General features: G+C 69.3%; 48 protein-coding genes, 6 tRNA genes and 1 other RNA gene (1 of these 55 only partly in view). 39 read left to right on the top strand and 16 right to left on the bottom strand.

Features of this window, described 5'->3' with window-relative positions:
• From tig to EYQ95_RS17965, 10 genes are all read left to right on the top strand, one after another.
• Window positions 1-843, top strand: the 3' portion of a protein-coding gene (gene tig, locus EYQ95_RS18010; RefSeq protein ID WP_132328874.1) for a trigger factor. It extends 456 nt beyond the left edge of the window; the window shows 843 of its 1,299 coding nt (coding positions 457-1,299); its start codon lies beyond the left edge, outside the window; the stop codon is at window positions 841-843.
• 83 nt (window positions 844-926) lie between these two features.
• Window positions 927-1,553, top strand: a complete 627-nt coding sequence (clpP, locus tag EYQ95_RS18005) for an ATP-dependent Clp endopeptidase proteolytic subunit ClpP (protein WP_132328872.1) — start codon at window positions 927-929, stop codon at window positions 1,551-1,553.
• 142 nt (window positions 1,554-1,695) lie between these two features.
• Window positions 1,696-2,985 carry an ATP-dependent Clp protease ATP-binding subunit ClpX gene (clpX, locus tag EYQ95_RS18000; RefSeq protein WP_132328870.1) on the top strand — a complete coding sequence of 430 codons (1,290 nt, stop codon included), beginning with the start codon at window positions 1,696-1,698 and terminating at the stop codon, window positions 2,983-2,985.
• Window positions 2,986-3,294: 309 nt separating this feature from the next.
• Complete coding sequence (gene lon / locus EYQ95_RS17995; RefSeq protein ID WP_132328868.1) at window positions 3,295-5,724, top strand: endopeptidase La; 2,430 nt, start codon at window positions 3,295-3,297, stop codon at window positions 5,722-5,724.
• A 210-nt stretch (window positions 5,725-5,934) separates the two neighbouring features.
• Window positions 5,935-6,207: an HU family DNA-binding protein gene (locus EYQ95_RS17990; RefSeq protein WP_132328866.1), complete on the top strand. Its 273-nt coding sequence runs from the start codon at window positions 5,935-5,937 to the stop codon at window positions 6,205-6,207.
• A gap of 59 nt (window positions 6,208-6,266) precedes the next feature.
• Window positions 6,267-6,341: transfer RNA gene (locus tag EYQ95_RS17985), tRNA-Val, on the top strand.
• Window positions 6,342-6,372: 31 nt separating this feature from the next.
• Window positions 6,373-6,449: transfer RNA gene (locus EYQ95_RS17980), tRNA-Asp, on the top strand.
• Between the two features lie 102 nt (window positions 6,450-6,551).
• Window positions 6,552-6,628: transfer RNA gene (locus tag EYQ95_RS17975), tRNA-Asp, on the top strand.
• Between the two features lie 102 nt (window positions 6,629-6,730).
• A tRNA-Asp gene (locus tag EYQ95_RS17970) sits at window positions 6,731-6,807 on the top strand.
• Window positions 6,808-6,911: 104 nt separating this feature from the next.
• Window positions 6,912-8,870: a peptidyl-prolyl cis-trans isomerase gene (locus EYQ95_RS17965; protein ID WP_132328864.1), complete on the top strand. Its 1,959-nt coding sequence runs from the start codon at window positions 6,912-6,914 to the stop codon at window positions 8,868-8,870.
• A gap of 69 nt (window positions 8,871-8,939) precedes the next feature.
• Here EYQ95_RS17965 and EYQ95_RS17960 read toward each other — a convergent pair whose 3' ends face one another.
• The 3 genes from EYQ95_RS17960 to gloB form a co-directional block, all read right to left on the bottom strand.
• Window positions 8,940-9,734: an enoyl-ACP reductase gene (locus EYQ95_RS17960; protein ID WP_132328862.1), complete on the bottom strand. Its 795-nt coding sequence runs from the start codon at window positions 9,732-9,734 to the stop codon at window positions 8,940-8,942.
• 80 nt (window positions 9,735-9,814) lie between these two features.
• On the bottom strand, window positions 9,815-10,945 hold the full coding sequence (locus EYQ95_RS17955; protein ID WP_132328860.1) for a lytic transglycosylase domain-containing protein: 1,131 nt from the start codon (window positions 10,943-10,945) through the stop codon (window positions 9,815-9,817).
• Entirely contained in the window at window positions 10,942-11,730 is a 789-nt protein-coding gene (gene gloB / locus EYQ95_RS17950; RefSeq protein WP_132328858.1) for a hydroxyacylglutathione hydrolase, read from the bottom strand. The genes EYQ95_RS17955 and gloB overlap by 4 nt, the downstream gene beginning before the upstream one ends.
• 272 nt (window positions 11,731-12,002) lie before the next feature.
• Between gloB and rnhA the strand changes: the two genes are divergently transcribed.
• Together rnhA and dnaQ are read left to right on the top strand one after the other, a co-directional pair.
• Window positions 12,003-12,479 carry a ribonuclease HI gene (gene rnhA, locus EYQ95_RS17945; protein WP_132328856.1) on the top strand — a complete coding sequence of 159 codons (477 nt, stop codon included), beginning with the start codon at window positions 12,003-12,005 and terminating at the stop codon, window positions 12,477-12,479.
• Between the two features lie 16 nt (window positions 12,480-12,495).
• Window positions 12,496-13,236, top strand: coding sequence for a DNA polymerase III subunit epsilon (dnaQ, locus tag EYQ95_RS17940; protein WP_132328854.1), 741 nt, complete (start codon window positions 12,496-12,498; stop codon window positions 13,234-13,236).
• 3 nt (window positions 13,237-13,239) lie between these two features.
• On the opposite strand, the gene EYQ95_RS17935 is transcribed toward dnaQ, so the two are convergent.
• Window positions 13,240-13,944 carry a PP2C family serine/threonine-protein phosphatase gene (locus EYQ95_RS17935; RefSeq protein ID WP_132328852.1) on the bottom strand — a complete coding sequence of 235 codons (705 nt, stop codon included), beginning with the start codon at window positions 13,942-13,944 and terminating at the stop codon, window positions 13,240-13,242.
• 156 nt (window positions 13,945-14,100) lie between these two features.
• Between EYQ95_RS17935 and EYQ95_RS17930 the strand changes: the two genes are divergently transcribed.
• The 3 genes from EYQ95_RS17930 to EYQ95_RS17920 are packed head-to-tail and all read left to right on the top strand — an operon-like array spanning window position 14,101 to window position 16,099.
• Window positions 14,101-14,988 (top strand): MBL fold metallo-hydrolase, encoded by an 888-nt coding sequence (locus tag EYQ95_RS17930; protein WP_132328850.1) that lies wholly within the window; start codon window positions 14,101-14,103, stop codon window positions 14,986-14,988.
• Window positions 14,985-15,701, top strand: coding sequence for a TMEM43 family protein (locus EYQ95_RS17925; RefSeq protein WP_132328848.1), 717 nt, complete (start codon window positions 14,985-14,987; stop codon window positions 15,699-15,701). Before EYQ95_RS17930 ends, EYQ95_RS17925 begins: the two co-directional genes overlap by 4 nt.
• Window positions 15,701-16,099: an MAPEG family protein gene (locus EYQ95_RS17920; RefSeq protein ID WP_132328846.1), complete on the top strand. Its 399-nt coding sequence runs from the start codon at window positions 15,701-15,703 to the stop codon at window positions 16,097-16,099. The genes EYQ95_RS17925 and EYQ95_RS17920 overlap by 1 nt, the downstream gene beginning before the upstream one ends.
• 56 nt (window positions 16,100-16,155) lie before the next feature.
• Here EYQ95_RS17920 and EYQ95_RS17915 read toward each other — a convergent pair whose 3' ends face one another.
• Entirely contained in the window at window positions 16,156-17,667 is a 1,512-nt protein-coding gene (locus tag EYQ95_RS17915; protein ID WP_132328844.1) for an aminotransferase class III-fold pyridoxal phosphate-dependent enzyme, read from the bottom strand.
• 192 nt (window positions 17,668-17,859) lie between these two features.
• On the opposite strand from EYQ95_RS17915, the gene queA reads away from it, so the two are divergent.
• The 5 genes from queA (at window position 17,860) to secF (ending at window position 23,548) form a co-directional block, all read left to right on the top strand.
• Window positions 17,860-18,906, top strand: coding sequence for a tRNA preQ1(34) S-adenosylmethionine ribosyltransferase-isomerase QueA (gene queA, locus EYQ95_RS17910; RefSeq protein ID WP_132328842.1), 1,047 nt, complete (start codon window positions 17,860-17,862; stop codon window positions 18,904-18,906).
• Window positions 18,907-19,033: 127 nt separating this feature from the next.
• Window positions 19,034-20,170: a tRNA guanosine(34) transglycosylase Tgt gene (tgt, locus tag EYQ95_RS17905; protein WP_132328840.1), complete on the top strand. Its 1,137-nt coding sequence runs from the start codon at window positions 19,034-19,036 to the stop codon at window positions 20,168-20,170.
• Between the two features lie 80 nt (window positions 20,171-20,250).
• Window positions 20,251-20,589, top strand: a complete 339-nt coding sequence (gene yajC / locus EYQ95_RS17900) for a preprotein translocase subunit YajC (RefSeq protein ID WP_132328838.1) — start codon at window positions 20,251-20,253, stop codon at window positions 20,587-20,589.
• Between the two features lie 49 nt (window positions 20,590-20,638).
• Complete coding sequence (gene secD, locus EYQ95_RS17895) at window positions 20,639-22,498, top strand: protein translocase subunit SecD (protein WP_132328836.1); 1,860 nt, start codon at window positions 20,639-20,641, stop codon at window positions 22,496-22,498.
• A 51-nt stretch (window positions 22,499-22,549) separates the two neighbouring features.
• The gene (gene secF, locus EYQ95_RS17890; protein WP_132328834.1) at window positions 22,550-23,548 is read left to right on the top strand and encodes a protein translocase subunit SecF; all 999 of its coding nucleotides are present in this window, start codon (window positions 22,550-22,552) and stop codon (window positions 23,546-23,548) included.
• Between the two features lie 79 nt (window positions 23,549-23,627).
• Here the strand turns inward: secF and EYQ95_RS17885 are convergent, their stop codons facing one another.
• Entirely contained in the window at window positions 23,628-24,461 is an 834-nt protein-coding gene (locus tag EYQ95_RS17885) for an inositol monophosphatase family protein (protein ID WP_132328832.1), read from the bottom strand.
• 78 nt (window positions 24,462-24,539) lie between these two features.
• On the opposite strand from EYQ95_RS17885, the gene EYQ95_RS17880 reads away from it, so the two are divergent.
• From EYQ95_RS17880 to EYQ95_RS17870, 3 genes are all read left to right on the top strand, one after another.
• Complete coding sequence (locus EYQ95_RS17880) at window positions 24,540-25,313, top strand: RNA methyltransferase (RefSeq protein WP_132328830.1); 774 nt, start codon at window positions 24,540-24,542, stop codon at window positions 25,311-25,313.
• A gap of 67 nt (window positions 25,314-25,380) precedes the next feature.
• Complete coding sequence (locus EYQ95_RS17875; RefSeq protein WP_370451285.1) at window positions 25,381-26,301, top strand: phosphate/phosphite/phosphonate ABC transporter substrate-binding protein; 921 nt, start codon at window positions 25,381-25,383, stop codon at window positions 26,299-26,301.
• Window positions 26,298-28,436: a bifunctional diguanylate cyclase/phosphodiesterase gene (locus tag EYQ95_RS17870; protein ID WP_132328827.1), complete on the top strand. Its 2,139-nt coding sequence runs from the start codon at window positions 26,298-26,300 to the stop codon at window positions 28,434-28,436. Before EYQ95_RS17875 ends, EYQ95_RS17870 begins: the two co-directional genes overlap by 4 nt.
• Window positions 28,437-28,693: 257 nt before the next feature.
• On the opposite strand, the gene EYQ95_RS17865 is transcribed toward EYQ95_RS17870, so the two are convergent.
• Window positions 28,694-29,326, bottom strand: coding sequence for an exopolysaccharide biosynthesis protein (locus EYQ95_RS17865; protein WP_132328825.1), 633 nt, complete (start codon window positions 29,324-29,326; stop codon window positions 28,694-28,696).
• A complete protein-coding gene (locus EYQ95_RS17860; protein ID WP_132328823.1) occupies window positions 29,304-30,638 on the bottom strand; it encodes a hemolysin family protein in 1,335 nt (444 codons plus the stop codon). The genes EYQ95_RS17865 and EYQ95_RS17860 overlap by 23 nt, the downstream gene beginning before the upstream one ends.
• 211 nt (window positions 30,639-30,849) lie before the next feature.
• On the opposite strand from EYQ95_RS17860, the gene EYQ95_RS17855 reads away from it, so the two are divergent.
• Window positions 30,850-31,476 carry a DUF47 domain-containing protein gene (locus tag EYQ95_RS17855; RefSeq protein WP_132328821.1) on the top strand — a complete coding sequence of 209 codons (627 nt, stop codon included), beginning with the start codon at window positions 30,850-30,852 and terminating at the stop codon, window positions 31,474-31,476.
• Window positions 31,477-31,488: 12 nt separating this feature from the next.
• Window positions 31,489-32,616 carry an inorganic phosphate transporter gene (locus tag EYQ95_RS17850; RefSeq protein WP_132328819.1) on the top strand — a complete coding sequence of 376 codons (1,128 nt, stop codon included), beginning with the start codon at window positions 31,489-31,491 and terminating at the stop codon, window positions 32,614-32,616.
• A 67-nt stretch (window positions 32,617-32,683) separates the two neighbouring features.
• On the opposite strand, the gene EYQ95_RS17845 is transcribed toward EYQ95_RS17850, so the two are convergent.
• Window positions 32,684-33,094 carry a hypothetical protein gene (locus EYQ95_RS17845; protein ID WP_132328817.1) on the bottom strand — a complete coding sequence of 137 codons (411 nt, stop codon included), beginning with the start codon at window positions 33,092-33,094 and terminating at the stop codon, window positions 32,684-32,686.
• A 33-nt stretch (window positions 33,095-33,127) separates the two neighbouring features.
• Between EYQ95_RS17845 and EYQ95_RS17840 the strand changes: the two genes are divergently transcribed.
• Complete coding sequence (locus tag EYQ95_RS17840; RefSeq protein WP_132328815.1) at window positions 33,128-33,475, top strand: MGMT family protein; 348 nt, start codon at window positions 33,128-33,130, stop codon at window positions 33,473-33,475.
• 63 nt (window positions 33,476-33,538) lie between these two features.
• Window positions 33,539-34,201, top strand: a complete 663-nt coding sequence (locus EYQ95_RS17835; RefSeq protein WP_132328813.1) for a rhomboid family intramembrane serine protease — start codon at window positions 33,539-33,541, stop codon at window positions 34,199-34,201.
• Between the two features lie 55 nt (window positions 34,202-34,256).
• Here EYQ95_RS17835 and EYQ95_RS17830 read toward each other — a convergent pair whose 3' ends face one another.
• Together EYQ95_RS17830 and EYQ95_RS17825 are read right to left on the bottom strand one after the other, a co-directional pair.
• Complete coding sequence (locus EYQ95_RS17830) at window positions 34,257-36,263, bottom strand: M13-type metalloendopeptidase (protein ID WP_132328811.1); 2,007 nt, start codon at window positions 36,261-36,263, stop codon at window positions 34,257-34,259.
• 142 nt (window positions 36,264-36,405) lie between these two features.
• The gene (locus tag EYQ95_RS17825; RefSeq protein WP_132328809.1) at window positions 36,406-38,613 is read right to left on the bottom strand and encodes a M13 family metallopeptidase; all 2,208 of its coding nucleotides are present in this window, start codon (window positions 38,611-38,613) and stop codon (window positions 36,406-36,408) included.
• 285 nt (window positions 38,614-38,898) lie between these two features.
• On the opposite strand from EYQ95_RS17825, the gene EYQ95_RS17820 reads away from it, so the two are divergent.
• Together EYQ95_RS17820 and EYQ95_RS17815 are read left to right on the top strand one after the other, a co-directional pair.
• On the top strand, window positions 38,899-40,200 hold the full coding sequence (locus EYQ95_RS17820; RefSeq protein WP_132328807.1) for a DEAD/DEAH box helicase: 1,302 nt from the start codon (window positions 38,899-38,901) through the stop codon (window positions 40,198-40,200).
• Window positions 40,201-40,904: 704 nt separating this feature from the next.
• Window positions 40,905-42,245: a hypothetical protein gene (locus EYQ95_RS17815; RefSeq protein ID WP_132328805.1), complete on the top strand. Its 1,341-nt coding sequence runs from the start codon at window positions 40,905-40,907 to the stop codon at window positions 42,243-42,245.
• Window positions 42,246-42,365: 120 nt separating this feature from the next.
• On the opposite strand, the gene EYQ95_RS17810 is transcribed toward EYQ95_RS17815, so the two are convergent.
• A complete protein-coding gene (locus tag EYQ95_RS17810) occupies window positions 42,366-43,214 on the bottom strand; it encodes a WYL domain-containing protein (protein WP_165924774.1) in 849 nt (282 codons plus the stop codon).
• A gap of 132 nt (window positions 43,215-43,346) precedes the next feature.
• Between EYQ95_RS17810 and EYQ95_RS17805 the strand changes: the two genes are divergently transcribed.
• The 5 genes from EYQ95_RS17805 (at window position 43,347) to EYQ95_RS17785 (ending at window position 49,842) form a co-directional block, all read left to right on the top strand.
• Window positions 43,347-46,355 (top strand): class I SAM-dependent DNA methyltransferase, encoded by a 3,009-nt coding sequence (locus tag EYQ95_RS17805; RefSeq protein WP_132328801.1) that lies wholly within the window; start codon window positions 43,347-43,349, stop codon window positions 46,353-46,355.
• Window positions 46,352-47,044 (top strand): hypothetical protein, encoded by a 693-nt coding sequence (locus tag EYQ95_RS17800; protein ID WP_132328799.1) that lies wholly within the window; start codon window positions 46,352-46,354, stop codon window positions 47,042-47,044. Before EYQ95_RS17805 ends, EYQ95_RS17800 begins: the two co-directional genes overlap by 4 nt.
• A complete protein-coding gene (locus tag EYQ95_RS17795) occupies window positions 47,041-47,604 on the top strand; it encodes a DUF2026 family protein (protein ID WP_132328797.1) in 564 nt (187 codons plus the stop codon). The genes EYQ95_RS17800 and EYQ95_RS17795 overlap by 4 nt, the downstream gene beginning before the upstream one ends.
• A 226-nt stretch (window positions 47,605-47,830) precedes the next feature.
• A complete protein-coding gene (locus tag EYQ95_RS17790) occupies window positions 47,831-48,799 on the top strand; it encodes a DNA methyltransferase (RefSeq protein WP_243699978.1) in 969 nt (322 codons plus the stop codon).
• Complete coding sequence (locus tag EYQ95_RS17785; protein ID WP_132328795.1) at window positions 48,799-49,842, top strand: hypothetical protein; 1,044 nt, start codon at window positions 48,799-48,801, stop codon at window positions 49,840-49,842. The genes EYQ95_RS17790 and EYQ95_RS17785 overlap by 1 nt, the downstream gene beginning before the upstream one ends.
• Window positions 49,843-49,978: 136 nt before the next feature.
• Here EYQ95_RS17785 and EYQ95_RS17780 read toward each other — a convergent pair.
• Window positions 49,979-50,069, bottom strand: a tRNA-Ser gene (locus EYQ95_RS17780).
• 113 nt (window positions 50,070-50,182) lie between these two features.
• On the opposite strand from EYQ95_RS17780, the gene EYQ95_RS17775 reads away from it, so the two are divergent.
• Window positions 50,183-50,587: a DUF6165 family protein gene (locus EYQ95_RS17775; protein WP_132328793.1), complete on the top strand. Its 405-nt coding sequence runs from the start codon at window positions 50,183-50,185 to the stop codon at window positions 50,585-50,587.
• A 3-nt stretch (window positions 50,588-50,590) separates the two neighbouring features.
• Here the strand turns inward: EYQ95_RS17775 and EYQ95_RS17770 are convergent, their stop codons facing one another.
• The gene (locus tag EYQ95_RS17770; RefSeq protein WP_243699977.1) at window positions 50,591-51,658 is read right to left on the bottom strand and encodes a glycosyltransferase family 9 protein; all 1,068 of its coding nucleotides are present in this window, start codon (window positions 51,656-51,658) and stop codon (window positions 50,591-50,593) included.
• A 15-nt stretch (window positions 51,659-51,673) separates the two neighbouring features.
• On the opposite strand from EYQ95_RS17770, the gene EYQ95_RS17765 reads away from it, so the two are divergent.
• The 3 genes from EYQ95_RS17765 (at window position 51,674) to EYQ95_RS17755 (ending at window position 53,523) form a co-directional block, all read left to right on the top strand.
• Window positions 51,674-52,411 (top strand): 3-deoxy-D-manno-octulosonic acid kinase, encoded by a 738-nt coding sequence (locus EYQ95_RS17765; protein WP_132328791.1) that lies wholly within the window; start codon window positions 51,674-51,676, stop codon window positions 52,409-52,411.
• A complete protein-coding gene (locus tag EYQ95_RS17760; RefSeq protein WP_132328789.1) occupies window positions 52,408-53,169 on the top strand; it encodes an MBL fold metallo-hydrolase in 762 nt (253 codons plus the stop codon). The genes EYQ95_RS17765 and EYQ95_RS17760 overlap by 4 nt, the downstream gene beginning before the upstream one ends.
• A gap of 72 nt (window positions 53,170-53,241) precedes the next feature.
• Entirely contained in the window at window positions 53,242-53,523 is a 282-nt protein-coding gene (locus EYQ95_RS17755) for a hypothetical protein (protein WP_132328787.1), read from the top strand.
• A gap of 344 nt (window positions 53,524-53,867) precedes the next feature.
• On the opposite strand, the gene ffs is transcribed toward EYQ95_RS17755, so the two are convergent.
• Window positions 53,868-53,964: signal recognition particle sRNA small type (gene ffs, locus EYQ95_RS17750), an RNA gene on the bottom strand.
• Window positions 53,965-54,016: 52 nt separating this feature from the next.
• Window positions 54,017-54,109: transfer RNA gene (locus EYQ95_RS17745), tRNA-Ser, on the bottom strand.
• A gap of 154 nt (window positions 54,110-54,263) precedes the next feature.
• Between EYQ95_RS17745 and dnaX the strand changes: the two genes are divergently transcribed.
• On the top strand, window positions 54,264-55,419 hold a 1,156-nt coding region (dnaX, locus tag EYQ95_RS17740), incomplete at its 3' end, for a DNA polymerase III subunit gamma/tau (RefSeq protein ID WP_132328785.1).

The raw sequence follows: 55,419 nt of genomic DNA, 5'->3' as shown, positions 1-55,419 counted from the left end.
GTCGACCGCGGCGTCGAGAAGGGCGACATGGTCGAGTTCGAGACCTGGTCGCAGGCCGGCGACACCCGCGTGCCCGCCGAGGGCGTCGAGCGCGGCGCCGACGTGATCGGCTCGGGCATGATGCTCGAGGCCATCGAGCAGGCCCTGCTCGGCATGAAGGCCGGCGAGAGCAAGCAGTTCGATGCCGAGTTCCCGGCCGACTGGCGCGTGCCCGAGTACGCCGGCAGGACCGTGCAGGTCAACATCACCGTGACCCGCGTGGCGCAGCCGGTGGACCCGGAGGTCGATGCCGACTTCATCCGCAGCTTCGGCGTGAAGAGCGGCGAGATGGAGCAGTTCCGCGCCGAGATCCGCAGCAACCTCGAGCGCGAGCTCAAGGGCGCGCTCATGAACCGCCTGCGCCGCGAGGTCGGCGAGCAGCTGGTGGCCGCCTACCAGCACGTCGAGCTGCCGTCCAAGCTGGTCGAGAACGAGGCGCGCTCGATGGCGCTGCAGGCGCTGGAGAACAGCCGCCGCCAGGGCTACCAGGGCGGCCTGCCCGAAAATGCCCATGAGCAGTTCATGGAGCCGGCCCGCAAGCGCACGCTGGTGGGCCTGCTGGTGGGCGAGGTGGCCCGCCGCAACGAGCTGCGCTTGGACCCGCGCCGCGTGAACGAAACCCTGCGCCTGATCGCCTCGACCTACGAGGAGCCCCAGCAGGTCATCGAACTCTACCGCAACGACCAGAACCTCATGCAGGGCCTGCAGGCGCGCGTGATGGAGGAGCAGGTGATCGACTGGATCGCCGAGCGCGCCGAGCACACGGAACAGCAGCTGACCTTCGCCGAGGCGATCCGCCAGTAAACGGCCGCAGAGGCTTGCGCGACGGTCCGGCCGGCCCCACGTTGGCCGGACCGAAATCGATACCCCCAGGGAACCCCCGCACCATGGACAACCGCATCAAGGCCCTGAACCTCGTGCCGATGGTGGTCGAGCAGACCAGCCGCGGCGAGCGCGCGTACGACATCTACTCGCGCCTGCTGAAGGAGCGGGTGATCTTCCTGGTCGGCCCGATCGACGACCACATGGCGAATGTGATCGTCGCGCAGATGCTCTTCCTCGAGGCGGAGAACCCCGAGAAGGACATCAACCTCTACATCAACTCTCCCGGCGGCGTCGTCACGGCCGGCATGGCGATCTACGACACCATGCAGTACATCCGCCCGGACGTGAGCACGATCTGCGTCGGCCAGGCGGCGTCGATGGGCGCGCTGCTGCTGGCCTCCGGCGCCAAGGGCAAGCGCTACGCGCTGCCCAACTCGCGCGTGATGATCCACCAGCCGCTGGGCGGCTTCCAGGGCCAGGCCTCCGACATCGACATCCATGCCCGCGAGATCCTGACCTTGCGCCAGAAGCTGAACGAGATCCTGGCGCACCACACCGGCCAGGCCATCGAGACCATCGCCCGCGACACCGAGCGCGACAACTTCAAGAGCGCGCAGGCGTCCAAGGAGTACGGGCTGGTCGACCAGGTGCTCGAGCGCCGTCCGGACGAGTCGATCCAGGCGACCTGAACCGTCGGCGTCCGGAAGCGTCCGGACCGCCTTCACATAACCCGGACACCGCCGCCCGGGGCCCTTGGGACCCCGGAACCGCGTGCTATTCTCGGGCTGTCCCACCGGGGCGCGTGCCCGCGCCCGCATCGACAGGCAGAACATGAGCGACGACCGACAGGGCCGCACGGGCGAAAGCAGCAAGATCCTCTACTGCTCGTTCTGCGGGAAGAGCCAGCACGAGGTGCGCAAGCTCATCGCCGGCCCGAGCGTATTCATCTGCGATGAATGCGTGGAGCTTTGCAACGACATCATCCGCGAGGAGCTCCAGGAGAAGGCGCAGTCCACCCGCAGCCATCTCCCCAAGCCCAAGGAGATCCTCGAGGTCCTGGACCAGTACGTGATCGGCCAGCAGCGCGCCAAGCGCACGCTCGCCGTGGCCGTCTACAACCACTACAAGCGCATCGAGAGCCGCCAGCGCAACGACGACGTCGAGCTGGCCAAGTCGAACATCCTGCTGGTCGGCCCGACCGGCTCGGGCAAGACGCTGCTGGCCGAGACGCTGGCGCGCCTGCTCAACGTGCCGTTCACGATGGCCGACGCCACGACACTGACCGAAGCCGGCTACGTGGGCGAGGACGTCGAGAACATCATCCAGAAGCTGCTGCAGAAGTGCGACTACGACGTCGAGAAGGCGCAGCAGGGCATCGTCTACATCGACGAGATCGACAAGATCTCGCGCAAGTCCGATAACCCGTCCATCACCCGCGACGTCTCGGGCGAGGGTGTGCAGCAGGCGCTCCTGAAGCTCATCGAGGGCACCATCGCCTCGGTGCCGCCGCAGGGCGGGCGCAAGCATCCGCAGCAGGAGTTCCTGCAGGTCGACACGCGCAACATCCTGTTCATCGTCGGCGGCGCGTTCGCCGGGCTGGACAAGATCATCCAGCAGCGCAGCACGGACTCCGGCGGCATCGGCTTCGGTGCGAAGGTCAAGAGCAGCGAGCGCAAGGCCGACATCGGCAAGGTGCTGGCCGACGTCGAGCCCGAGGACCTGATCAAGTTCGGCCTGATCCCCGAGTTCGTCGGCCGCCTGCCGGTGATCGCCACGCTTGAGGAGCTGGACGAGGCGGCGCTGGTGAAGATCCTCACCGAGCCCAAGAACGCCATCACCAAGCAGTTCAAGAAGCTGTTCGAGATGGAAGGCGTGGAGCTCGAGTTCCGCCCCGACGCGCTCTCGGCCATCGCCCGGAAGGCGCTCAAGCGCAAGACGGGCGCGCGCGGCCTGCGGACGATCGTGGAGTCGGTGCTGCTGGACACCATGTACGACCTGCCGTCGCTGGAGAACGTCGGCAAGGTGGTCGTGGACGAGACGGTCATCGAGCACAAGGCCGAGCCGTATCTGATCTACCAGAACCCGCCGCCGCCGCAGGCCAAGGTGGCTTCCGGCGACTGAGGCCGGCCTCCCGCGATACGCACGAACCGGCAGCCTCGGCTGCCGGTTTGCGTTGGGGCGCCCGCCCGCTGGCGATGTGGCGCCCGTCAACGGGGGCGGTCGGCCGTTCCGGCCAGGCGGGTGCGCCGCCTGCCGCAGGAATGCGGCCGCTTGGGCGGCGGCGTGCCCGATCGGAGGGTTCCCGGGCCGTGGCACCATGCTTGCAACGCGCCCCGTAGGGCCCCATTTAGGCCCTGGGCAGGCATCTCTACGTACCTTTTTCAGCGTTCGCCGCATGCTGGCGGTCGCGATGATCCCGGGAGTCCCTCAATGACCGAATCCACCGCACGCGAGCTCACGGACCTGGCGGTCCTGCCGTTGCGCGACGTCGTGGTTTTTCCGCACATGGTCATTCCGCTGTTCGTCGGCCGTGACAAGTCCATCCGCGCGCTGGATGCCGCCATGGAGGCGGACAAGCGGATCCTGCTGGTCGCGCAGAAGTCGGCCGACGTCGACGACCCGTCCGGCAATGACCTGTATCCGGTGGGCACGCTCGCGCACGTCCTGCAGCTGCTGAAGCTGCCCGACGGCACCATCAAGGTGCTGGTCGAGGGCGTGGCGCGCGCGAAGGTCGACAAGGTGATCGAACGCAACGGCGCCCTGGCGGGCCGCGCGCGGATCATCGAGCCGGAGGCCGATCGCGACGAGCGCGAGCTCGAGGCGATCACGCGCACGCTGCTCGGCCTGTTCGAGCAGTACGTCAAGTCAAACCGCAAGCTGCCGCCCGAGCTGATGCAGACGCTCGCCGGGATCGACGAGCCGGGCCGCCTGGCCGACACCATCGCCGCGCACCTCTCCGTGCGCATCTCCGAGAAGCAGCGGCTGCTGGAGACGCACGGCATCGGCGCGCGCCTGGAGATGCTGGTCGGCTTCGTCGATGGCGAGATCGACGTGCAGCAGCTGGAAAAGCGCATCCGCGGCCGCGTGAAGTCGCAGATGGAGCGCAGCCAGCGCGAGTACTACCTCAACGAGCAGATGAAGGCGATCCAGAAGGAACTGGGCGAGCTCGACGATGCGCCGAACGACATCGACGCGTACGCGCGCAAGATCGCCGAGGCGGGCATGCCGAAGGCCGTGGAGGCCAAGGCGCGCACCGAGCTCAACAAGCTCAAGCAGATGTCGCCGATGTCGGCCGAGTCGGCGGTCGTGCGCAACTACCTCGACTGGCTGCTGGGCGTGCCCTGGAACAAGCGCACCCGCGTGCGCAAGGATCTCAAGGCCGCGCAGGAAGTGCTGGACGCCGACCACTTCGGCCTGGAGAAGGTCAAGGAACGCATCCTCGAGTACCTCGCCGTGCAGTCGCGTGTGCAGAAGATGCGCGGGCCGATCCTGTGCCTGGTCGGCCCGCCGGGCGTGGGCAAGACCTCGCTCGGCCAGTCGATCGCCAAGGCCACCAACCGCAAGTTCGTGCGCATGTCGCTCGGTGGCGTGCGCGACGAGGCCGAGATCCGCGGCCATCGCCGCACGTACGTGGGGTCCATGCCCGGGCGCATCGTGCAGAACCTCAACAAGGTCGGCAGCAAGAACCCGCTGTTCGTGCTGGACGAGATCGACAAGATGGCGATGGACTTCCGCGGCGACCCGTCTTCGGCGCTGCTGGAGGTGCTCGACCCCGAGCAGAACAGCGCCTTCAACGACCACTACCTGGAAGTCGACCTCGACCTCTCGGAAGTGATGTTCGTGGCGACCTCGAACTCGCTCAACATCCCCGGCCCGCTGCTGGACCGCATGGAAGTCATCCGCATTCCGGGCTACACGGAAGAGGAGAAGCTCAGCATCGCCGAGCGCTACCTGCTGCCCAAGCAGATCAAGGCCAACGGCCTGAGACCGGAGGAGATCAAGGTCTCCGACGACGCGCTGCGCGACACGATCCGCTACTACACGCGCGAGTCGGGCGTGCGCAACCTCGAGCGCCAGATCGCGAAGATCTGCCGCAAGGTGGTGAAGGAACTCGCGCTCGCCGGTGCCAAGGTGCGCAAGGGCCCGGTGCTGGTCAGCCCGAAGAACCTGGAGAAGTACCTCGGCGTGCGCCAGTACGATTTCGGTCGTGCGGAGGAGCAGAACGAGGTCGGCCTGGTCACCGGCCTGGCGTGGACGCAGACCGGTGGCGACCTGATGCAGATCGAGGCGGCGCTCGCGCCGGGCAAGGGCGCGATGCTGCTGACCGGCCAGTTGGGCGACGTCATGAAGGAGTCGGCCTCCGCGGCGCTTTCGGTCGTGCGCGGCCGCGCGGAGCGGCTGGGCATCGACATCGACTTCCTGCAGAAGCACGACCTGCACGTGCACGTGCCCGAGGGCGCGGTGCCCAAGGACGGTCCGTCCGCGGGCATCGCGATGGTGACGGCGCTGGTCTCGCTGCTGACCAGGAACCCGATCCGCGCCGACGTGGCCATGACCGGCGAGATCACGCTGCGCGGCCGTGTCCTGGCCATCGGCGGGCTGCGCGAGAAGCTGCTCGCGGCGCTGCGTGGTGGCATCAAGACCGTGATCATCCCCGACGAGAACAGGAAGGACCTCGTCGACATGCCCAAGTCGGTGACCAAGGGGCTGGAGATCATCGCGGTGAAGTGGATCGACGAGGTGCTCGACGTGGCACTCGAGCAGCCGATCACGCCGCCGGCCAGCCCGATGGCGCCCGCCGAGGACATGCCCGTACTCGAATCACCGGTGAGCAATACGCCGGTCGAAGTGACGCATTGAGGACAGCGTAGAAAGCGTGCCTGCAGCCGGAAAGCCGCGTACTTGCTGGCTTTCCGGCTTGCCTGCCGATTCGCGCCGCTGGTATAACGGGCGCGCACCGCGTCGGCGCATGCGCCGATCGGGCAGGTCGAACAGGGGAGCCTGCCGCCGGGGTGCCTCCACCGGTCCTCAGTACGTCTGCGGCTTCTGCCGCCCAGGGAGTCAAGAAGAATGAACAAAGCCGATTTCGTGGCGGCGGTGGCCGATGCCGCCGAGCTGTCGCGCACCGAAGCCGCGAATGCGGTCGATGCGATGGTGAGCGTGATCACCAAGGCGCTGAAGAAGGGCGACACCGTGACGCTGGTAGGCTTCGGCACGTTCCAGGTGCGCAAGCGCGCCGCCCGCCAGGGCCGCAATCCGAAGACGGGCGAGACCATCAAGATCAAGGCCTCGAAGAATCCTGCGTTCAAGGCTGGCAAGGCCCTCAAGGACGCTGTAAACTAGCGAACTCGCCCGCCAGCGCCGGTTGGGGCTGGTCGGCAACCGCCTAGCGGTTCAAAGCTGGGTGCTTAGCTCAGTGGTAGAGCGTCTCCTTTACACGGAGAGGGTCGGGGGTTCGAAACCCTCAGCACCCACCACGGCGGCCCGGCAGGCGGAAAGTTTCAGCGCGGAGCGGTAGTTCAGTCGGTTAGAATGCTGGCCTGTCACGCCGGAGGTCGCGGGTTCGAGTCCCGTCCGCTCCGCCACTTGTCCGAGGCGCCGTTCGCGGCGCCTTCGCTTTCCGGTCCGGGCACCGGGCGTCCCCGAGGCGCAAAGTCCGGGCAGCGATGCTGCGGTAGTCCAAACGTGGAGCGGTAGTTCAGTCGGTTAGAATGCTGGCCTGTCACGCCGGAGGTCGCGGGTTCGAGTCCCGTCCGCTCCGCCACTTGTCCGAGGCGCCGTTCGCGGCGCCTTCGCTTTCCGGTCCGGGCACCGGGCGTCCCCGAGGCGCAAAGTCCGGGCAGCGATGCTGCGGTAGTCCAAACGTGGAGCGGTAGTTCAGTCGGTTAGAATGCTGGCCTGTCACGCCGGAGGTCGCGGGTTCGAGTCCCGTCCGCTCCGCCACTGCGATCAAAGCGCCGAAAGGCGCTTTTTTCGTTTCTGCGCTCCGGCGGCAGGCCGCCGGGAAGCGGCTACACTGTCGGGCTTCGATACCGACGCCGCTTCCCATGCTGCAGACCCTTCGCGACAAGACCTCCGGCTGGATGGCCACCGTGATCCTCGGCATCCTGATCGTGCCGTTCGCGCTGGTGGGCGTGCAGGAATACTTCACCCAGGTGCGCGAACAGCCCGTCGCGACCGTGCGCATGGCGCCGGGCTGGTGGCCCTCGGCCCCGGCCTGGTGGCCCGCGCGCATGCTTTGGGACGACGTGCAGATCTCCCAGGCCGAGTTCCGCGAGCGCCTCGAGCAGGAGCGCCAGACGCAGCGCCGCGAAGAGGGCGAGCGTTTCGACGCGCGCGCCTTCGATTCGATCGAGAACAAGCGCCGCCTGCTCGAGCGCATGGTCGACGAGCGCGTGCAGCAGCTGTGGGCCGAGCAGCACGGCGTCGCCGTCGGAAACGGCATGGTGCGCCAGACCATCGCGCAGATCCCGGCCTTCCAGGTCAACGGGCGCTTCGACCTGCAGCGCTACCGGCTGGCGCTTTCGACCATGCAGCCGCCGCGTTCGGAGCGCGAGTTCGAGGAGCTGGTCCGCAGCGACCTGCAGCGCACCATGGTGGCGCGTGCGGTCGGCACGTCGAACTTCGTGACCGAGGGTGAGTTCGCCCGCCTCGTCGCCCTGATGGGCGAGCGCCGCGACGTGAGCGTGCTCGAGCTCGCCGCGCCTGCGCCGGAGGCGACGCCGGTGACGGATGCCGAGCTGCAGGCCTGGTATCGCGCGCACCCCGAGGACTTCCGCGCGCCGGAAACCGTCACGCTCGAGTACGTCGAGCTCAATGCCGCCACCATGCCCGCGCCCCGGATCGACGAGGCGCAGCTGCGCGCGCAGTACGAGCGGGAGCGCTCGCGCTTCACCGCCCAGGAGCAGCGCCTGGCCTCGCACATCCTCGTGGAGGTGCCCAAGGACGCCCCCGCGGCGGCCGTGCAGGCCGCGCGCGCCGAGGCCGCGAAGCTGGCGGCGCTGGCGCGTGCCGGCGGCGACTTCGCCGCCCTGGCCCGCGCCAGCAGTGACGACCCGGGCTCGAAGTCGGCCGGTGGCGACCTGGGCTGGGTCGGGCGCGGCATGATGACCGGGCCGTTCGAGGACATGCTGTTCTCGATGCAGGCCGGGCAGGTCAGCGAACCCGTGCGCACGGAGTTCGGCTGGCACGTGATCCAGCTGCGCCAGGTGCAGGCGGGGCAGCAGCAGAGCTTCGAGCAGGCGCGCGAGGCGCTCGCTGCCGAGCTGACGGAGAGCGAACGCGAGCGCGCCTTCAACGCGCTGAGCACGCGCGTGGTCGATGCCGTGCTGAAGAACCCGTCGTCGCTCGCGCCGGCGGCGCGCGAGGCCGGCCTGCAGCTGCAGCGCACCGGGCCGATCGCGCGTGGCCAGGGGCAGGGCGTGATCGCCGCGCCCGCGGTGCAGCGCGTCGCGTTCTCGGAATCGGCGATCGAAGACGGCATGGTCAGCGACCCGATCGAGATCGCGCCGAACCACAGCGTGCTGGTGCGCGTGGCGTCCCACTCGCCGGCGCGCACGCTGCCGCTGGCGCAGGTGCGCGAGCGCGTGGCGCAGGCGGTGCGTGCCGACCGTGCCCGCAAGGCGCAGGAGCAGCGGGCGAAGGCCCTCGTGGCGCGCGTGCAGCCCGGCACTTCGCTGGCCCAGGTCGCCGCGGCCGAAGGCCTGCCCGCCCCGCGCAACCTGACGGGCGTGCCGCGCGGCGCGCCGGTGCTGGGCGACGGGGTGGCCGATGCCTTCTTCAGCGCCAACCCCGGCAAGGCGGGCTCGCGCGTGCTGGAGGACGGTCGCGCGATCGTCTTCGTGGTCGACCGCGTGCAGCCGGGCACGCTGGCCGACCTGCCGCCGCCGCAGCGCGAGGCCTTCGAGCAGCAGATGGCCGACCTGCGTGGCTTGGGCGATGTCGAGTCGCTGGTGAAGGCGATGCGTCGCGGGATGAAGGTCGAGATCGACGAAACCAACCTCTGAGGCCGGCACCGGCATGAAAAAAAAGCCCGGCTCAGGCCGGGCTTTTTCGCTGGGGCGCGATGCGAGGGCTCAGTCCTCGTCGCCGATGCCGGTCATGCCGAGGATGTTGTAGCCGGAGTCGACGTAGGTGACCTCGCCGGTGATGCCGGCCGCGAGGTCCGAGCAGAGGAACGCGGCCGTGTTGCCGACGTCCTCGATGGTGACGCTGCGGCGCAGCGGCGCGTAGGTCTCGAAGTGGTGCAGCATCTTGCGGAAGTTCGCGATGCCCGCGGCGGCGAGCGTCTTGATCGGGCCCGCGGAGATCGCATTGACGCGGGTGCCTTCCGGGCCGAGGTTGAGCGCGAGGTAGCGCACGGTGGCTTCCAGGCTGGCCTTGGCCACGCCCATGACGTTGTAGTTCTGCAGCGCGCGCTCGGCGCCCAGGTAGCTCAGCGTCAGGATCGAGCCGTTGCGGCCGGCCATCATCGGGCGCGCGGCCTTGGCGAGGGCTGCCAGCGAATAGGCGGAGATGTCATGGGCGATGGCGAAGTTTTCGCGCGTCAGGCCGTCCAGGAACTCGCCCTCGATGGCCTCGCGCGGGGCATAGGCGATGCAGTGCACGAGGATGTCGAAGCCGTCCCAGCGCTGCCCCAGCTGCTCGAAGCACTGGGCGATCTGCTCGTCGGAGGTGACGTCGAGCGGAATCACGATGCCGCTGCCGTACTCGGCGGCGGCGGCCTCCACGCGCGACTTGAGCTTGTCGTTCTGGTAGGTGAGCGCCAGCTCCGCGCCCTGGTTCCGCATCGCTTCGGCGATGCCGGTGGCGATCGAGCGCTGGCTCGCGATGCCGGTGATCAGTGCGCGCTTGCCCTGCAGGAAACCCATGGTCGCTCCGAGTCGTGAGGCCCGCGGTGGCGGGCGGGGGCGCTAGTGTGCCCGCCGCCCGGCCCGCGGGCTACCCGCGGTCACCGGCGCGGCAGCGCGTCGATCGCGAGCACCGTGCCCGGCGCGAGCAGCCGGCCGGTGTCCAGCCCGTTGAGCGTCAGCAGGTGGCCGACGGTGACGCCGTAGCGCCGGGCGATGCGCCAGAGGTTGTCGCCCACGCCGACGGTATGGCGCCGCGGCGATTCGGCGGCGGCGGTGGATACGAGCGCGCCTGCCGCGGATACGGCGCCTGCGGCCACGTCCGTCGCAGCCGTGGGCGACGCGGTGCCTGCGGTCGACGCCGTACCTGGCGCAGGCGAGCCCAGCCTGGCCGCGCCCGAGCCGCCCGCGACCACGTTCGGTACCAGCCCGGCAAGCAGCGAATCGCCGTTCTCCGAGCGCGCCGAGTCGACCGGGTGCTGCGCGACGAGCGCTTCCGAAGTCGCGACGGGCGCCAGGCGGCGCACCGGACGGTCGAGCGAGGCGAGCCAGCGCGGTTCGTCGTCGGCCTGCGCGATCACGCAGGAGATCGCGTGCAGCTTGTCGTCGTAGGCACGCGTGATCTCGGGCAGGCCCTGCAGCGACTCGGCCTTCGCCGTGCGCGCGCTCTGCCCCGAGCGCTTGAGCGCGGAGAAGATGCGGCCTTCGCCCACGTTGTAGGCCATCACGGCCAGGCGCCAGTTGCCGCCGAACATGCCGTGCAGCGTCTTGAGGTAGCGCACGGCGGCCTTGGTCGAATCGACCGTGGACATGCGGCCGTCGTAGCCGGCGCGCATCGGCACCTTGTGGTTGCGCGCGGTGCTGGCGATGAACTGCCACAGCCCGGCCGGCCCCGCGGGGCTGCGCGCGCTGGGCTTGTAGCCACTCTCCACGAACGGGATCAGCGCGTACTCGGTGGGCAGATGCGCGGCGCGCATGGATTCGACTACGTGGGCGAACGCGGCGAGCGTGTCGTCGCGCTCGGCGAGCTGCTTGGGCGCGTGGGCGTACTGCCGTGCATAACGGTTCGACGTCGCGGGGCAGGCGGGCTCGGCGAGGCCGGCGCGGAAGCGCTCGTAGATCTCGCGTCCGCTGCGGGTGTCAGCCTCGGCGGCGGAGGCGGTGCCCTGCATCGCCAGCAGCAGGCCCGCGGCGAGCGCCGCGCCACGGATGCGTGAGGTGGCCGCGTTCATGACGCGAACCCGTCCTTCCACGCGCGCAGCGTCGCGAACGTCTCCAAGGCGTCCGACGGCGCGCGGCCAAGACGCCGGGCGGCAGCGGCGATCACCGCGGGCTCGTCGCAGCGCAGGAACGGATTGCAGTCGAGCTCGTCGCCGAGGGTGCTGGGCAGGGTGGGACGGTGGGCATCGCGCATGGTCCGGGCCTCCTTCATGCGGCGCTGGAGCGCCGTGTTGTCGGGTTCGACCACCGCCGCGAATGCGGCATTGGCCAGCGTGTATTCGTGCCCGCAGCAGACGCGGGTCTCGCGCGGAAGCGATGCGAGCTTCGCCAGGGAGTCGTGCATCTGCGCCGCGTCGCCTTCGAACAGGCGGCCGCAGCCGAGGCTGAAAAGCGTGTCGCCGCAGAACAGCACCGGCGCATCGCCGGCGTCGAGCGCCTCGACGAAGAAGGCCACGTGCGTGCGGGTGTGGCCCGGCACGTGGAGCGTCCGGATGCGCCAGGTCTCGAAGTCGACGACCTCGCCGTCCGCGGGGCGGTGCATGGGCAGGTCGATGCGCGCATCGTCCGGGCCGTACACGGGCAGCGCGGGCCAGCGCGCCAGCATGGGCACGGCACCGGCGACGTGGTCGCCGTGGTGGTGGGTCAGCAGGAGCGCGACGGGGACGAACTCGCCCTCGTTGGCCGCCTCGAGCACCGGAGCGGCCTCGCTGGGATCGACCACCAGCGCCCGGCCCTGTGCATTGCGAAGTACCCAGATGTAGTTGTCGACGCGCGCAGGCAGACACTGCAGACGCATTGGCAATTACCTCCGTCGGTTAGTGCCACCTCAGACGTCCGATGAAACTGAACGCGCTGAACGGCTGGGTGCTGGTCCCGAAGAAGGGGCGACCTTGCCCTCGACGACGGACCCGCGTCAACCCGCGGTGAGCCCCGGGCAGGACGCTCACCCGCCGTGGACCATGGCGAACCGTCCGTAAATCCCTGATGTCGTGGGCGTTAAGAAAATGAACAGCCTGCAGCCGGCTGTCCGACGAGCGGCCGTCCGGAAGGATCGGGAATAATGTCCGGATGCCCGACGCGACCCCCGGCGGCCTCAAGGCCGTGCACATCCATACCGACGGCGCCTGCCTCGGCAATCCCGGCCCCGGTGGCTGGGCCGCGCTGCTGCGCTATCGCCAGAAGGAGCGCGAGCTCTCCGGCGGGGAGCCGGACACCACCAACAACCGCATGGAGCTGATGGCGGCGATCCGGGCGCTCGAGGTGCTGACCGAACCCTGCAGCATTGCGCTGTATACCGACTCGCAGTACGTACGGCAGGGCATCATGCAGTGGCTGCCGAACTGGGTGCGCCGCGGCTGGCGCACGGCGGCGGGCGAACCGGTGAAGAACCGCGACCTGTGGGAGCGCCTGCACGCCGCGACGCAGCGCCACCAGATCGAGTGGCACTGGGTGAAGGGACACTCGGGCGACCCCGACAACGAACGCGTCGACCAGCTGGCGCGCGCGCAGGCCGAGAAGCTGCGCACGCCCGCGTTGATCCGCTGACCGGCATACTGCGCGCATGCGCCAGGTCATCCTCGATACCGAAACCACCGGCCTGAGCTGGGAACGCGGCTGCCGCGTGGTCGAAATCGGCTGCGTGGAGTTCGTGGAGCGGCGCCCGACCGGGCGCACGTTCCACCGCTACATCAATCCCGAATGCGACTTCGAGCCCGGCGCTTCCGAAGTCACCGGTCTCACGCTCGACTTCCTCGCCGCCAAGCCGCGCTTTGCGGAGATCGTCGACGAGTTCATCGAGTTCATCGACGGCGCCGAACTGATCATCCACAACGCGGACTTCGACGTCGGCTTCCTCGACAACGAACTGCGCCTGTGCGGTGCCCATTACGGCTGTCTCTCCGCGCGTTGCCGCATCGAGGACACCCTGCTGCTGGCGCGAAAGCGCTATCCCGGCCAGCGCAATTCGCTGGACGCGCTCTGCCGGCGCTTGGGCGTGGACAACTCGCATCGCCAGCTGCACGGCGCGCTGCTCGACGCGCAGCTGCTCGCCGAGGTCTACATCGGCCTGACCTCGGGGCAGACCGACCTGGGCTTCGGCGAGGTGAGCCTCGACGCAGGGGTCGACGCGCTGCCGTTCGAGATCGATCTCAACCGCCCGCGACCGCGTGTACAGCCCACTCCAGAGGAGCTGGCCGCGCACGAGGGGCGGCTGGCGGTGCTGCGCAAGAAGGCCGGTGCCGCGGTATGGGACCGCTTCGTCGACGTCGCGGCCGACACCGTGGGCGAGCCCGCCGTCGCCTGAGCCTCAGACCCGGCGAACCACCAGGACGGTGATGTTGTCCGAGCCGCCGCCGTCCAGCGCGGCGGCCACCAGCGTTTCGGCGCATTCCTGCGCGCTGCAGTCCTGGCGCGCGAGCACGCGACCGATGGCCGGGTCGTCCACTTCCTCGGTCAGGCCGTCGCTGCACAGCAGCAGCTGCATGCCGGGGCGCAGCTCGCCAGTGATCGTTTCGACGTTGAGGTTGCGCGGATCGGTGACGCCCAGTGCCTGGGTGACGACGTTGCGGTGCGGATGGTTGCGCGCCTGCTCGTGGGTGAGCGCGCCGTTGGCGATCAGCTCCTGCACGTAGCTGTGGTCCTGCGAGAGCTGCATCAGCTGCCCGTCGCGCCAGAGATAGATGCGGCTGTCGCCCACCCAGGCGACCTCGAAGCGGTCGCCCTTCACGCGCGCGGCGGCGACGGTGGTGCCCATCGGCAGTGCGTCGTTGCGACGGCGCGAGGTGCCGATGATCTCCTCGTCGGCGATGCGGATGGCCTGCGCGAGCGGGGTGCCGTCGCGGATCTCGCGGACGATGGTCTCGCGCGCCAGCGCGCTGGCGACCTCGCCGTACTCGTGCCCGCCCATGCCGTCGGCCACCAGCCACAGGCCGAGGTCGCCATCGGCGTAGTAGGTGTCCTCGTTCAGTTCCCGGCGCAGTCCTGCGTGGGTGAGATGTCCGTATTCGATCATGGGCTCGCGGGGCGGCGGCGGCCCGTCGATGATCGGGGCCCGCCGGCGGCGTGGCAAGGCGGAATTCCACCTAGACCGGCCGTTTCCGCGTGACGAGCGTTCCCCTTCGCCGGCCGATGGCCGATCATGGCGCCACCCGTCCGGCGAGGTGATGTCATGAAACTCTGGTCGATCATGGGCAACAGCCAGAAGCTCGACGGCGGTGCGATGTTCGGCAACGCGCCGCGCGCCCTGTGGAGCCGCTGGGCGCCGCCCGACGAGCACGGGCGCATCGACCTGGCCTGCCGCGCACTGCTGGCCTCGCCGCTGGCAGGCAAGACCGTGCTGTTCGAGGCCGGCATCGGCGCCTTCTTCGAGCCCCGGCTGCGCGAGCGCTTCGGGGTGGTCGAGGACCGCCACGTGCTGCTGGATTCGCTGGCCCAGGCCGGCTTCGGGCCGGAGGACATCGACGTGGTCGTGCTCTCCCACCTGCATTTCGACCATGCCGGTGGGCTGCTCGCGCCCTGGGTCGAGGGCCAGGAACCCAGGCTGGTGTTCCCGAACGCCACCTATGTCGTCGGGCGCCGCCACTTCGAGCGCGCACGCAATCCGCACGACCGCGACCGCGCCAGCTTCATCCCGGCGCTGCCCGCACTGCTGGAGTCGACCGGGCGGCTGGAGCTGGTGGACGGCGAGTTCTCCAGGACCCTCGGCGAGGCCGTGCGCTTCCACTTCAGCGACGGGCATACGCCGGGCCTCATGCTGGCCGAGATCGTCGGCCCGGCCGGTCCCCAGGGACATCGGCACGGGGGCGTCGTGTTCTGCGCCGACCTGATCCCCGGCCGCCCTTGGGTGCACGTGCCGATCACGATGGGCTACGACCGCAATGCCGAGCTGCTCATCGACGAGAAGCGGGCCTTCCTGGAGGACATGCTGGCGCGCGAGGTGCACCTGTATTTCACCCACGACCCGGACTGCGCGCTCGCCAAGGTGGTGAAGTCGCCCGAGGGCCGCTTCGGCACCACCCACGAGGTTCCCTCGCTGCAGGCGCGTCCGCTCGGATGAGCCGGCTGCTGGCGCCGCTGCTGCTGGGCGCGCTGCTGGCCGGGCCGGTCTGCGCCCAGGAGGGCGCACCCCAGGGCGAGCCGCGCGGCGACCGCCGGCTGCGCGATCCGGACTTCGGCGTCGAATCGGACGCGTTCGGGCTGGAGCGGCGCGTGGAGATGTACCAGTGGCGGCGCGATGCCAACGGCTATGCGCGCGTCTGGAACGCGGCGCCCATCGATTCCTCCGATTTCGACCCCGCCCACCGCAATCCGCCGCGCCTGCCCGTGCGCAACCGGCAGTGGTGGGTGGGCTCGGTAACGCTCGACGGACGCCCCCTGCCGCTGGCGACGGTGCGCCTGCTCGGCCAGTGGACGCCGCTGCGGCCCGGCTTCTCGGCGCTGCCCGAGCACTTCGCCCGCCGTTACCAGCCCGAGGGCGATGGCCTGGGCAGCAGCTACAACCCGCTCGCGCCCGAGATCGGCGACGTGCGCATCACCTGGCACGAGTTCACGCTGCCGCCCCTGGCGGGCAAGGTGGAACTGCGCGACGGTGCCTGGCGGCTGACGCCGCGCACCGCGGCGGCGCCGCAGCCCGCGCGTCCGGCAGTGGACATCGCCGCCACCGCCCATTCCCTCGCCATGCGCTTGCGGCCCTGGATCATCGCCCTGGCGGTGGCCGCGCTGGTGGGCGTGTGGTTCCTCGTTCGCGCGCTTACCGGAGGTCGATCCTGATGCCGCATGTCACGTTGTTCGTCGCAGGCCTGCACGGCCTGCTGCTGCTCGCCCTGCTGATGCCGATCGTGCGGCTGCGCCGTGGCCGCCGCATCGGCCTGGGTGACGGCGGCGACCGCGAGCTGCTGCGGCGCATCCGCGTGCATGCCAACTTCGTCGAGAACGTGCCCTTCGCGTTGCTGCTGCTCGCTCTGCTGGAACTGTCGGGGCTCGATGCCCGCCTGGTCGCGGTCCTGGGTGGCGTGCTGTTCCTGGCGCGCCTGCTGCATGCGCAGGGGCTCGCCGCCAGTGGCGGCAGCTCTTTCGGGCGCCTGTGGGGCACCCTGCTGACGTGGGGCGTACTGCTGGCGGGCTCGTTGCTGGCCATCGCGCTCGCGGGCGCGCGCCTGCTGGGCTGACCGCAACGAAAAGGGCCGGCGGATGCCGGCCCTCTTGGCGGTACGCGAGCCTCGCGTCAGGCTGCGTTGGCCTGCTCGAGGCGCGGACCTTCGCGCAGCGCGCGGCCGACCATCGACACCACCATTTCCAGCTCCTCGCTGGTGATGGTGAAGGTGGGCGTGAAGCGCAGCGAGTTCACGCCGCCGTGGATCACGCCGATGCCGCGCTCGCGCAGCCACTCTTCCGTGCTGCCGGCGCCGTAGCACTTGAACTGCGGCGCGAGCTCGCAGGAAAACAGCAGGCCGGTGCCCTGCACCCTGGTGATCAGGCCACCGAGCTCGGCGCGCAGCGCCTCCAGGCGCTCGACCGCCTCGCGACCCCGCGCGCGGATGTTCTCCTGCACGGCGGGCGTGACCTGCTCGAGCACCGCGCAGGCCACGTCGAGCGCGCGCGGATTGGTCGTCATCGTGTTGCCGTACAGGCCCTTGCGGTAGAGCGCGGCGGCGCGGGCATTCACCGCGAGCACCGACAGCGGGTACTGGCCGGCGTTGAGCGCCTTGGAGTAGGTCTCCATGTCCGGCGCCTCGGCATTCTCGAAACCGGGGTAGTCGACGATAGACAGCACGCCCTGCGCGCGCAGCCCCGCCTGGATCGAGTCGACCAGCAGCAGCGCGCCATGCTCGCGCGTGAGTTCGCGCGCGGCGGCATAGAACGCGGGCGGCACGCAGCGGCCCGGGTCGCCTTCGCCCATCACCGGTTCGAGGAACATGGCCTCGATGAACCAGCCGTTCGCCTCGGCATCGGCGAACGCGCGCCGCAGCGCTTCGATGTCGTAGGGCTCGACGGTGATGACCGACTCCTCGCCGCGGAAGCTCGCCAGGTGCTGCATGTAGGTCTTGCGCGAGGAGTCCGAGTACAGCGCCGGGCGCTCGGTGCGGCCATGGAAGCTGCCCTTGACCACCAGGCGCTTGATCGCGCGGCCGGCATGGCGTGCACCCGGGTCCGTCATCAGCTTGGCATTGGCATCGGCGATGCGCGCCGCCAGCGACACCGACTCCGAGCCCGAATTGAGGCAGAAGAAGCGCTCGTAGGGGCAGCCGCCGCGGTTGACGCCCACCGCGGCGCGGATCGCGCGGTCGAAGCGCAACTGCGAGAGCGAGGGGGTCATGATGTTGGCCATCACCTGCGGGCGGGCCATGGCGTCGATGACGGCCGGCGGCGCATGCCCGAAGCCGAGCATGCCGTAACCGCCGGAGTCGTGGATCACGGCGCCCTTGAGCGTGACGATCCACGGGCCGCGCGCGGCCAGCGCGACGTAGGGATTGACGGCGTCGTCGGGATAGAAGTTGACGAAACCCGCCTGCACGGCGCGGATCTGCTGCTCCTCGTCGAGGTCGAGCAGGTCGCCGAACTCCGTCGCCACCTGCGCGAAGGCGCCCGCGGCGGCCTCGATGGCCTCGCGCAGCTCCGGGTGGGATGCGGCGAAGCGCTCGATGATGGCATCGTCCAGCCCCGTGGTGCGCCGGCTGCCGCCGCGTGCGCGCAGGGGGGCGAGGAGGGCGACGACGTTCGCGGCGGCATGGGACATGGCGGGCTCCGTAGTACGGAAGAAGCGACGCGCAGAAAGCCGCGGCGACGCGTTTTCCGTTTCCATTCAAAAGGTTGCGTTCATGCTATCACGCGGCGTTCGCGCGGATAACCCCCGGCGGCGCGGGCGCCGACCGCTACACTGTGCGGCCCGCCGACGCCTGCGCCGTCGCGTTTTCCGCGCGTGAACCGCTTGAAGCGATCCGATTTCGACTACGACCTGCCGCCCGAACTGATCGCCCAGGCGCCGCTGCCGGAGCGCTCGGCGAGCCGTCTGCTCGTGGTGCGGCCGGACGGCGACCTCGAGGACCGCACGTTCCGCGACCTGCCCGCATTGCTGCGCAAGGGCGACCTGCTGGTCTTCAACGACACGCGCGTGATCCCTGCGCGCCTGTTCGGCAGGAAGAGCACGGGCGGGCGGGTGGAGATCATGATCGAGCGCCTGCTGGGCGCCGATCGCGCCCGCGTGCAGCTGGGCGTGAGCAAGTCGCCGAAGGAAGGCGCGGTGATCGAGCTCGATGCCGGCGGCACCGCGCACGTGCTCGGTCGCGAGGAAGGCTTCTACGTGCTGCGCTTCGACGTGCCCGAGCCGCTGGAGTCCTGGCTGCTGCATGCCGGGCGTCTGCCGTTGCCGCCCTATATCCAGCGCGAGCCGGGTGCCGACGATGCCGAGCGCTACCAGACCGTGTTCGCGCGCGAGGTCGGCGCCGTCGCCGCGCCCACCGCGGGCCTGCATTTCGACGAGGCGCTGCTCGAGCGGCTGCGCGCGATGGGCGTGGACTTCGGCCACGTCACGCTGCACGTCGGCGCCGGCACGTTCCAGCCCGTGCGTGAGGACGACGTCAGCCGCCACGTGATGCACAGCGAATGGATCAACGTGGGCGCCGCGCTGGTCGAGCAGGTCCGCCGCACGCGCGAGGCGGGCGGGCGGGTGATCGCCGTGGGCACGACGGTGGTGCGCGCGCTCGAGAGCGCGACGCGGCGGGACGAGGCGGGCGATGCCGAACTCGCGCCGTTCGCGGGCGAGACCCGGCTGTTCATCCTGCCCGGCTACCGCACCACCACGGTCGACGCGCTCGTCACCAACTTCCACCTGCCGCAGAGCACGCTGCTCATGCTGGTCTCGGCCTTCGCAGGCAGGGATCGCGTGTTCCAGGCCTACCGGCACGCCGTCAACGCGCGCTACCGCTTCTTCTCCTACGGCGACGCGATGCTCCTCTTCCCGCGGCCCGGTCCGTAGCGCGGGCAAGCGAAGCGCACCCGGCACGGGCACCTGTTCCGCGGCGCGCGTTCCTTCCCCCGGGCCACGTCGACCCGGCCGCGCATCGAACGGGCGCCACGCCGCGCCACCGCACCAGGGCGATCCCATGAGCCGCATGTCCTTCCAGCTCCTCGGCACCGACGGCGTCGCCCGGCGAGGCCGCCTCACCTTCCCGCGCGGCACGGTCGAGACCCCGGCCTTCATGCCGGTGGGGACCTACGGCTCGGTCAAGGGCGTGATGCCGCAGCAGGTGCGCGAGCTCGGCGCCGAGATCATCCTCGGCAACACCTTCCACCTCTACCTGCGCCCCGGGCTCGACGTCATCGCCGACCACGGCGGCCTGCACGGTTTCGCGCGCTGGAACGGCCCCATTCTCACCGACTCGGGCGGCTTCCAGGTGTTCTCGCTGGCGCATCGGCGCAAGATCACCGAGGAGGGCGTGACCTTCGCCTCGCCGACGGATGGCGCGAAGGTGTTTCTCGGCCCCGAGGAGAGCATGCGCATCCAGAAGGTGCTCGATTCGGACATCGTTATGATCTTCGACGAGTGCCCGCCGGTGCAGAAGGACGGCAAGCCGGTGCATCCGGACGTCGTACGCCGGTCCATGGAGCTTTCGCTGCGCTGGGCCGAGCGGAGCCGGCGCGCGCACGAGCGCAACGACGCCGCGCTGTTCGGCATCGTGCAGGGCGGCGTGCACCACGAGCTGCGCACGCGCTCGGCCGAGGGGCTGAAGGCGATCGGCTTCGACGGCTACGCCATCGGCGGCCTCGCGGTGGGCGAGACCGAGGCCGAGCGCAACGCCATGCTCGAGCACACCGCGCCGCAGCTGCCTGCCGACCGGCCGCGCTACCTCATGGGCGTGGGAAGGCCCGAGGATCTGGTCGAGGCGGTCGCGCGCGGCGTCGACATGTTCGACTGCGTGATGCCCACCCGCAACGCGCGCAATGGCCACTACTTCACGGCCTTCGGCACCGTGCGCGTGCGCAATGCGAAGTACGAGCGCGACACGCGGCCGATCGAGGAAGGCTGCGACTGCTACGCCTGCGCCAACGGCTTCACCCGCAGCTACCTGCGGCATCTGGACCGCTGCAATGAAATGCTCGGCCCGATGCTCGGCACCCTGCACAACCTGCGCTACTACCAGCGCCTGATGGCCGGGATGCGCCTGGCCATCGAGGAGCGCCGCTTCGAAGCCTTCCGCGCGGAGTTCCATCGCCGGCGCCAGGCGGGCGAGGGCGGCTGAACGGGCCGGCGCGCGCGGCCGGGCGGGGCAGGCCGACGCGCGTGGCATAATCCCGGGTCGTTTTCGCCTGGATGAGCGCCATGTCCCTGATCGACCTCGTGATCCCCGCCGCCCATGCGCAGGCCGCCGGCGCGCCGCCCAGCCCGGGCATCAGCACGCTGATCCTGCCGATCGTGCTAGTGGGCGTCATGTACTTCCTGATGATCCGCCCGCAGATGAAGCGCGCGAAGGAGCACCGCGCCATGCTCGAGAAGCTCTCCCGCGGCGACGAGGTGCTGACCAACGGCGGCGTCGCCGGCGTGGTGGCCGACATCGGCGAGAACTTCATCACGGTCGAGGTCGCCGACGGCGTGAAGCTGCGCATCCAGAAGGGCGCCATCTCGAACGTGCTGCCCAAGGGCACCTTGAAGTCGGCCTGATCCGACCCGAAACCGTTTCGACACGCGGCGGGGAGCCGCTGGAATCCCGATGCTGACCTACGCACGCTGGAAATACGTCGTCCTCGTCCTCGTCGTGCTGCTGAGCGCGTTGTATGCGCTGCCGAACGTGTTCCCTCAGGATCCGTCGGTGCAGATCTCCGCCAATCGCGGTGGCCGGATCGACGCGGCGCTCGTGACCCGCGTGCGCGAGACGCTGCGCGCTGCGGGCGTGCAGGCCAAGGCGATCGAGCACGATGCCGACGACGTGCTGGTCCGCCTTCCGGGCGCGGACCAGCAGGTGCGCGTGGCCGATGCGCTGCGCGAGGCCCTGGGCAACGACTACGTCGTGGCCCTCAACCTCGCGGCCACGGTGCCGCCGTGGCTGGAGCGGATCCGCGCCCGCCCCATGCAGCTCGGCCTCGATCTGCAGGGCGGCGTGCACTTCAAGATGCAGGTGGACCAGCAGGCCGCGCGCGACAAGCGCATCGAGGCGCTGGCGGAGGACGTCCGCGTGCAGCTGCGCGAGGCGCGCATCCGCTATGAATCGGTCGAAAGGCGCGCGGACGGCAGCGTGGTGGCGGTGCTGGGTTCGGCGGCGGATGCCGACCGGGCGCGCGAGCTCTTCCTGCGCGGGCAGACCGGCCTGGACGTGCAGGCCGCCGGCGCCTCGCTCGTGGCCCGGTACACCCCGGCGGAGCTGCAGCGCCTGGCGCTGGACGCGGTCGAGCAGAACGTGAGCACGCTGCGCAACCGCGTGAACGCGCTCGGCGTGGCGGAGCCGGTCATCCAGCGCCAGGGCACCGATCGCATCATCGTCGAGCTCCCCGGCGTGCAGGACACCGCGCAGGCCAAGCGCGTGCTGGGTGCGACGGCGACGCTCGAATACCGCGCGGTCGTCGACGGCGACGCGATCAGCGCAGCGGAGACCGGCAACGTCCCGCCGGGAGCCCGCGTCTATTACGAGGTCGGCCCGAACGGCGAACGCCGCCCCGTGCTGCTGAGCAAGCGCGTGATCGCCACCGGCGACCAGCTGGTCGACGCGAAGGCCACGTTCGACTCGCAGACGGGCACGCCGGCCGTGTCCGTGCGCCTCAACAGCGCCGGCGGACAGCGCATGTTCGACTTCACGAGCGAGAACGTCGGCAAGCCGATGGCCGTGGTCTACGTCGAGCGCATCCCCGAGGTGCGGACGGTCAACGGCCGGGAAGTGCGCACGACGCGCCTGAACGAGGAAGTGATCAGCGTCGCCACCATCAACGGCGTGTTCGGCCGCGACTTCCAGACCACGGGCCTGGAGAGCAGCCAGTTCGCCGCCGACCTCGCGCTCCAGCTGCGTTCGGGCTCGCTCGCCGCGCCCATGGACTTCGTCGAGGAGCGCATCGTCGGCCCGAGCCTGGGCGCGGAGAACATCGAGCGCGGCGTACGCGCCGTGCTGTTCTCGTTCGGGTTCACCCTCGTGTTCTTCCTGTTCTACTACCGCGTCTTCGGGCTGATCACCTGCGTGGCGCTGCTGCTGAACCTGCTCGCGCTGGTGGCGGTGATGTCCCTGTTCGGCGCGACGCTCAGCCTGCCGGGCCTGGCCGGCATCGCGCTCACCGTGGGCATGTCGGTCGACGCGAACGTGCTCATCAACGAACGCATACGCGAAGAGCTGCGGGCCGGCATGCCGCCGCAGGCGGCGATCGCGACCGGTTACGACAAGGCGTCCGGGACCATCGCCGACGCCAACATCACCGCCATCCTCGCCGGCATCGCGCTGTTCGCCTTCGGCACGGGCCCCGTGCAGGGCTTCGGCGTGGCGCTCATCGTGGGCATCCTGACCTCGATGTACACCGCCGTCTCGGCCTCGCGCGGCATCGCCACGCTGATCTATGGCCGTCGCCGGCGCCTGCAGTCGATCGCGATCTGACCCGCTCCGGGAGGCCCCGCTTCCCGGCCGCCGGACCCAACGGACGTCCCAATGAAACCGTTCAACCTCTTTCCCTACGACAGCAAGATCGACTTCATGCGCATGCGCTGGGCGTCGATCGCGATCGCGGCGCTGCTGGTGCTGACGTCGATCGGAGCGATCCTCTACCACACCTTCCCGGGTGGCCGCTTCGAGCCGATGGGGACGTTCAATTACGCCATCGACTTCACCGGCGGCGCCGCCGTGGAGCTGAGGACCGAGCGCCCGGCCTCCGTGGAGCGGGTGCGCCAGCGCCTGGCCGACGCGGGGTTCGACAGCGCGCAGGTGCAGACGCTGGGCACCAGCTCGGAGCTGATCGTGCGGCTGCAGCCGAGCGCCGCCGACACCGCGCAGGCGACGGAAGCCAGCGGCATGCAGAGCATCGGCGAGCGCGTCCGCACCGCGCTGGGCACTGAATGGGGCGAGGTGAGCGTGCTCCGCAGCGAGCAGGTCGGTGCGCAGGTCGGCTCCGAACTCGCCGCGCAGGGCATCTGGGCGCTGATCTTCGTGATCGTCGGCTTCCTGGTCTACATCTCGTTCCGCTTCGAGTTCAAGTTCGCCCTGGCGGCCACGCTCACCACGATGCACGACGTGATCCTGGTGCTCGGCTGGTTCGCGATCTCGCGCCACGACTTCGACCTCACCGTGCTGGCGGGCGTGCTGTCGGTGCTGGGCTTCTCGATCAACGACACGATCGTGGTGTTCGACCGTATCCGCGACAACTTCCGCGGCATGCGCGCCAGCCCCGTCGAAGTGCTCAACGTTTCGATCAATCAGACGCTCTCGCGTACGGTGATCACCTCGTTCGCGGCGTTCCTCACGGTGCTCGCGCTCTACCTCTACGGCGGCGGCTCGCTGCGCGGCATGGCCGAGGCGCAGCTGATCGGCGTGGTGATCGGCACGTTCTCGACCATCTTCCTGGCCTGCCCGCTGCTGCTGAAGTTCGGCGTGAGCAAGCAGGACCTGCTGCCCAAGGCCCGCGACGAGGAAGCGCTCGCCCGCCGGCCCTGAGGGCGCCGCGCACGAAAAAAAGGCCGCAGCGATGCGGCCTTTTTTCCTGGGGCCGGCGATCGCCGCCGGTGCCCGCGGGTTATGCGGCGTCGAACGTGCTGGCGTAGCCGCTGTCGACGATGCGCTTTTGCAGCTCGTCGCAGACCTTGAGGTTGCCGGCCACCAGCGGCCGGCCCATCAGGCCGCGGTTGTCCATGGGCCCGGTGGGGCGGCCGCGGAAGTCGACCACCTTGCCGCCGGCCTCGCGCACCAGCAGTGCGCCGGCCGCGATGTCCCAGGGCTTGAGGCCGGCCTCGAAGTAGCCGTCGGCGCGCCCGCAGGCGACGTAGGCCAGGTCCAGCGCGGCCGAGCCGGTCCGGCGGATGTCCTCGGCCGTGTGCAGCAGCCCCTCCAGGCACTTGAGCTGCGCGCCCGCGCGCTCGCGCTCGCGCGGCGGGAAGCCGGTGATGAGCATGGCGCCGTCGAGGTCCTTGCGGTCGGCCACGCGGATGCGCTTGTCGTTGAGCACCGCGCCGCCGCCGCGGGTGGCGTGGAAGATCTCGTTGCGCAGCGGGTCGAACACCAGCCCGTGGATCGGCTCGCCGTTCTCCACCAGCGCGATGGACACGCAGAAGTGCGGAATGCCGCGCAGGTAGTTGCTGGTGCCGTCGAGCGGGTCGATGACCCACGTGTAGCGTGCGCGCGGGCCCGAGTTCAGCGGGCCGCTCTCTTCGCCGAGGATGGCGTAGTCGGGCGTGGCGCGGCGGAACTCCTTGATGATCTCCTTCTCGGCCAGCGCGTCGACCTCGCTGGCGAAATCCATGCGGCCCTTCTCGACGACGTTGAGCGCGTCGAGGCGGTGCATGTGGCGGAGGAGCACGTTGCCGGCGGCGCGCGCGGCCTTGATCATCAAGGTGATGGCGGGTTTCTGCATGGGATTCTTGGGCGCGCTGGCCGTGTAAAAGAGCGGTCCCGCCCGTAGCGGCGGGGCGCGAAGCTTACCATTGGCGGCATGACCCCAGATTTCATCCAGTCGGCCGCCGGCCGCATCCGCATCGTCCTCGTGGGAACCCAGCATCCGGGCAACATCGGCTCGGCCGCGCGCGCGATGAAGACCATGGGGCTGGCGCGGCTGGTGCTCGTCGCCCCGGAAAAGGGCCCCGATGCCGAGTCGTCCGCGCTGGCCGCCGGCGCGGACGACGTCCTCGCCGGGGCCGCGATCGTCGAGGACGTCGCATCGGCGCTGGTGGGCTGTCGCCTGGTGCTGGGCTGCACCGCCCGCAGCCGCCGCGTGGCGCTGCCCGAGCTGGCCCCGCGCGACGCCGCCGCGCGCATCGCGCAGGCCGTGGCAGGGAGCGGCGAGGGCGACGTCGCCCTGCTGTTCGGCCGCGAGCGCACCGGGCTGACCAACGAGGAGCTGCACTTGTGCCACCTCGCGGTCCATATCCCGGCCAATCCCGACTACAGCTCGCTGAACCTGGCCCAGGCCGTGCAGGTGCTGGCCTACGAGGTGAGGATGGCCCTGCTGGAGGCCGCCGGCGAGCAGGCGCCGGCCGGGCCGCGCGACCTCCCGGCCTCCCATGAACAGCTCGAGAGCTTCTACGCCCAGCTGGCCGAGACGCTCGAGGCCATCGACTTCCACAAGGGCCGCGCGCCCGAGAGCGCGATGCGCAAGTTGCGTCGCATCTTCAACCGGGCGGCGCTGGACGAACGCGAGGTGCGCCTGCTGCGCGGCGTGCTCGCCGATGCCCAGCGCATGGCGCGGCTGGCGGGCCAGCGGCCGTAGCGCGTGGTGGTATCGGCGGCCCCGGGATTGGTCTAGGCTTCGCCGGGGGACTCCGCCGGTCGCAACGATGTCGCGCATCATCCGATTCGCCTGCCTGCTGCTGGCCATGGCGCTCGCGCGCCCGATCGCCGCCGGGGACGATGGCTCGTCCGGCGTGCTGGTGCTCGGCCGCATCAGCGACGACCCGCGGGCGCACTACGACCAGCTCAAGCCGCTGCTGGACTACGTGGTGCCGCGCATGGCGGAGGTGGGCATCCGCGAAGGCCGCATCCTGATGGCCAAGGACGCACAGCAGATGGCGAGCTACATGCGCCGGGGCCGCGTCGACTGGGTGACCGAGACCTCGGGCACGGCCATGCTGCTGGCGCAGCGCGCCGGCGCCGAGCCCTTGCTGCTGACCGAGCGGGACGGGACGAGCCACTACCACAGCATCTTCTTCGCCCGCCGCGACCGCGGCCTGCGGCGCCTGGAGGACCTGCGCGGCCGTCGTGTCGCCTTCCAGCGTTCCACGTCGACCAGCGCCTACTTCGTGCCGGCGGCCGAGCTGCTCGGGCGCGCGATGCCGCTGGAGATCCTGCTCTCGCCCGACGACCAGCCCAGCCCGCGGGCCGTGGGCTACCTGTTCGCGCGCTCGGAACTCAACATCGCGACGTGGGTCCACAAGGGGCTGGTCGACGTCGGCGTGATGAGCAACCTCGACTGGAACAACCCGCGTCGCGTGCCTGCCGCGTTCCGCCGCGATTTCGTCATCATCGGCCGCACGCCGCCGTACCCGCGGGCGGTGGAGCTGATGCGTGGAGACCTCGACCCCAGGGTGGCCAGGCGACTGCGCGAGGTGCTGTTGCGGGCGTCGCACGACCCGGCGGGGCGCGAGGCGCTCGCGCGGTTCTTCGGGACCAGCCGCTTCATTCCCATCGACGCCGAGTCGGCGCGCGCGCTCGAGCGCATCGGGCGGGGCGTCGCGCAGGTGAAGGCGGACGTCGAATGAAGCTCCGCATCGGCCTGCAGGCGCAGTTCTTCGCCATGGTCGGCCTGGCGGTCCTGGTGGTCACGGCGCTGATGGTCCTGTTCTGGATGCGCCAGCAGGAGGCGCAGGTGGCGGTGGAGCGCCTGTCGCGCCAGGCCACCGACGAGGTGCTGGACGCCAACCTGCGCAGCCGCGCGGAAGGCACCGTGGTGCAGCTCTCCGAGAGCCTGGCCAACCCGCTGTATTACTTCGACCTGGACGCCGTCGGCACGATCGCGCAGTCGATGCTGCGCCAGCCGGGCGTGCGCTACGTGCTCGTCTTCGATGCCGACGGCAACGTGCTGCACGACGGCACGCAGGACATCCCCAGCTACGGCAAGCGCATGGACGACCCGCTGGCCTACGGGGCGATCGGCAGCCGCGAGGTCCACGTGCAGCTCACCGACGAGATCATGGACGTGTCGGCGCCCGTGATGCTGGGCGAAGGACGGCTGGGCGGCGTGCGCATCGGCTTCGACCGCATCCAGGGCCGCGGTTTCCAGTCCGAGGCCATCGACACCCTGCGCGACCAGGTGCGCGCGCTGGGCGACCGCCAGCTACTGGCGATCCTCCTGCTGACGGCCGCGCTGCTTGCCCTGGGCGGCGTGCTGCTGGCACTCATCCAGCGCGGCATGGTGCGGCCGATCGCGCAGCTCGCGGACTCGGCCCGGGCCATCGAGGGCGGGCGCTTCGATACCGAGCTGCCGGTGAGCCGCCGCCAGGACGAACTCGGCGACCTGATCCGTGCCTTCGGCCGCATGAGCCAGAGCGTGGCGCGCCACGACCGCGAGATCCGGCGCATGGCCTATACCGATGCGCTGACCGGCCTGGCGAACCGGCTCGCCTTCCGGGAGATGCTCGACGCGCGCGTGCTGCGCCTGAACGGCGTGGGCCGGCAGCTGGCGCTGCTGTTCGCCGACATCGACGATTTCAAGCGCATCAACGACAGCCTCGGACACGATGCCGGCGATGAAGTGCTGCTGCAGTTCGCCCAGCGCATCTCCAACGCCGTGGCCGACGTGGGCGGGCCCGAGGCGAAGGTGGCGCGCTTCGGTGGCGACGAGTTCGTCATCCTGGTCGACCAGGGCGACGTGCGCCAGACCGCCACGGCGCTGGCCGAGCGGCTGGTATCGGTGCTCGCCGAGCCGCTCACCGTGCAGGGCCGGCAGGTCTTCCTGGGCACGTCGGTGGGCGTGACCCTTTTCCCCGACGATGCCGCGGGCGCGACCGCGCTGCTCAAGAACGGCGACGTGGCCATGTACCAGGCGAAGGTGGCCGGCAAGAACTGCTACCGCTTCTACAGCCGCGCGATGAACGAGGCGATGGAGCGGCGCATGCATCTGGAGCACGAGCTGCGCGGCGCCTGGGAGCGCGGCGAGCTGCGGGTGGTCTACCAGCCGGTGTACCGCGTCGCCGACCGGGCGCTCGTCGGCGCCGAGGCGCTGCTGCGCTGGCGCCATCGCGAACAGGGGGTGATCGCGCCCTCGGTGTTCATCGACGTGGCCGAGCAGAGCGGGCTGATCGAGGTCATCGGCCCGCAGGTGATGCGCGCCGCGTGCGGCGACGCCCGGCGCTGGTCGGATGCACGCCGGCCCGGGGACATGCCGCTTTTCGTCTCGGTCAACGTGTCGCCGCGCCAGCTGCGCAGCGGCGACCTGGCACGCGTGGTGGAGGCCTGCCTGCGAGATGCGGGCCTTGCCGCATCGCAACTGCACATCGAGCTGACCGAGACGGCGGTCATCAGCGACGAGGCGCATGCCGGCCAGCTGCTGTCACGCCTGCGCGCGCTCGGGGTGAAAGTCTGGCTCGACGATTTCGGCACCGGCTTCTCCGGCCTGAGCCACCTGCGGCGCGTGCCCGTGGATGGCGTCAAAATCGACCGCAGCTTCATCGCCGACGCGCTGCGCGACCCCGATGACCTCGCACTGACCTCCGCGATCATCGCGATGGCGCACTCGCTGGGCATCACCGTGGTGGCCGAAGGCGTGGAGCAGGAGGGGCAGTTCGCGCTGCTGCGCGAGCGGCGCTGCGACCTCGCCCAGGGCTACTGGCTCGGCCACCCGCTGGAGATGGACGAGTTCCTGGCGCTGCTGTTGGGGGAACCCGTCGCCAGCTGATGCCAGGGCCGCCTATGGCCGCGGCTGCAAGGCGCGCTGTGCCGCGGCAGCGTCGGGCCATGGGGCAGGTTGGCCAGCCCCGGCGCCATGGCACGGCGCAGCGATGTGCGCTTGCGGCCATCGTCCCGGCGGGAGCGTGCGTCCAGCCACGTCGGCCTCGACGACAGCCCACTTCCTGCCCGCGGCGGAGCCCGTGTCCCGAGCCAAAGCGACGGGCGCCGGGCGGCCTCTGCCGCTCCGGCACGGGCGATCCCCTCTCAGGCGCCTCGCGTCGCCGCCACCAGCGCGTGCAGGGCGGTCTCGCCCAGCGCCCCGAAGCTCGCGATGGCGGCCAGCCCGGCCACCCACGCCGCCAGCATCAGCACGCCGTCGCGCTCGAGCAGCGCCAGGGCGAACAGCAGCAGCAGGCCGGCCAGCACGTAGTTGGTGAAGGGAATCGGCAGCGAGAGCAGCAGGCCCAGCACCAGCACCAGAAGCCCGGTGACGACGTCGGCCAGCCAGTGGTCGAGCATCACCACCAGCCGCGGGCGCACCACGCGCTCCAGCCGGTGCAGCCAGGGGGCCAGCCGGTCGCGCATGCGCGCCATCGTGCCGCGCGTGGGCCCGCGGCGCGCAACGAAGCCCGGCAGCCAGGGCTGGCGCAGGCGCACGAGCAACTGGATGCCCACGAGCATCACCAGCGGCCCGCTGAGCGCGCCGGCAAGCCCGGGGATGGGGATGAACGCCGGCGCGGTCGACGCCATCAGCAGCATGCCGAAGGCGCGGTCGCCCAGGCCCTGGAACAGTTCGCCCAGGCGCAGGCTGTCGGTGGGGTCGCCGTCGGCGATGCTGTCCAGCAGCGCCCGTGTTCCGACCTCGGGCGGCACGTCAGGCCGGCCTCTGGTCGCCATCGTCTTCCGCCGGCGGCAGCGGGGACAGCAGCAGCTTGTCCACGCGCGGTCCGTCGAGGTCGACCACCTCGATGCGCCAGCCGTCCCAGACGAAGTGCTCGCCTGCATGCGGGATGCGGCCGAAGTGCGCGATCACCATGCCGGCGGCGGTGTGGAAGTCGTGCTCGTCCTCGCCCGGCAGCTGCGCGCGGCCGAAGACCTCGCGCAGTTCCTCGGTGCCCAGCGCCCCGTCGACGAGGAGCGAGCCGTCGGCACGCTGCACCACGCCCGCGGAAGCCTCGTCGCGCTCCCCCGACTGGATACGTCCGAGCACCGCACCCATGACGTCGTTGACCGTCACCAGGCCGGTGACGTCGCCGTATTCGTCGACCACCAGCGCGAGCGACTGCTGCTCCTCCCGGAAGATCTCCAGCAGCTTCAGTGCCGGCGTGGACTCCGACACGAACAACGGCTCGCGCAGCTCGGCGAACAGCTCGGGCACCGTCCCGGTGGCCAGCGCGCGCAGGAGCGACTTCACCTCCAGCACGCCCAGCACGTCCTGGTCGCTGCCGCGGTAGACGGGGAAGCGCGAGAACGGCGCTTCCCGCATGGCTTCCAGGTTCTCCTCGAGGGGGGCGGCCGCGTCCAGCCACGCGATGCGCGTGCGCGGCGTCATCAGGCTCTCGGTGACGCGATCGCCCAGCGAGAGCACGCGGTTCATCATCTTGCGCTCGTCGGCGTCGATCACGCCCTGCTCGTGGCTTTCCGTCACCAGCAGGCGGATCTCCTCCTCGCTGATCTCGCTGCGGCCTTCGTCGCGCACGCCAAGCAGGCGCAGCACGCCACGGTTGATCGTCCCCAGGCCCCGCACCAGCGGGCGGGCGGCGCGCGACAGGAAGCCCAGCGGCAGCGCCACGACCACGGCGATCCGCTCGGGGTTGGTCAGCGCCAGGCGCTTGGGGACGAGTTCGCCGAAAATGACCGACGCCGCCGTGATCATGCCCACCGCCGTGCCCAGGCCGATGGGCGTGGCGTACTCGCGGGCATCGGGCCACCAGCCCTCGATGGCGCCGGCGATCATCAGCCCGATCGCCTCGCCGCCGAAGACGCCGGCCAGCACGCCGATCAGGGTGATGCCGATCTGCACGGTCGAGAGCAGGTCGTCGGGCTTCTCGGCCAGCGCCAGCGCGGCGCGGGCCCCACGGCCGCCGGCGCCCTTCTCCTCGGCCATCTGCTTGAGCCGCAGCTTGCGCGAGGTCATCAGGGCCATCTCCGACATCGCGAAGAAGCCGTTGAGCAGGATCAGGAAGGCGACGACGAGCAGCTCAACCATGACGCCCCCGCAGCGGGCGCCAGGCGGGGCGGGAGGGCAGGGCGGCCGCGGTACTCCGCGGTTCCGGGTCGTCGTCCATCGGGCAAGGGGAGCTGTGGGGCGGACGATGGTAGCAGCCGCGTGAAGGGCCGTTTCGTGAAGGCATGTCGGGGAACGTCACGAAACCGTCATAATTGCCGGCTCGCCGCATACCCACCGAGGGGCCCCGCGCATGTTCTCCCTGCAGACCATTTTCGGCCAAGGCAAGCAGTTCTACACGCTGCTCGAAGAAGCCGCGGTTGCCGCCCACGACAGCACCCGGGCGCTGCACGCGATGCTCAAGGAAAGCGCCAGCCAGCCCGCGCTGGACGCGTTCAAGCTCGCGCGCCAGCGCGAGCGCACGGCCGCCGAGAAGATCAGCCAGGAGCTGGTCAACAGCTTCATCACCCCGATCGAGCGCGAGGACATCGAGGCGCTCGGGTCGGCGCTTTACAAGATCCCCAAGCAGGTCGAGAAGTTCGCGGACCGCTATTCCCTCGCGCTGCAGCACCTCGACGGCATCGACTTCGCGCCCCGTGCGGCGATGCTGGAGCAGGCCGCGGGCGTGGTGGTGGAGATGGTCCGCCAGCTGCCGGCGCTCAAGCTCGAGCCGATGAAGGCGCTGTCGGACCGCCTGCGCGCGATCGAGAACGAGGCCGACCGCCTCATGCTCGAGCTCTACCGCGACATCTACAGCGGCAAGCTCGACCACCTGCAGATGTTCCTGCTCAAGGAATTCTTCGAGATCCTCGAGAAGGCGATCGACCGCTGCCGCGAGGCGGGCGTGGTCGCCTACGAGATCGTGCTCAAGAACTCCTGACGGGACGCCGCGATGCTCACCCTCGTCCTGCTCGTCGTGCTCACGGCGCTGGTCTTCGAGTACATCAACGGCTTCCACGACACGGCCAACTCCATCGCCACGGTGGTGGCGACCAAGGTCCTCTCGCCGGGCCAGGCGGTGGCGCTGGCGGCCCTCACCAACCTGGTCGGCGCCCTCTGGGGCACCGCGGTCGCCAAGACCATCTCCTCGGGGCTGATCGACTCGGGCGTGGTCACCGTCAGCTCGCAGCTGATCCTGTGCGCACTGCTCGGCGGCATCGTCTGGAACCTCATCACCTGGTACTGGGGGCTGCCCTCGTCGTCCTCGCACGCGATGATCGGCGGCCTGGTCGGCGCGGCCTTTGCCGCGGCGATGAACAACCCGGAGGTCGTGGTCTGGTCCGAGGTCAAGGACCCCTGGTACAAGAGCGCCGGCGTCCTGTGGAAGGTCATCGTGCCCATGGTGTCCTCGCCGCTGGCGGGCTTCACCGCCGGCTTCCTGGTGATGGGCATCCTGTTCGCGCTGATCGGGCTGATGGCCAGGCAGGGCGGATGGCTGGCGCGCATCGCGCGGCCGCGCTGGGTCAACAGCTTCTTCGGCAAGGCGCAGCTGGTCAGCGCCGGTGCCATGGGCTTCGCGCATGGCTCCAACGACGCGCAGAAGACCATGGGCATCATCGCGCTCGCGCTCGTGGGGGCGCAGGCCGAAGGCACGCTGGACAACCTCCCGGCCTGGCTCGCCTTCCTGCATCCCTCGCCGGGTGCGATGGCCAACAACGACATCGACGCCTGGATCAAGATCACCTGCGCGCTGGTGATGGCGGCCGGCACGGCGGCGGGCGGCTGGCGCATCATCAAGACGCTCGGGCACAAGCTGGTGAAGCTGCACCCCATCCACGGCTTCGCGGCCGAGAGCAGCGCGGCGGCGGTGATCCTCACGGCGTCCGGCCTGGGCATCCCGGTTTCGACCACGCACAACATCTCGTCGGCCATCATGGGCGTGGGTACCGCCAAGCGCTCGAACGCCATCAGGTGGACGGTGGTCGAGAAGATGATCTGGGCCTGGATCCTGACCATCCCGATGGCGGGTGGCATCGCCTACCTGCTGTTCTTGGGGCTGCGCTCGGTCGGCTGGGCCTGAGCCCGGCGGTGGCAAACGAAAAGGCCCGCGAAAGCGGGCCTTTTTTCGTGCCGCGGTGTCGGCGCGGTCAGAACAGGTCGCCGCCCGCCGACAGCGTGCGCTCCATGCGGTCGCCCAGGCCGCCGATCTCCAGTACCAGCCGCTGCACCTCGGCGAGATCCAGGCCCTCCATCGGCCGGTTCTCGACCAGCTGCAGGTGCGGCACCCCGTCCAGGTCGCCCAGCGCGAGGTAGCCCACCTGGCTTTCCCAGTTGAACGTCAGGGCGCGGCGTGCGTCGACCCCCGTCATGGGCGCGACGGCGGTGCTCACGCGCAGGAACTCGCGGCCGTCCTCGTCGGCCAGCCGGCTGAGGAAGATGGCCTGGTGGCGGCGGCCCTGCTCGAGCGAGAGCTCGACGCACATGACGTGGTCGTCGCCCAGGCGGATGTCGTAGCCCTCGCCGTCGAGGAAGTCGTGGATGGCCTGGAAGTCGCGCATCGGGTTCTCCGTGGTCGTGGCTATGCTATCGCCATGACCGCCACGCCGGATACGCGGCAAGCCGCGCAGCGCATCTACGCCGCCATCCGGGCGATCCCCGCGGGCGAGGTGGCGGGCTATGGCGAAGTCGCGCGGCGTGCCGGGCTGCCGGGCCGCGCACGCCTGGTCGCGCGGCTGCTGTCGACCGGCGGTGAGCCCGGCCTGCCCTGGCACCGCGTGCTGCGATCGGACGGGCGCATCGCCTTCCCCGAAGGCTCCGACGGCCACCGGGAGCAGCGCGAGCGGCTGCGCGCCGAGGGCGTCGAGGTTTCGGGCGGCCGCGTGGTCGGGCGCCGCGCACGGCCCACGCTCGACGAAACGCTGTGGGGCCCGCCGCGTTAGCGAAGCGTGCAGCACTTATTGCGGTGCAGCAGCTACCATGAACGCGTTCCCCGGGGAGTCGCGATGTTCGCCAAACTGCCGCCCGCCACGAAAGCCCTGCTGATCGCGAACGGCGTGATGTTCCTGCTCCAGTGGCTGTTCCAGAGCACGCAGGCCGGGGGCATCCTCGAATACCTGGAGCTGTGGCCGCTCGGCGGGGGCGAATCCGGGGCGCCGGACTTCATGCCCTGGCAGCTGGTCACCTACGGCTTCCTGCATGGCTCGGCCTCGCACCTGATCTTCAACATGCTCGCGCTCTTCATGTTCGGCGCGCAGGTCGAGCATGTCTGGGGAGCGCGGCGCTTCCTTGGCTACTACCTCACGTGCGTGGCCGGCGCGGCGGTCTGCCAGCTGCTGGTGGGCGCGGCGACGATGTCCATGGGAGGCGAGGCGTACCCCACCGTCGGGGCCTCGGGCGGCGTCTTCGGGCTGCTGCTGGCCTACGGCATGCTGTTCCCGCACCAGCGCGTGATGCTGCTGATCCCGCCGGTGCCGATGAAGGCGCGCACGCTGGTCATCGTCTACGGCGTGATCGAGCTGCTGCTGGGCGTGACCGGCACGATGCCGGGTGTCGCCCATTTCGCCCACCTGGGCGGCATGCTGTTCGGCTGGCTGCTGATCCGGCAGTGGCGGCGCCGGCCGCCGCCGGGCGGGCGACGCCGGCCGCCCTTGCGCGCGGTCCACTGAAAACGACGAAGGCCGCGGCGATCACCGCGGCCTTCGCGTTCCGGCTGCCGGAGCCTCAGGGCCAGAGGCGGATCTGCTGGTCCGGCTTGGGGGCCATCGGGCTGCCGGCCTTGCAGGTGAACGCAGCGGCGAAGCCGGGCTGGTTGGCGAGGGCCAGGTTCGTGCGCCACGTACCGGGCGGGTAGATGCTGGTGGCGGCACGCTCGGTGGCCGCGTCGACCGCCACCTGCTCCGGCCACAGCCGCGCCCAGCCCGTGTAGAAGGCCTGCATGTCGACGGCCGTGGCTGACGGCTGCATGCGGCGCAGCGCGGCCTCGGCGAGCTCCACGCCCGCCATGTCGGCGACCAGCACGTCGTCGACCAGGCTGCCGTTGAGGTTCACGCCGGCAAGCCCCGGATACGCGCGGCTCGCGGCCTGGCCGGCCACGCGCGAGGCCAGCGAGGCCCATGCGGCCGTTTCGACAGGCGTCCACCAGTCGCGCGCCTCGCCGCGCGCACCGATCAGGCGGCCGCGCGCGTCGATGGCATGGCTCAGCTCGTGCCCGACCAGCGCGCCGTACGCGCCGTACTGCGCGGGCAGAGGCTGCGTCATGTCGAGCACGGGCGGCTGGAGGACCGCCGCGGTGACGATCAGGCGGTTCTGCGGCACGTCGTAGGCGAGCGCGGGCTGCTGCGGCAGCACGTCCCAGCGACGGTCGGCATTGCCGCGGCCGATGCGGCGCATCTCCTCGCGGTGGCGCCAGGTGGAGGCGATCAGCATGTTGCTGCCGAAGCTGCCGCGGCCCATGGGCTGCACGGTGTAGTCGAGGTCGCGACGCGGGGCGCCGACCTCGATCCGCAGCGCGGCGAGCTTGGCGCGGGCCTCCGCGCGCGCGGCATCACCCAGGCGCGGGTCGCGGTCGACGGCGGCGACGAGCGCGTCGCGCACCTGCGTGGCGATCTCCTCGGCGCGTGCACGGGTGGTGGCGGGGAGGTGGCGCGCGACGTACTCGCGGCCCAGCATCGGGCCGGCGGCGAGATTGATCGCGTCCAGCACCTGCTGCTGGCGCGGCGCCGGCGCCGCCTGGCCCGCGAGCACGCGGCCGCGGAAATCGAAATGCGCATCGCGCCAGGCCTTGCTGAGGTAGGGCGCCATCGCATCGCCCACGCGCCAGCGCAGGTAGGCCTTCCACTGCGCCGGCGGCAGCGAGCCGACGAGGTTGTCCAGCAGGGTGAACAGGGCCGGGTTGGCCATCGAGACCTGGTCGTCGGTCACGCCCTGCGCCTTGATGAATTCCGCCAGCTGCAGGCGCTTGAACTGCTTGGCCAGGCCGGCCGTGGGCACGGGCGCATGGCCGGCGCGCGGGTCCTGCTGCGCGCGCAGCGGCAGGGCAGCCTGCGCCAGGCGGGTTTCGAGGTCGATCACCCACTGCGCCTCGGCCGCGGCCTGCGCCTCCGGCGTGCCGGTGAGGGTGAGGATGCGCTGCACGTAGGCGCGGTAGCGCGCCATCACGTCGCGCGTTTCCTGGTCGGTGCGCGTGTAGAAGGCCGGGTCGGGCAGGCCGAAGCCGCCGTCGGTGAAGTAGCCGATGTGGCGGCTGGTGTCGGCGAGGTCGACGTCCGCGCCGAAGTTGAAGGCCACCGGGATGCCGACCTGGTGCAGCGCGGCGATCGACGGCGGGATGTCCTTGGCGCGGCGGATCGCGTTGATGCGCGAGATCAGCGGGCCCACCGGGTTGGCGCCGTCGCGCTCCACCGCGGCTTCGTCCAGCCCGCTCGCCCAGAAATCGCCGAGCAGCTTCTGCACGGTGTTCTGCGGCGCCTGCATCGCGGCAGTGAGCAGGTCGATCTGCTGCTGTTGCGCGCGCGCGGCGAGCTGCTCCATGGCCGATACCGACGCCGTGCCCGGCAGCAGCGGATTGGCCGCCAGCCAGTCCGCATTGGCCTGCGCATGGAAGTCGGTGCATGCGGGCGAGGTGGCGGGCGCCTTGGCCTTGCGGCTCCTCTGCGCGGCCGCATCGGTGGAAACGGAGGCGGCAAGTACGGCGATGGCGAGCGCGCAGACGAGCGGACGTGGAATCATCGGGGGAGAGGTCCGGTGGCCGAAATCGGCGGCAGTCTAGCAACGGGCCCACGCGCGCACTCAACGATTCCGTCACGCCGCAACGACGAAGGGCCCGGCATGTGCCGGGCCCTTCGCGTGACGCCGATCGGGCAGTGCGTGCTTACCAGATCACGACCTGCTGATCGCCCTGTCGCACCATCGGCGCGCCCGGCTTGCACTGGAACGCCGCGGCGAAGGCCGGCAGGTTGGAAGGCGCGCCGATCGCGCGGAAGTTCGCCGGTGCGTGCGGGTCGGTGGCCAGGCGCACCTTCAGCTCCTCCGGCGTGAAGTTGCGGCGCCAGACGGTGGCCCAGTTCGCGAAGAAGCGCTGGTCGCGCGTCATGCCGTCGATCATCGGATCCGGCGTGCCGGCGGTGGCGCGCTTCATCGCGTCGTACGCGGTGGCCAGGCCGCCGAGGTCGGCGATGTTCTCGCCCAGCGTCAGCTTGCCGTTGACCTTCGCGCCCGGCGCCGCTTCGTACGCGTTGAACTGCGCGACGAGCTTGTCGGTGAGCCCGCCGAAGCCCTTGGCGTCGGCCGGGGTCCACCAGTTCTCGAAGTTGCCGGTGGCTCCGAAGCGCGAGCCCTGGTCGTCGTAGCCGTGGATCATCTCGTGGCCGATCACTGCGCCGATGCCGCCGTAGTTGAGCGGATCGTCGGCCTTCGGGTCGAAGAACGGCGGCTGCAGGATCGCGGCCGGGAAGACGATCTCGTTCTGCAGCGGGTTGTAGTAGGCGTTGACCGTCTGCGGGCTCATGCCCCATTCGGTCTTGTCCACCGGCTTGCCGATCTTGCCCAACTGCCAGCGGTAGTTGAACTCGTTGGCGGCCAGCACGTTGCCGATGTAGCTGTCGCGCGAGGTGGCCAGGCCGTCCCACGGGCGCCACTTGTCGGGATAACCGATCTTGGGCGTGAAGCTGGCCCACTTCTCCATGGCCTTCTTCTTGGTGTCCTCGCTCATCCACGGCAGGTTCTCGATGCGGGCCTTGAGCGCCTGGCTCAGGTTGCCGACCAGCTCCTGCATGCGCTGCTTGGACTCGGGCGAGAACGCGACCTTGACGTACATCTGGCCCAGCGCCTCGCCGGCCTGGCCCTCGATGGTGTCGAGCACGCGCTTGCCGCGCTCCTTCATTTCCTTCTGGCCGCGCAGCGCCTTGTTGTAGAAGTTGAAGTGCTCCTCGGCGAAGGCGTCGGCGAGGTAGGGCGATGCGCTGTCGACCAGGTGGAAGCGCAGGTAGCTCTGCCACTGCGCCACGGGCACGTCGCCGAGCATCTTCGAGACTTCCTGGTGGAAGCCCGGGATCGCCAGCGAGAACATCTGCGGCGCGGCGATGCCCTGCGAGGCGAAGAACTTCGACCACGGGAAGTTCGGCGTGAGCTTGTCGGCATCGGCCACGCTCACCGGGTTGTAGTAGAGCGAGACGTCGCGCGAGAGCTCCTCGCTGGACTTCGACGCGCGTGCAAGGCGCGTCTCGAACGCGATCACGTCCCTGGCCTGCTTCGCCGCATCGGCGGCCGGCACGCCCGACAGCTCGAGTACCTTCGCCACGTGCTGCTCGTAGGCGGCGAGCTTGTCCTTCTTGTCGGCGTCGAAGTAGTAGGTCTTGTCCGGCAGGCCCAGGCCGCCCTGTCCGGCATAGGCGATGTTCATCGCCGAGTTCTTGAAGTCGGCCTCGGGGCCGAACGAGAACAGGAAGCCTTCGCCCTTCGCGGCGGACGTGCGCAGGTGCTCGGCTACCTGCTCGGGGGTGGACAGCGCGGCGATCGCGTCGATGCGGTCCTGCAGCGGCTTCAGGCCGGCGGCATTGATGGCCTCGGCGTTCATGCCGGTGGCCCAGAAGTCGCCGACGATCTTCTCGACGCCCGTGGCGCCCTTCATCGCGGCGGCCTGCTCGGCGATCTGGCGCTGCACCGCGGTGCTGCGCTCGTCGAGCATCTCGAACGCGCCCCACGAGGTGCGGTCGCCGGGGATCTGGTTGGCTGCGAGCCACTTGCCGTTGACGTGCCCGCCGAAGTCGGTGCAGGCGTCCTTCGACGGATCGAGGTCGGCCTTGCCGAAGCGGTTCACCGGCGGCAGCTTGCTCTCGTCGATCTTCAGCGTCGCGCCCTGCGTCGCGGGCGTCGCGGCCATCGCGCCGTCGGCGGACTCCTTCTGCGGGCAGCCGGTGAGCACCGCGGCGATGGCGAGGGAGAGGAGGACTTGGGGTCTGTTGAGGGTCACGTCGGGCTCCAGGGGCCGGGACAGCGGATGCGAAAGGCGTGCGGCGGCAGGCCGCCTGCCGCGCGACATTAGCCCGAAGCGGCCGGGTTGTGCGGTGTCGAAGGTCATGCCGCAGGCCGGGCGGCCACTCCGGCTGAACGGCGCGGGTGGGCGCGGCTCGCCGTGCGGGGGCGTTTGCCGTAGGATGCCTCCTGTTCAGCGCCTGGCATCGCCGCATCGCGGCACGCTTCCCAGGTTTCTTTCGCGGCCCTCGCGACAGTCATCCCGCACGATTTACTCGGCGCCGACACGCACCGGAGCTTCCGGCGCGTCATCCATCCTTCTCGCGGCGCGGTACGGGAAAGCTTCGAGTCGATCCACGGCATGCCGTGGCACCTGCCTTCGGAGATTTCCATGACCCAGACGACCTCGACCTTCGAGGCCCTCGGCCTGTCGCCGGCCCTGCTGCGCGCCCTCGCCGAGAACGGCTTCAACCAGCCCACCCCCATCCAGCAGCAGGCGATCCCGCTCGCGCTGGCCGGCCACGACGTCCTCGGCGGCGCACAGACCGGCACCGGCAAGACCGCCGCGTTCGGCCTGCCGCTGCTCAACCGCCTCGGCAAGGCCACGCCGGTCAACGGCCCGCGCAAGCCGCGTGCGCTGATCCTGGTGCCCACGCGCGAGCTCGCGGTGCAGGTGAGCGACAACCTGCGCACCTATGCGCGCTACCTGCGCATGTCCATCGGGGCGATCTTCGGTGGCGCCGGCATGGGTCCGCAGGTCGACCTGTTCCGCCGTGGCGTCGACGTGCTCGTGGCCACGCCGGGCCGCCTGATCGACCACATGGACCGCGGCAGCGTGAAGCTCGACGCGATCGAAGTGCTCGTGCTCGACGAGGCCGACCGCATGCTCGACATGGGCTTCCTGCCCGCGATCAAGCGCATCCTCGGCAAGCTGCCGAAACAGCGCCAGACGCTGCTGTTCTCGGCCACGTTCGAGGCGCGCATCAAGCAGCTCGCGCTGGAGTTCATGCACGACCCCTACCAGGTGCAGGTGGCGGCGAACAACACGATCGCCGAGACCATCGCGCACCGCGCGCACCCGGTCGACGGTTCGCGCAAGCGCGACCTGCTGGTGAAGATCCTCACCGAGCGTTTCGAGGACCAGGTGCTGGTGTTCGGTCGTACCAAGCACGGCTGCAACCGGCTTGCCGAGCAGCTGGAGGAGGCCGGCCTCAAGGCCGTGGCGATCCACGGCAACAAGAGCCAGGCGCAGCGGCAGAAGGCGCTGAACGCCTTCAAGGCGGGCAAGGCGCGCGTGCTGGTGGCCACCGACGTCGCCGCGCGCGGCCTCGACATTCCCGACCTGCCGCTGGTCATCAACTACGAGTTGCCGATGGTCGCCGAGGACTACGTCCACCGCATCGGCCGCACCGGGCGCAACGGCGCATCGGGCGAGGCGCTTTCGCTGGTGGGCATGGAGGAGGGCCCGCTGCTGGCCCAGGTGCAGAAGCTGTTGCGGCAGGAGGTCGAACTGGTCACCGTCGAGGGCTTCGCGCCGGCACGGCCGCTGCAGCTGACGGGCGCCATGCCCAACCCGCGTCGCAAGGCGGCCCACCGGCCGCATGGCGCCGCGCCCAAGCGGCATGCACATGCCGGCCCGAAGCAGGGGCCCTCGCGACGCCGCAGTGGCGGGCGGCAGGGCTCGGCCGGCTGACGGCCGCGCTCGCGGATATGCAGGTAACGGCCCCTTCGGGGCCGTTTTCGTTTGCCGTGTGCGTTCACCGCCCGGCACGCGGATGCGCAGTGCCCGCGGGGAGTCTCGGACGGTCGGCAACGCCTTTCCTGCCGCTTTGCCGAACACCGCGACGGACTGCGCCACATGCCTGCGTGGGACATGAAAAAAGGCCCCCTTGCGGGCGAGCCGTTCCTTCTAAGTGTTGATGATCTACAATCGCCCCCTTCCGAACAAAGGAGGGGGCTTCTTTGCCGAAGCGTGGGGAGCCGTCAGGCGAACTTCTACCGATCGCCGCTGATGGTCTACAGGTAAACACCTGTAGGAACACGGCGTGCGCAGCTTTCGGTCTCCCCCCAGTCCCTCGCACCGAAGAAACAGCCGCCGGCCTTCCGAAACGTCGGGGCCGCCCCGGTCAGCTTGTCACCCATACTTTCACCGGCAGGGAAGATCGGCGAGGCCTAAGTTGCCGCCAGTGCGGCCACATCAGCTCCCTCAAGAGCAATCTTGGCGTTCAGGAGGAACTGGCGCGGGCGCGTGGCTATCTGGAGGCACCATCGCTCCTTCAGTGCGCAAACGGCGACTGCGATTCCCGGAGGACCGGGGAGCCCAGCTTTCAGAAGTTCGGCAAGACGAAGAGTGGTTCACCACGCGTTCGTTGCCGAACGTGCGGCCGAACCCAGTCGATGCCGGTGGCGCCCACCTGGCGACAGAAGGCCGCCGACAAGAACGAGATCCTTCTGTCGCTACTGGTCAACAAGGTGCCCATGCGACGCATCTTGGAAGTGGCCGGGGTTGGCCCGCAGACGCTGTATCGGAAGATCGAGTTCTTCGAGCAACAGTGTCTGGCGTTCGCAGCGGCGCATGAATCACGGCTACGCTCGATGGAGTTCGGGCATGTTGACCTCGCGACGGACCGTCAGGACTACCTGGTCAACTGGGGCTCCCATCTCAATCGCCTTAGCTTCATGGTTCGGGCCGTGGCCACCGCAGAGCGGAGATCCGGATTTGTCCTTGGGATACATCCCAATTTCGACCCAGGGATCGGTGCCGTCGAGGTCGAGCACATGGCGCGTCTGAATGGGGACGTGGCGCGTGAGCCCTACGCGCGACAGCGGCCCCGTTTCTGGCTCCTCTCCGACTACGCACGAACGGCTAATCGGCGTGAAGAGAACGCCGCGCGTTCCGGGGCCGAGGTTCAGGACCAGCGAACCCGAGCCAGGTCATTTGATTCGGCAGACCCGTTTGACGAACACTTTGTGCAGACTGCGCCGTCCCGCGGCGTTCAGATCAGGCAGGAGTACGTTCTGATGGCCCACTTCCTGCTGCTTGAAGAGTTCTTTCGTGGAGCACGGCGGATCACCCTGTTCATGGACCAGGATGCGGGACTGCGCACCGCAGCCTTGGTCGGGTTCAATGAGCGTATCCGTCGCGGCGAGCTTGAGGCATTCCACGTCAGGAGTGAGAAAGAGCTGACGGTCGATCAGCGAGACCAGTCTCTGGCCCGCTCGGAACGGGCACTCCAGCAGTTCATGACCAAACACCCTGGCCTATCCAGGACAGACGCCGCCGTGCTGTGGCTGAAAGAAGTGATCACGGGCGTTCTAAAGGACGGCAAGAATCCGACCCCTTGGGCTCAGCACCCTTTGTGTGACCGGGCGGAACCCGGGAAATGCATCAGTTTGCTCACGGTCCGCGCGCAGAACGACCCAGCCCTTCTGGCGAAAGCGGCACTCACGGCAGGGCTAAAGCCCATAGACAGATTCTTCATGTCTATCCGCCGCCGAATCTCACTTCTAGAACGCCCAATCAGCACGCCCTCAAACGCGCAGCGTACGTGCCACATCTATGCTCCCTACAACCCGGCAGTGGCCTGCCAACTCTTGAACATCTTCCGCGTGATCTACAACTACCACTTGGGCGGCGCCCAAGATAAGTCGACACCTGCGATGCGGCTTGGACTGCTCGATCGGCGCATCTCGCTCGCAGAGATCATTGGAACGCCCCGGAGAACGTCCGGCGGCTGATCGTCCGGGTGCCAAAGGCGTTCGGAACCGGCGGGAGTTCAGCAGACCATGGTCGTGCGAGCACGTCCATCCTGACGCGATGCTGCGGCGTCAAATGCATATTGGCCGCCTAAGGTCGCCTCAGGGGTCTGGGAAGCGATGTCGCTCCACAAGACTCGGATCCGCCAGCTCGAGGAACGGCTTGCGGTCCTTGCTGTCCAGTCGGTGCAGGTGCAAGAAGTAGGGAACCAAGCAGGTGCGCAGGGATAGCGTCCACTTTTCTTTGCCGGCGCCCCCGGACATGCCGTATTCCCGTGCAATGGCCTGGCGCTGCGGACCCGAGAGCCGACCGGCCGGTTTCACCTCAAGCTCGACTCGTGAGGTCCACTCTGCATCGCGCTCGGGAGCGCCTTCAGGACAATCCTGCGTCAGGGATGCTTTCACGGTCAGCCGGGACAGGACGAAATCCCTAAACGACCCCGCATCTAGGTCATAGGCCCGGGCGTGCCAGCGCGTCCCGCTAAACACTAGGGCGTGCGGCCAGAGGGAGTGCTTCGCAGGCTCTGGCCGGCGCATCGACTGGTAGACGACCTCCAGCCCGGTACGGTCGGTTATGGCTCGGGTGATCGCCTGCAGGGTCTTGGCGTCCACGCCGCCGCAGGTGAGCGGGACCACATCAGCCTCGGTGGGCGCCGGCATCCCCGGCAACCGCACGTCGCCGCTGTCACACACCATCCGCAGCATCGCCAAGTACTCATCCGCTGAACCAGAGGCGTACTGCGGCCGGAACTTTGCCGTGGGCAGGTAGCGCTTACGCGAAAGGTCGTACGTGAGGTTGTGGGGATGTCGGCCCGTGTAGAGCTTGAAATCCCGACTGACGTGATTCTCGGTCACGCCGAACATCTCGACCAGACGCTGTCGGTGCACCGCGCCTTCCCACACGACGACCGACTCCAAGAAGCGCAGCCGCAACCGCTGGGCAGCACTCATGTCCGGGGACGAGCGACGACGACGGGTGGCGTTTGGCTGGCTGTTGGCCGATGGCATGGATTATGTGTACCACCTGCATAGTCATGTTGGCAATTATCTTGCGCAGCATGTTGAAAAGGGCTACGGTGGGTTATGGCCGCCAACCGCCCCGCCGCGCTGATCGATCGACTCGGCTTTCAGGACCTCCCGGAGGCCCTGCACCTGCGTGACCGCGCGGTAGATCGCGCCCATCCTTACGCCGCCGAGCTCTCACGCTTGTTGGAGGCCGAGCCATCGGTCCTGGGCGTTTACGACGTGGACGGCGTGCCGGCGGTATGCCTGGTGGCGGGCGACCCCGGTCAAGGCGGCTCCGCTTACGACGCCTTGCGAGCGCAGCTCTGGAACCAGGGCCTTGTCTCGCTGTTGCTGGTGGTCGGCCGGGACGCGGTGCAGGCCTGGCCGATTCCGCCCAAGCTCATGCCGGGCCCGGTGGTCGATGCCGATCAACTCGACCGGTCCCACGCCTACTCTGCCTACGGCGTTCGTTCGGATGCCCTGCGGAGCCTCCACCCGGACTGGTTCAATCCACGCGCCCGGGTCGACAAGGTGCTGCTGCGCAACCTGACGTTGGCCATCGACAAGCTGGTGGCGGGGCGCTCCCCCTCGGCGCTGATCGATGCGCAGCACCTGATGGCGCAGGTCCTGTTCGTGTCCTACCTCGAGCACCGTGGCCTGATCACGGCCAGCTTCCGCAAGGAGAAGGGACTACGCCCCTTCGATGTCCTGCTCGCGGAGCGTGACCAGGCCGGCCTCGAGCGGCTCTTTGCCGAACTCAAGACCCGGTTCAACGGCGACTTCCTCGCGCCTACGAACAACCAACTATCTTGGTCGCGGCTGAGCGAGGCCCAGTTTGCCGTGCTCGATCGGTTCCTGAAGCAGGACGACCTGGCCGGAGGGCAGCAGTCGCTGTGGCCCTACGACTTCCGTTACATCCCCATCGAGCTGCTCTCGGGTCTCTACGAGACGTTCCTCGCAGAGCGCAAGAAGAACGATGCCGCGTACTACACGCCCCGCCATCTGGCGCAGTTGGCAGTGGACGAGGCCTTCCGTGGCAGGGCCCGGCCGGAGGATGAAGTCGTCTGGGATGGCGCCTGTGGATCGGGCATCCTGCTCACGGCCGCTTTCCGTCGCATGCTGGGCAGTGCCGAGGCGCGGGCGGGTAAGCGGATGGGCCTTGCGGAGCGCAGCCGGCTGCTGACCAGCCACATCTTTGGCGGCGACATCAACGCTGCCGCCTGCAAGGTGACGGCCTTCAGCCTCTACCTGTGCTTGCTCGAGGACTTGCCCGAGCCACCGCGCACCAAGCTGCCGGAGCTGTTGGGAAGCAACATCTTTGACCAGTCCCACCACGGCGACTTCTTCTCGACCAAGCACCCCATCGTCAGTGGGAAGGCGCCTCGGCCGACGATCGCCATCTCCAATCCGCCTTGGCGCGAGCCCGCCGGCTCTCAGGGCAAGCAGGCCTATGAGACGTGGTCGAAGGCCCGCAAGCTCAAGATCCCGCTCCGGCAGATCGCGACCGCGTTTGCGTTCCGCGTCGCCGAGCTGGTCGAGCCGGGCGGGCGGCTGTGCCTGATCATGCCCGCGGGCGCGTTCGCCCGGCCCCAGCATCGCAAGTTCCTGGAGCGCTGGCTGGAAGAGGTCCGGCTGACCCGCCTGATCAACTTCTCCGACCTGCGCCTGCTGCTCTTCCCCGGCGCCAAGCATCCGTGCATGGTCGTCGTGGCCGAGCCCGCGACCGCCGATGATGCGAGCATGACACGGGTGCCGCCGAGCTTTGAGTACGTCACCCCCAAGGCTGACCTCGGCCTTCTGTACAACCGCTTGGTGATCCACGCCAGCGATCGGCGGACGTTGCTGCAGTCCCAGCTGAGCCTGAACCCGCGCCTCGTCCAGGGCCTGTACTGGGGCTCGGAGCGTGAGCTGGCGGAGGTCGAGCGCCTGCGCCTGCAGGGCACCATCGGGTCTGTGATCGCCCGGCATGAGGGCGCCAGTGGTGGCGGCTTCCACATGACCGACGGGACCAAGGCGATCTCGCCTGGCTTCCTGCGCCAGTGGCCGCACATCGACGCCAACTCCCTCCCGGGGACGGGCCCCGCCCTCCCCAAGCACTGCCTGCAGCCGTGGCCGCGGGAGCTCTCCCAGATTGCCAGTCGTGGCGACCGCGCCCTGTACGAAGGGGCGCGTGTCATCGTGCCCAATGGCATGACGGCCCACCATCGGATCCGGGCTTTTGCCGTTACTGAACCGGCGTCGATCACGAACTCGTGCTCCGCGTTGCGGTTGGGTGTTGGCGGCGACGCGCTGGCCAGGTTCGCGGCCGCGTACCTGTGCTCGCGCTTCGGCGCCTACCTGGCGCTGCTCCTCGCGCCCTCCGCGGTGATGGAGCGCACGCAGATCAAGCACGGCGAGCTGCTGGAGCTGCCCTTCCGCTTGCCCTCGCAGCATTCGGATCCTGAGCGTGCCCAGGCCATCGTCAAAGAGGTGGCTCGATGGGTGGCCAAGGCTGAGAAAGCCACCTTGACCGCGCCCAGCGAAGACCTGCCTCAGGAGATCGAGGAGCAGATCCAGGAATATTTCGAGATCAGCCCGACGCTGAGCGTCATTGTTTCGGAGGTCGCCCAATTGGTGCTGCCCAACCTGCAGCCGACCACAATCGAGTCGGTGTCATCGCCCCTCTCGCGTGCCCCGACCCTGGTGGAACTGCGGCGGTATGCCGCCACCCTGGTCGCCGAGCTTGAGCGCAGCCGTCGTCAGCTCGATGGCATGGGCGGATTCGAGACCCAGGTGGATGTCTGGAACCCCGGGCAGATGGAGGGCTTGGGTCGGGTTTCCATCACCGTGCGCCCGCAAGGCCGTACCAGCAAGTCTGCCGTGAGCACGGCCGCCGTGGACGCACTGCTGTCCGATCTTCGCCAGCACGGGCTGCTGGCCGGCGTACTCGACGGGGGACTGGCGCTGCGGGGTGATGTCTTGGTTCAGGAGGGCGCCACCATCCACTTTGCCAAGCCATTGGTTCGGCGCCTGTGGCTTACGTCCGCGGCCCTGGACGATGCGCTCAAGATCGTCCGGCATGTCCACCAGTCGGCGCAAATCGCATGACCGTGGTGAACCCGTGGTCTTTGGTGCTGCCGATCTCTCGCGCCGAGCAGATCGTCGAAACCCTGGTGAATGCTTTTCGGGAGATCGCGGACGCTCCCGCGCCTGATGTCAGCTTCGATGACGGTGAAACGGCCATCTCGAAGCGGCTGACCCGTCATCTACAGACGCTGCTGCCGGACACCCTGGTCAGCGGCTTCTGGGACTTCGAAGTCTCCACCGTGAAGTCCGACATGAGCGACAGCCGGCGGCTGGACATTACCTACGGCACCGTGGTCCAGGACACGCACAACGTGCGCTTCATCTTCGAGTGCAAGAAGCTCTACGGGGTGACAGACACGCGGGCCAAGCAGTATCGCCGTCGGTACCTAGAGGAAGGTGTTCGCCGGTTCGTCATCGGAAGCTACGCCCCGGATCAGCCAGTTGCCTTCATGATTGGATACGTTGACCCCAAAGGCGTCGGCGCCGTCAAGGCGACGACGGCCTCCATGGCGCAAGGCAATGCGGTCATCGAGCTGGGGCTGCGCGCCTACGACAAGGGGCGCTACCACGAAGCACCGCCGCGCCAGTTCGCAAAGCATGCCGTCATGGAGACGCATCACCTGCGATCGTTGCCGCTGCGTGACATCACCCTCTATCACCTCGAGCTGAGATTCCCGACTGAGGGCAAGGCAAAGGCGAGGAAGCGATGACCCCTCCGCTGTCGCAACAGGACTACGAACGCCTGCACGGCGTAATGCGTGCAGTGCTGGACGGCGCCGGCGCCCACACCACGCAGGCATGCCTGTTCTTCTCCGTCGTGGGCGGCTACCTGCTGGAGAAGTACCACAAGCTCAACACGACTCCGCTGGCAGGCGCTGCGCACTACGGCCTGGGCGGGGATCCGCCCACCGTCCTTACCTTCGGCCGCTTCGAGGACGATGTTCTGGTGAGCGATCGGGCCGCCTTTCACGCTTGGATCCAGGTCGGCGACTGGGCCATCGATCTGATGGCGCCCATTTTCCCGGAGAACGCCGCAGAGCGTGGGATACGTGTACCGGTACCCCGACGGTCGTTCCAGCGCCACGTGGATACGATGGCATCGACCCTTGAGGACCTTGAGGTCGCCGACACGTTTCTGCTGGTTCCCGATGCACCCCTTACCAACGCACTCGTTTCGGCATCCCTTCGCCGGCCCGCCACCGCGGATCTCGCGAACGTGTGCGCCACATGGTATCGCCCGTATCCCCAGCCCATGGACGGGCACCTCTAAGAACCCCCTCGCTCGCACCAGCAGCCTTCAACAGAGCGCTTTGCTGACGACGCCAAGCTGATCCTCTGGTGACGGCCGGGCGCCGCGGGTGATGCGCTTGCCAACTGTTTCCCTGGAGGGGACCTGGTAGACCGGCTTTCGCCGGACCGCCGTTGCCACGTTTGATAAGCTCGATCCGCACCCTGCGCCGCGAACAGCCCTGGGAGTGACCACGATGAGGAAGTCTGTGAAGACCAAGAACCGCAAGGAAGCGGCCACCAAGGTGACCGCCACGTCCCGCCTGAAGCAACCCAAGGCGGCCAAAGCCACTACGGAGCGCGAAGCATTCCCGGTTGCGCAGCCGGCGCCTGGCATCGAGCTGGTGCTCGCTGATGCACTGCAGTGGATGGCCGAGCGGGACGAGAATTCGGTGCATGCCATCGTCACCGATCCGCCGTATGGCTTGATCGAGTTTGACGAGCGGGAGCACACGAAGCTCCGAAAGGGAAAAGGGGGTGTCTGGCGCATTCCCCCGAGTTTCGACGGCAGCAAGCGCAGCCCACTGCCACGCTTTACCGTCCTTACGCCGGCCGATCGGGAGCGCCTTACCAGCTTTTTCGCCGCCTTCGCCTTCCAGGCACAGCGAATCCTTGTGCCCGGCGGCCATCTGGTCATTGCGTCCAATCCGCTGGTGTCGTCCACGACCTTTGCCGCCATTGAAACGTCGGGTCTGGAGAAGCGCGGCGAGCTGATCCGCATCGTGAAGACGTTGCGGGGCGGTGACCGGCCCAAAGGGTCGGAGGTCGAGTTCGCTGGCGTCTCGGTGATGCCTCGGTCTAGCTGGGAACCCTGGGGTCTGTTCCGCAAGCGCATCAGCGAGGCGACCGTCGCCGACAATCTCCGGAAGTGGGGAACAGGCGGGTTCAAGCGGCTGAGCGCGGACGAACCCTTCCGCGACATCGTCGAGGCGGCGCCAGCCCGGGACGTTGAGCGCGCCATCGCGCCCCATCCGTCCATCAAGCCCCAGAAGCTCATGCGGCACATCGTGGGGCACGTCCTGCCGCTGGGTAAGGGGGTCGTATACGATCCGTTCGCGGGCAGCGGATCCACGTTGGCGGCTGCCGCGCACCTCGGGGTCAAGGCCATCGGCACCGAGCGCGATGCGCTGTACTTTGCGATGGCTGCACAGGCGATCCCCAAGCTGGCTGCTCTTTAATGCCCAAGGCACTACCTCCCAGCGCTGCCGCGATCCTCGCCGAGGTCACCGCCAACTTCTCTGCGGGGCAGCGGCGACGCTTTCTTCCTGGCCTCTTGATCGCGTTCATCAACTTCCTTCGCGAGCTGCACGCGCTGGACGGTCGTTTCGCCTCGTTGGATGATTTCCACGTCATCTACCCCCGAGTGACCAAGCGGGGCACTGGCGCGGCCATCAACACACTGGTCGTCAAGCGACCCGACGGCGGGACGCACAGCATCCGCGGGCACTACGACGCGGCCGCCAATTGGTTCCGTGCAGACCAGAAACGCTTCGACTACCCCAGCTCCGCGCCCCACGCGACCCAAGCGTGGGGCGACTACGTTCACTGGCTCAACGCACTGCTGCAGTTGTCTACAGCCGAGGCCGATCAGCTGGTAGAGGCTGCGAAGCAGTTTGTGCTTGACGCGCTGCCCTCCCAAGCCATCGACGCTTCCACCATTCGCCGGCAGCCGCCGCGCTTCCTGTGGTTCCTGGAACGCTTCGACATGAGCGTGCAGAAGGGAGAAACCTCGGGTGCGGCCTATCAGGGCACCGTCTTTGGCTACATCCGCGCCGATGCACCCCATCTCCAGGTCGAGGTCGGGAAGGTCCGCACCGGCTCCAAACGGGAGAAGCGGGTCGGCGACATCGATGCACGGGACGGAGCGGACCTCGTTCTGTCTGCGGAGGTCAAACAGTTCACAGTCGGAACGGGCACCTTGCCGGACCTTGCGGAGTTCGCGCACCTGATTGCCGAGCATCAAGCGCTCGGACTCGTTGTGGCATTGGATTTCGACCCTGAGGCGTCCGAAGCGCTAGTCCAGATGGGTCTCAAACCACTCTCACGCGCTGATCTCGTCGAGCGGGTGCGAATCTGGGATCCCCTCAAGCAGGAGATCGCCATGAACGCGGTCCTCTATTACGTGGGCTTCCGAGAGCAGAGCAGTGCGCTATACGAGCGCGTGCGGGCGTTCATTGCGGCCGTAGAGGCGGAAGCCGCCGCCGGGCCCGCCGCAAGCTAGTTCGGCTCCGGCCGCATAGGCCTTCTCAAGATCAGCTACCCTCAAAACAACGCCGGCCAGCGTGTTTAGCGCTGGCCGGCAAACCTTCAACACTTAGAGGGAACGGCTCGCCCTTGCGGGAGCCTTCTTTCATGTCTGGCGGAGAGGGAGGGATTCGAACCCTCGGTACGCTATAAACGTACGCCTGATTTCGAGTCAGGTACATTCAACCACTCTGCCACCTCTCCGGAGGGGCGTCCGCCGACGGGCGACGGGCCCGGAATCATACGGCGGTGCCGTCCGGGCGACAAGGGCGGAGGGCGGGCGGGTAGACTGTCCGGCCCGCATTCGAGGCGCCGCCATGTCCGAGATCCAGGTCCCCGTGTCCTTCGGCGAGCTGCTGGACAAGATCGCGATCCTGCAGATCAAGTCCGAGCGCATGAAGGACGAGGCCAAGCTGGCCAACGTCCGCCGGGAACTGGCCGCGCTGGAGCGGACCTGGATGGCCCATCCGGCCGCCGGCCACGACATCGTCCGCCTGCGCGCCGAGCTCAAGGCCGTCAACGAGCGGCTCTGGGAGATCGAGGACGACATCCGCGTCAAGGAGAAGCGGCAGGAATTCGATGCCGAGTTCATCCGCCTGGCGCGCGCGGTCTACTTCGAGAACGACGAGCGCGCGCGCATCAAGAAGGAGATCAACCTCGCGCTGGGCTCGGCCTACGTCGAGGAGAAGTCCTACGAGGACTACCGCCAGCCGTCGGCCTGAGCCTCAGGCGCCGCGCGGGCCCGGATGGTCCATGACGAAGCGCTCGAACGCCGCGATCGCGTCGTCGACCGTCACCAGGTCCATGACGCCCTCGTGCTCGATCTTGGTGCCCCACCCGAGTTCCGGCGCCGGGCGCCCGCGGAAGCGGCGCGCGGCATCGTCGTAGCGGTCGACGCAGTAGCGGAGGTCGCTGTAGGGGCCGCTGCGCGCCGGATTGCTGGCCGCGTGCAGCCCCAGCACCTTGGTGCCCATGGCGTTGGCGATGTGCATCGGCCCGGAGTCGGGCGTCATCACCAGGTCCGCGCGTTCGAGCAGCGCGGGCAGCTGCTTGAGCGTGTCCTTGCCGATCAGGTCGAGCACCGGCGAGCGCATCGCGGCCTTGATCTCATCGCCCATGCGTCGCTCCAGCTCGCTGCGCCCGCCGCAGAGCACCACGCGCCAGCCGCGCGAGGCGGCATGGTCGGCGACCGCCGCGTAGCGCTCGCTGCGCCAGTTGCGCAGTACGTGGCTGGAGCAGGGCGAAACGAGCAGGGTGCGTGTGCCGTCCTCCGGCCACTGCGCGGCGGCCCAGGCGCGCGCTTCGGCGGGTACGGGCAGGTCCCAGCGGACTTCCCGGCGCCGGATGCCGAGCGGCTCGGCGAAGCTGCCGATCGCGTCGAGCACGTGGATGCCCGGCCGGTCGGCGATGCGTTCGTTGACGAAGAGCCCGTGCAGGTCTTTCGAGCGCGAGCGGTCGTATCCGATCCGCCGGCGCGCGGATACGAAAGCCGAAAGCAGGTTCGCGCGCGCGGCCACCTGCATCTGCAGCAGCACGTCGAAGCGGCCGCCGAGCTCGCTGCGCAGCGCGCGCATGCCGGCCAGGCCGCTCTTCTTGTCGTATTCGACGAAGCGCACGCCCGGCAGGCCGTCCAGGAGCCGCCGCTCGCCGCGGCCGATGATCCAGGTCAGTTCGGCCTCGGGCAGCGCCTCGCGCAGCGTGTGCACGAGCGGCAGCACGTGGGTGACGTCGCCGAGCGCGGACAGGCGCAGCAGGCAGATGCGCGCATTGCGGCGAAGCGGGGCTGGGGTCACTGCTAGACTCCGGGCATGACGCGCGAATGGGCCGGGGAATCACGCATCGAACTCGACGGCCCGGCCGGCCGTGGCGCGATTGTGTTCGACGCCGAGCGCGTCGAACAAGCGCGAAGGGAATGGTTCGACCCGGCATGGTGGGGCGAGCGGGCGCGGCCCGTGTCTGCGGGTGGACGCGGGGCGGCCTGGTTCGTCGAGGCATCCTTCGGCCACGTGGTGCTGCGTCACTATCGCCGCGGCGGCCTTGCCGCGCGCGTGAGCCGCGACCGCTACTGGTGGAGCGGCGAGTCGCGCGTGCGCGGGGTCGCCGAGTTCCGCCTGCTGCGCGAGGTGGCGCGGCGCGGCGTGCCGGTGCCGGCGCCGGTCGCTGCCATGTACGTCCAGCGCGGCGCGCACTACCGCACCGCCATCCTCGTCGAACGCATTCCCGGCGCGCGCACGCTGGCCGAGCTCGCGATCGAGGGCGATGCGCCGTGGGACGAGGCCGGCCGCCTCGTGGCGCGCGCGCATCGCGCGGGGCTGGACCATGCCGACCTCAACGCCGACAACATCCTCTTCGATGCGCAGGGTGCGGCCTGGCTGATCGACCTCGACCGCGGCCGCCTGCGTGCGCCGGCCGAAGGCTGGCGCCGCTGGAACCTCGCGCGCCTGCATCGCTCGCTGCTCAAGCGCCGCGGCGTGCGCACCGCGGCGCAGGTCGATTCGGATTTCGAGACACTGGTGAAGGCCTACGAACGGGAGTGGCAGGCATGAGCGCAGGCTGGACGCTGCGGTTGCATGGCGTGGGCAACGCATCGGCCGTCGAGCTCGGCTCGGCGATGGCGACGATCGAGCGCGATGGTGCGCCCTGGCTCACCATCGACTGCGGTGGCGAGGGGCTCACCGCGTTCCAGCGCACGTACGGGCATTCTCCGCGGGCGCTGTTCGTCACCCACGCGCACTTCGACCACGTGGGCGGCTTCGAACGCCTGTTCGTCGATTCCTACTTCGACCCGGCCTGGCGCGGGCGCGTGCGGGTCTACGTGCCGGCGCCGCTGGTGCCGCTGCTGCAGCAGCGCGTCGCGTCCTACCCGAACGCGCTCGCGGAGGGCGGTGCGAACTTCTGGGATGCGTTCCAGATGGTGCCGGTGTCGGATGCGTTCTGGCACGAGGGCCGGCGGCTCGACGTGTTCCCCGTGCGCCATCATTGGCCCGACACGGCCTTCGGGCTGCGCCTGCGTGGCAGCGTGGTCTGGACGGGCGACACGCGTCCGATTCCGGAGATGCTCGCGCGGCATGCCGATGCCGATGAACTCGTCGCGCACGACTGTGGCCTGCACGGCAACCCCTCCCACAGCGGCATCGACGATCTCGAGCGCGAATACCCGCCGGCGCTGCTCGCGCGCTGCCTCCTCTACCACTATGCGAGCCCCGCGGATGGCGACGCGCTGGCTGCGCGCGGTCATCGCGTCGGCCGGCCGGGCGAGGTGGTGCTGTTGCGTGAACCGACCGCGATGGCCGCGGCGTCGTAACCGGGCGCGATGCTCGCGCGGCGCCGACACCACGTTCCCTAGATTCGTGCCGACCCGATCACGGAGACACCAATGTCCAGACGCCGCCGCCACGTGAGCGTGTTCCTGACCGAGCCCGGCCGCCTCGAGCTGGCGACGCTGCTCACCCCATGGCTGCGGGTGGGTGCGCCGTACGGCGCGTACGTCGAATGCCGCAAGGTGCATCTGGAAGGCGACTACGCCGAACTCGTGCTCGGCCTGGAATCGGAGGAGGAGCACAGCGTCGACGTGCGCCTGAACGTGCCGCACCACTTCGTGGCCGCGGTGCTCGAGGTCTCGGACGAGGACGCCTTCACGGCGCTGTACTCGGGCTGAGCCGAGGGCCGCGGCCTGCGCCGCTGCGTAACGTCGGCGCGCGTCGCGCCGCGGCCGCCCGCGGACCTTGAGCTGTCCGCAAGGCCGATGACCCCCACGGCTGGCGTGGGCGCCCGCATCGCGCCGCGGTGGTCTTCGCCTGCGACATGCGCTGCAACGCGCCGCCGCGCGCCACGCCGCACGCTTGCAGGCTTTCGGGGGTGCGGAAATGGCGATGACCCCGCCGGCTGGCCTCGGCGCCCGCATCGCGCCGCAGTGATCTTCGCCTGCGACATGCGCTGCAACGCGCCGCCGCGCGCCACGCCACACGCTTGCAGGCTTTCGGAGGTGCGCAAATGGCGATGACCCCGCCGGCTGGCCTCGGCGCCCGCATCAGTCGATACCGTTGCTGCCTTCCGGCCCTGGCGGGGTTTTCGACCTAGCGTCGCGAGGGGCCGACGGGGCCACCATGGAGACTTGCTGGGGTGACGCAGGCCACGGCGTGGCGGTGATATGGCGGAGAGAGGGGGATTCGAACCCCCGAGGCGGGGTTTAGCCGCCTACACACTTTCCAGGCGTGCTCCTTCAACCACTCGGACACCTCTCCGCACCTGGGCCTGGGCATGGCGTCCGGCCGCGCTCAGGGCCGGTGATTCTACGCCGGGGCACCCCGCAGCCACAAGGCGCGCACGGGCTGCGACGGGGCTCTGGCACAATCGCCCGACCTCGCCGGAGACCCCGGCGGCACGCGTCGGAACCGAATGTCCTACCTCGTCCTTGCCCGAAAGTGGCGCCCGCGGCGCTTTTCCGAACTCGTCGGGCAGGAACACGTCGTTCGCGCGCTCACGAACGCGCTCGACAGCGGCCGCGTGCACCATGCCTTCCTGTTCACCGGCACCCGCGGCGTGGGCAAGACCACGATCGCGCGGATCTTCGCCAAGAGCCTGAACTGCGAGCGCGGCACCTCGGCCGACCCCTGCGGCGAGTGCAATTCCTGCCGCGACATCGATGCCGGCCGCTTCATCGACCTGTTCGAGATCGACGCCGCCAGCAATACCGGCGTGGACGACGTGCGCGAGGTCATCGACAACGCGCAGTACATGCCCAGCCGCGGCCGGGTGAAGGTGTACCTCATCGACGAGGTGCACATGCTGAGCAAGCCCGCGTTCAACGCGCTGCTCAAGACGCTGGAGGAGCCGCCCGGGCACGTGAAGTTCCTGCTGGCCACCACCGACCCGCAGAAGCTGCCGGTGACGGTGCTGTCGCGCTGCCTGCAGTTCAACCTCAAGCGGCTGGACGAGCAGCAGATCTCCGGGCAGATGACGAAGATCCTCGGGGCCGAGGGCATCGGCTTCGACGAAGGCGCCATCCGCCAGCTGGCGCGCGCGGCCGACGGCTCCCTGCGCGACGGCCTGTCGCTGCTCGACCAGGCCATCGCCTACACGGGGGGCACGCTGTCGGATACCGGCGTGGCGGCGATGCTGGGCACGGTCGACCGCAACCGCGTGGGCGTGCTGCTCGATGCGCTGGCCCACGGCGACGGTGCCGGGCTGATGGCGGGCATCGCCGGGCTGGCCGAGTTCTCGCCGGACTGGGATGACGTGCTGGAGTCCGTGGCCGAGGCGCTGCATCGCATCCAGGTGCGTCAGCTCGTGCCGGCGGCGGAGGTCGAGGCCGAGGCCGAGGGCGTCGACGTGGATGCCATGGCAGGCCTGCTGCCGCCCGAGCTCGTGCAGCTCTGGTACCAGATGGCGCTGGCCGCGCGCCGGGACCTGCCGTATGCGCCCAGTGCCCGCGCGGGCTTCGAGATGGCGCTGCTGCGGATGCTCGCGTTCCAGCCCGCCGGTGGCGAGGGTGCGCTCGATGGAGGCACGCAGGATCGCCGCCTGCGACGTGCCGTCCTCGTTGACGGTACCC

It is taken from the genome of Lysobacter sp. N42 (assembly GCF_004344885.1).
This window is presented reverse-complemented; position numbering and strand designations above follow the sequence as displayed.

Bases quoted from the DNA above. Each gene is read 5' to 3' on its own strand.
- EYQ95_RS17840 (WP_132328815.1), top strand. From the start codon at position 33,128: ATGACCGCCACGCCGGATACGCGGCAAGCCGCGCAGCGCATCTACGCC.
- EYQ95_RS17760 (WP_132328789.1), top strand. From the start codon at position 52,408: ATGAGCGCAGGCTGGACGCTGCGGTTGCATGGCGTGGGCAACGCATCG.
- tgt (WP_132328840.1), top strand. From the start codon at position 19,034: ATGAGCCGCATGTCCTTCCAGCTCCTCGGCACCGACGGCGTCGCCCGG.
- EYQ95_RS17755 (WP_132328787.1), top strand. From the start codon at position 53,242: ATGTCCAGACGCCGCCGCCACGTGAGCGTGTTCCTGACCGAGCCCGGC.
- EYQ95_RS17850 (WP_132328819.1), top strand. From the start codon at position 31,489: ATGCTCACCCTCGTCCTGCTCGTCGTGCTCACGGCGCTGGTCTTCGAG.
- EYQ95_RS17920 (WP_132328846.1), top strand. From the start codon at position 15,701: ATGCCGCATGTCACGTTGTTCGTCGCAGGCCTGCACGGCCTGCTGCTG.
- clpP (WP_132328872.1), top strand. From the start codon at position 927: ATGGACAACCGCATCAAGGCCCTGAACCTCGTGCCGATGGTGGTCGAG.
- EYQ95_RS17775 (WP_132328793.1), top strand. From the start codon at position 50,183: ATGTCCGAGATCCAGGTCCCCGTGTCCTTCGGCGAGCTGCTGGACAAG.
- gloB (WP_132328858.1), bottom strand. From the start codon at position 11,730: ATGCGTCTGCAGTGTCTGCCTGCGCGCGTCGACAACTACATCTGGGTA.
- EYQ95_RS17815 (WP_132328805.1), top strand. From the start codon at position 40,905: ATGCCGGTGGCGCCCACCTGGCGACAGAAGGCCGCCGACAAGAACGAG.
- EYQ95_RS17915 (WP_132328844.1), bottom strand. From the start codon at position 17,667: ATGTCCCATGCCGCCGCGAACGTCGTCGCCCTCCTCGCCCCCCTGCGC.
- EYQ95_RS17820 (WP_132328807.1), top strand. From the start codon at position 38,899: ATGACCCAGACGACCTCGACCTTCGAGGCCCTCGGCCTGTCGCCGGCC.
- rnhA (WP_132328856.1), top strand. From the start codon at position 12,003: ATGCCCGACGCGACCCCCGGCGGCCTCAAGGCCGTGCACATCCATACC.
- EYQ95_RS17830 (WP_132328811.1), bottom strand. From the start codon at position 36,263: ATGATTCCACGTCCGCTCGTCTGCGCGCTCGCCATCGCCGTACTTGCC.
- EYQ95_RS17855 (WP_132328821.1), top strand. From the start codon at position 30,850: ATGTTCTCCCTGCAGACCATTTTCGGCCAAGGCAAGCAGTTCTACACG.
- EYQ95_RS17865 (WP_132328825.1), bottom strand. From the start codon at position 29,326: ATGGCGACCAGAGGCCGGCCTGACGTGCCGCCCGAGGTCGGAACACGG.
- EYQ95_RS17825 (WP_132328809.1), bottom strand. From the start codon at position 38,613: ATGACCTTCGACACCGCACAACCCGGCCGCTTCGGGCTAATGTCGCGC.
- EYQ95_RS17930 (WP_132328850.1), top strand. From the start codon at position 14,101: ATGAAACTCTGGTCGATCATGGGCAACAGCCAGAAGCTCGACGGCGGT.
- EYQ95_RS17925 (WP_132328848.1), top strand. From the start codon at position 14,985: ATGAGCCGGCTGCTGGCGCCGCTGCTGCTGGGCGCGCTGCTGGCCGGG.
- clpX (WP_132328870.1), top strand. From the start codon at position 1,696: ATGAGCGACGACCGACAGGGCCGCACGGGCGAAAGCAGCAAGATCCTC.
- EYQ95_RS17805 (WP_132328801.1), top strand. From the start codon at position 43,347: ATGGCCGCCAACCGCCCCGCCGCGCTGATCGATCGACTCGGCTTTCAG.
- secD (WP_132328836.1), top strand. From the start codon at position 20,639: ATGCTGACCTACGCACGCTGGAAATACGTCGTCCTCGTCCTCGTCGTG.
- yajC (WP_132328838.1), top strand. From the start codon at position 20,251: ATGTCCCTGATCGACCTCGTGATCCCCGCCGCCCATGCGCAGGCCGCC.
- secF (WP_132328834.1), top strand. From the start codon at position 22,550: ATGAAACCGTTCAACCTCTTTCCCTACGACAGCAAGATCGACTTCATG.
- EYQ95_RS17835 (WP_132328813.1), top strand. From the start codon at position 33,539: ATGTTCGCCAAACTGCCGCCCGCCACGAAAGCCCTGCTGATCGCGAAC.
- EYQ95_RS17870 (WP_132328827.1), top strand. From the start codon at position 26,298: ATGAAGCTCCGCATCGGCCTGCAGGCGCAGTTCTTCGCCATGGTCGGC.
- EYQ95_RS17885 (WP_132328832.1), bottom strand. From the start codon at position 24,461: ATGCAGAAACCCGCCATCACCTTGATGATCAAGGCCGCGCGCGCCGCC.
- EYQ95_RS17810 (WP_165924774.1), bottom strand. From the start codon at position 43,214: ATGAGTGCTGCCCAGCGGTTGCGGCTGCGCTTCTTGGAGTCGGTCGTC.
- EYQ95_RS17965 (WP_132328864.1), top strand. From the start codon at position 6,912: ATGCTGCAGACCCTTCGCGACAAGACCTCCGGCTGGATGGCCACCGTG.
- EYQ95_RS17785 (WP_132328795.1), top strand. From the start codon at position 48,799: ATGCCCAAGGCACTACCTCCCAGCGCTGCCGCGATCCTCGCCGAGGTC.
- EYQ95_RS17960 (WP_132328862.1), bottom strand. From the start codon at position 9,734: ATGGGTTTCCTGCAGGGCAAGCGCGCACTGATCACCGGCATCGCGAGC.
- EYQ95_RS17955 (WP_132328860.1), bottom strand. From the start codon at position 10,945: ATGAACGCGGCCACCTCACGCATCCGTGGCGCGGCGCTCGCCGCGGGC.
- EYQ95_RS17765 (WP_132328791.1), top strand. From the start codon at position 51,674: ATGACGCGCGAATGGGCCGGGGAATCACGCATCGAACTCGACGGCCCG.
- EYQ95_RS17845 (WP_132328817.1), bottom strand. From the start codon at position 33,094: ATGCGCGACTTCCAGGCCATCCACGACTTCCTCGACGGCGAGGGCTAC.
- EYQ95_RS17880 (WP_132328830.1), top strand. From the start codon at position 24,540: ATGACCCCAGATTTCATCCAGTCGGCCGCCGGCCGCATCCGCATCGTC.
- dnaQ (WP_132328854.1), top strand. From the start codon at position 12,496: ATGCGCCAGGTCATCCTCGATACCGAAACCACCGGCCTGAGCTGGGAA.
- EYQ95_RS17860 (WP_132328823.1), bottom strand. From the start codon at position 30,638: ATGGTTGAGCTGCTCGTCGTCGCCTTCCTGATCCTGCTCAACGGCTTC.
- lon (WP_132328868.1), top strand. From the start codon at position 3,295: ATGACCGAATCCACCGCACGCGAGCTCACGGACCTGGCGGTCCTGCCG.
- EYQ95_RS17875 (WP_370451285.1), top strand. From the start codon at position 25,381: ATGTCGCGCATCATCCGATTCGCCTGCCTGCTGCTGGCCATGGCGCTC.
- EYQ95_RS17935 (WP_132328852.1), bottom strand. From the start codon at position 13,944: ATGATCGAATACGGACATCTCACCCACGCAGGACTGCGCCGGGAACTG.
- EYQ95_RS17795 (WP_132328797.1), top strand. From the start codon at position 47,041: ATGACCCCTCCGCTGTCGCAACAGGACTACGAACGCCTGCACGGCGTA.
- EYQ95_RS17800 (WP_132328799.1), top strand. From the start codon at position 46,352: ATGACCGTGGTGAACCCGTGGTCTTTGGTGCTGCCGATCTCTCGCGCC.
- EYQ95_RS17990 (WP_132328866.1), top strand. From the start codon at position 5,935: ATGAACAAAGCCGATTTCGTGGCGGCGGTGGCCGATGCCGCCGAGCTG.